We start from the raw sequence: 57,671 nt of genomic DNA, 5'->3' as shown, positions 1-57,671 counted from the left end.
CTGCTCTTCCTATCCCTCTAGATCCACCGGTTATAAGCGCACATTTCATTGCTTAAACTATTTTATTTTCTACATCTGAACCGGCTGATTGGCCATCAGGTATTCTTTAATATGCTGTAGATCCTTGTATTTCGGACTGTCCTCAATAAATTTAGGGAAAATCGCCCGCACATCTGTGTATATTTTATGTGAGAACGCCGCCAGTCTTTCATGACAATTCAGATAATCCACCGCTTGTAACATGGTCATTACATGAATGGCCAACACTTCGTAGGTATTGGCAATTACCCTGCCAGCCATCAGCGCGGCATTGCAACCCATGCTCACAATATCCTGGTTATCATTATTGTTAGGAATAGAATGTACATACATTGGGAAAGACAACGTTTGGTTTTCCGCAACAGTTGAGGTAGCGGTAAACTGAACACCCTGCATACCGAAGTTAAAGCCCAGCTTGCCCAAATTCATGAATGGAGGGAATTTGTGATTCAACTTCTCATTCATCAGGTAGTTCAACTGACGCTCTGATAACATGGATAATTTGGTAATGGCAATTTTAATCTTGTCCATTTCCAGGGAAACATAATCTCCATGGAAGTTACCACCATGAAATACGTTCTCCAATTTATGATCTACCACTGGGTTATCGCTCACAGAGTTCAACTCCTGTACTACCAGTTGCTCCGCCTGTTTCAGCGTATCATATACTGGTCCGAGGATCTGTGGCACGCAACGGAGGGAATAATATTCTTGTACTTTATCCTTGAAGATTTCTTCTTCCAGTTCTTTGTAAAGATGATCAGGACGATGACGTACCATCTTACTACCTACCAACACTTCGCGCATGATGGCAGCCACTTTGTTCTGACCTTCATGTTTTTTAACAGCATTGAGTTCGGCAGACAAATGATCATCGAATGCTTCCACAATCTCATTGATCATCGCGGAAATGGTAACAGACCATGCGAGCAGTCTTTTCGCCTCAATGAGGTTTACTAGACCAACGCCTGTCATGGCAGATGTTCCATTAATGATCGCCAAACCTTCTCTCACATGGATACCGATTGGTTTGAGTCCAAGTCTTGCAAACACCTCGCTGGTGGATTGTAATTTGTCTTCATACCAAACTTCTCCTTCTCCAATCAACACTAACGCTAGGTGTGCCAACTGTATGAGATCACCACTAGCGCCAACGCCACCATGCTCAAATACGCAAGGGTAAACGTTTTTATTAATCAGGTCTCTCAGCAAATGCACTACCTCAGGATGAATACCAGAATGCGCTTGCATAAAACTGCTCAGACGCGCAATCATCAAACCTTTAGTATGTATTGGAGACATCAATTTCCCAGAACCGGAACTATGGCTGCGAATCAGATTATACTGTAGCTGGAAGGTATCCTCATCACTGATGCGATACTGTGCCATAGGGCCAAATCCGGTATTAATACCATATATCAGTTTTTTTGCGGAGAACTTTTTCAGGAATTCGAAACTGGCTTCCACTTGTTGTAAAGCCGCTGCTTCCAGTACCAGCTCCTCACCATTGTAAAGAACGTTGTACACTTCTTCCAGAGACAGTGCTTTACTTCCTATTGCAACCATGGTTACTATTAAATTAAATTTATTGTTTATGTAAAAAAGTGCTCAAAAATAGCATAAAGCCGGATTTATCCAAATATTTAAACGACTCCGTTCTTAAAATGCGGATAACTACGGTTGGCGGTTTCTACGTGCATGAAAGGTATCAACCTTCCTCTATTGATTGCATAGGCGGAACTACCATGACTTTATCGATACGATGGGCATCCATGTCTACTATTTCAAATGTAAACCCTCTCCAGGTAAACTTCTCCGCCACTTTAGGAATATGCTCCAAATGATGTAGAATGAACCCGGCCAGGGTATCAAAATCCTGCTCAAATTCGTTCATCCATTCCTCTTTATCAAATTCCGCGAGAAAATCATAGAAAGGAATCTGTGCATCCACTAAATAACTTCCATCATCTCTCAGCGTCATTTCATAATCGTCATATTCTTCTGTTTCAGGCATATCCCCTACTATGGCTTCAAGGATATCATTCAGGGTAATCATACCCAAGAATGTACCATACTCATCCACTATAAATGCAGCATGGATGTGCGTTTCCTTAAACTTTTCAAGTACCTGGTAGGCGGTATTATTTTCCGGAACGAACAATGGCTTCTTCATAATCTGTGCCAGGGTAAAGGATTTTCCAGACACGGCATACAAATCTTTAATGGAAACCACTCCTTTCAACGCGTCTACTTCTCCATCACACACCGGATACACAGAGTGCATACTCTCATGAATCTTAGGCTGATAAATGCCTGGCGGCTCATTGATATCCAGCCAGGTAATATCTGTACGATGCGTCATCAGGGAGGTAATATTTCTATCGCCCAGATGAAACACCCTTTCTATAATTTCCTGCTCTTGCTCTTCAATAGCACCGGAAGTAGTACCCTCATTGATGATGGCTTTGATCTCTTCCTCCGTTACATGTGTTTCAGCAGAACGCAGGTTGAATATTTTAACCAATACATTGGTGGAGGCGCTCAGCAACCAAATGAACGGCCAGGTCAACCAGGACAGAAATGTCATCGGGCTAGCCACGCTCTTGGCGATGGCCTCCGGTTTGGCCATGGCAATGCGTTTGGGCACCAACTCCCCCAATACCAGGGAGAAATAAGTGATGACCACTACGATCAGAATAGTGGCCAACGGGCCACTGTAAGGCTGTAATACAGAAATATTGTTGAGCCAGGCCACCACATCTGTTTTGATGTTTTCGCCTGAGTAAATACCGGTAAGGATACCGATAAGTGTGATGCCGATTTGGATGGTTGACAAGAACCTATCCGGATTGTTGGCCAGCTTCAAAGCTGCCTTTGCTTTTTCATCCCCCTTATTGGCCAGGTGCTCCAACCTTATTTTACGGGCGGATACCAATGCTATCTCCGACATCGAGAATAGGCCATTGAGTATAATGAGGATGATGATTATGACGACTTCCATGATATAAAGTCTAAAAATAATTAATTATTCAAATATCAGGGTAATAAAAGCCAGGACCAGTCCTAACGCTATGGCTAGCACTTTCTTCTTGCTCAGTTCGTGGTGTTTGGTGCCACTTTCATAGAAAATGGTCGTAGAAATATGTAAAAATGCTCCGATCACCAGCGCTACCAGATATATTAAATAATGTGATACGACCTCAGAACGATTTCCCAACCATCCTGCCAAAACTGCGGCCAATGGGGTTACCAGGGCAAAAATGATGAGGATTTCCCAAAGTTGCCTCCGGGTTTTGTGCGCGTGAATCATTACGGTCATCAATGTGAGTGCCTCGGGGAGTTTGTGGGCAGCCACCCCCAACATCAAGGAAGGTAAGGCCGACTGATCTTCATACTTGAAGCCCAGTGGTATCCCCTCCATAAATGCGTGTATGGACAATCCCAGCAATAACGGCACTACGGCGATATGGTGATGATGAATTTCCGTAGGAATATGCGAATGCCCGTGCTCCATACCGTGCGACAATTGCTGCAGAAAAACCTGCAGGAAGAATCCCAATACGATATAAATACCGGCAGTATGCCCCAGATCGTGGAAAACTTCCGGTAGCAAATGCATAATGGTTACACCGAAGAGAAAAGCCCCGGTAAACGCCAGCAGATAAATAGTGAAATTGGCGCTGATACGTCTTACCGTCATCGGGATCACTCCCCCGGCAATTGTTGCAGCCAATACCAGTATCAGATAGTTCCAGTTCATGATGTTATTTCAGGTTCCAGTCTTATGCGACGCTTGAAAAAGCTACCGCTCAGCAACCCGATAAGTGCGCCCATCACTGCCCCTCCGAATACATCCAGAGGATAGTGTACACCCACGTATACCTGCGCATAAGCAATGGATGCCGCCCACAGGTAAAACAGCCAGGTGTAACGGCCGAAAGCTGATTTTAAAGTTAAGAAACAAAATGTAGCCAGTGCAAAATGATTGGCAGCATGGTTGGAGGTGAAACTGCCACTCATTGGGCAATACACCACCAGCACCCTGGCATAATGAGATACTATCGGATCTCGACAAGGCCTTATCCTCCCAAAATATTCTTTCAAGAAAAGGCTCGCCTGATCGGATAGCGCAAACGTCAACAGGAAAAAAACGATCCAGAAAAATCCCCTCCAGCCATAGTTAATCGTAATGAACAATGCCAGGAATAAGTATAGGGGCGCCCACATAAACGGTTCCCGTAGCATGGGCATAATCACATCCAGCACGGAGTTATGCCACATGCCATTGATATGAAAAAATAACCATAGATCGCCACGAAGTAGGTGCTCTAGCATGGCTTTGATTTTGTAGCGATAATGATCAGTCGCGGTGAGCGCTGGGCATCATAGCTGTTAAAATGATAATCTCCGAATATATCTGTGATCTCCAGCCCCTGATGTGCAAACATCTCCTCAAAATCTTCCTTGGTGAATGCATTCACACTCTCGGTGTACTGTAGTCTCCTCATCTTCTCCTGATCCAGGATATTGATTTCTTTGATGAACTTTTTATCTTTCAGTTCCCGTCGAATATCAAATACCACTGAATCTTTATCTTTTACTTCTGCACTTACCAGGTGTTCCGCTACATAATTACTATTCAAGTAATCCAGCACCAGCTTACCTCCTGGCTTCAAGGCATTTTTCAACGTACGCAGGGCATTATCGTTATCCCGTTGGGTATCAAAATAACCGAAGCTGGTGAAGAAGTTAAATACGACATCAAAAAAATTAACGCGGAAGGGTAAACGCATATCATGCTGGAAAAAACTCAGATGTGCGTTTTCCAGTTTTTTTGCTGCATTGATACTCTCTGTAGAGAGGTCAATGCCGGTTACATAATACCCTTTGTCTGCCAAATATTTGGCATGACGGCCTTTCCCACAGGCCACATCCAGCATCTCTGCATCGCTTGCGGGGTGCAGGTATGCCAGCAGTTTATCAATAAAAGCAGCTGCTTCCTTTTCATCACGATTGCTATACAGCAGGTGATAATAAGGAGAATTGAACCAATCTTTAAACCATGATTTTTCTGCTTCCACTGATCTCTATTATTTTTTATTGTTAAACAGTAAATATCGTGTGCTTTGATAATAGCCACGTGTTAAATTATCTAAATATTTTGCGGTATCAGGCTGTTGGGAGATGATGTTCCGCTGTGGATCTACTTTCAGATCATACAGCGCGGTCGCATTGGTGACCCTGTTCACCTCGTACAGATACTGATCTCCCATCAAGGCGTAATAGTTCTGCTGATTACGCATATAGGTCATGAAGGTATATTTTCCTTTCACAACGGTACTATCAAACAGGTCTTGCCCCATGGTATAGTTATTATAAGGCATACCCACCATACCAGCTACTGTTGGATATACATCCACGAGATTGGCCGGAGTGGTGTTGACCTGACCGCCAGTAATATGTTTCGGACTATACATGAAAGCCGTCACATGTACGCCTCCGGTAGTCATTTCATACTCTGGCAGTGGCATAAAGGTGTATGGATTCAGAATACAGTTATGATCTCCGAAGAATACGAAGATCGTATTATCGAGATAGCCGTCTTTCCGCGCCATATCGATCAAATGACCTACGTTATAGTCTTCATAACGAAGGGCATTAAACTGATCTATAGATACAAATCCAGATTTATCGAATTTTGCCTGATCAATATCTTTCTTCTCCAACTTTTTGAAGTCGCCCGCACCTTGGGTGGTAGTATAAGGCGGGTGGTTATCTGCTAGTTGCAGGAAGGCTACGAACGGCTGTTTCTTATCATTATTTTCTTTGAAAACGGCACTAGCGGCATTCACCAGGTCATAATCTGAAATCCCCCATACATCTGCTTTCGGCGCATCGTAATCCCCTTCTTCATAAATCTTGATACCTTCCACATTGTTAGTAAATACCGCGCGGATATTAGCCCAATTGGTATTACCGCCGAGGAGATAATATTTCTTATAGCCTTTGAACTGATCCATGACGATACGCTGATCCAGCATTTTCGGATGGCGACTCGCAGTACGCACGAGGGTTACATCTGGCAGACCTGTGGTAACGCCAAATACTGTTCTGGCGGTACTTATCGCCGGAACATAGAAGTTCTTGAAGAGTATACCGCTATCGGCTAAACGTTGCATGTTTGGCGTAGCCTTCATCGGGTTGCCATACATGCTGGTAGGGGCCGCTCCGGTAGATTCCAGCATTACCAGAACTATATTCAGCTTAGGTTTGGTGCTATCGCCGGCGTGGCTACGTTTATAGTCCAGTGTATTTACGTCCGGATGGTTTACACCGAGATAGGCGGCGGTAGCCTCGTAATATTTTTTAGTTTCGGGTAGGTCGAAGGTGTCTTCGTTCACGCTTAAATTAGACATGAAATACAGCACAGGGCTCAATCCCAAACTAGTCACGCCATTGTCGCGGGTGAACATAGCCTGGCTCCAGCGCAGCGGGAAATAGGCGAAATTACCATAGATACCGGCTGCTGTCAGGAGGATCAGGGCGGAAGTCCAACCGATAAAAGTTCCTTTAGTTAATAACTTCACTGGTTCTGCAGCAAAGTGTTTCCAGATAGCCTTTTGGAGGCGTACAGCCAGGAACATGAATACCGCAATAGCGAGGATGCCGCGTACTACAGGGTAGCTTTGCCATACCATCCGGGCATTGTCTGCGCGTTCTCCTTTAGCGAGGAAGCGGAGTACAGAGGGATCTAGGCGGATGCCCAGGTAGTCATAATGTCCGAGATCGAGGATATATAATAAGGTGAGACCCAGGTACAAAATAAAGAAATAGATAAAATTAGCCCGGCGTATAGCCTTTGACGTGAAGAAGCCATTGCGCCAGATTAATGTGACAATCAGCACTGGGGCTATAAGTATTAATGTAAGACGCAGATCAAATTTAACGCCCAGGTACCACGCTTTTCGGATGATGACGCTGTCTGTGATGGTGGTCTTGAAAAAGAACAGGTAAAAGATCACTCTGAAGAGGACCGTCAGCAGGAAAAGGCACAGTGTCTGAACAAACACATAACGAATATACCGGGGTATACCCTTCCATAAGTTTTGCATGTAACGTATAGCCGTTTTTTTAAAAGCGTAGCTGCAAATATAATATAAGTTGGCAGATAAGCGGGTTTAACAAAACCTTATAAAGGATTGGGCATCATAATTTACTAATTAGGAAATCTGGAACGGTTTTTTTTATATTTGCCTTCCTTAAAAAACAGATACTTGTGGCACTGATCAAATCGATATCCGGAATACGCGGAACCATAGGCGGCAGGCCCGGTGAGGGACTTTCTCCACTAGACGTAGTAAAATTTACGGCAGCGTACGGCACCTGGCTGTGCAGGAATACAGAAAACCGGAAGGTGGTAATTGGCCGTGATGGCCGTATCTCCGGCGAAATGGTAAAAAATCTCGTTGTTTCCACCTTAACAGGTCTGGGAATTGACGTGGTAGACCTTGGTTTATCCACTACCCCTACGGTAGAAATCGCTGTAAAAATGGAAAATGCTGCGGGCGGGATTATCCTTACCGCCAGTCACAATCCAAAAGAATGGAATGCCCTGAAATTGCTGAACAGCGAAGGGGAATTCATTTCTGGTGAAGACGGAGCCACTCTCCTGGAAATTGCTGCCAGCGAAGATTTTAACTTTGCCGACGTAACCAAACTGGGTACTTATACCCAGGATGATTCCTATCTGCAAAAACACATCGACCTGATTGTAAACTATCCATTGGTAGATGTTCCAGCTATCAGAGAACGTAATTTCAAAGTAGTAGTAGATGCCGTTAACTCTACTGGGGCTATCTTCGTTCCTGCCCTGCTTAAAGCCCTGGGCGTAGAACAAGTAGATGTACTGTTCGGTGAAGTAAACGGTAAATTCAGCCATAATCCGGAACCATTACCGGAAAACCTGACTGCACTTTCTAATGAAGTAAATAAAACCAAGGCTGACCTGGGAATCGCTGTAGATCCAGACGTAGACCGTCTGTGCTTCGTATGCGAAGATGGCAGCATGTTTGGCGAAGAATATACCCTCGTAGCAGTGTCCGACTATGTGCTGTCTAAGCGCAAGGGCAATACTGTTTCCAACCTTTCTTCCACCCGTGCCCTGAAGGATGTTACCTTGAAACATGGCGGTACTTACGCCCCTTCTGCAGTGGGTGAAGTAAACGTGGTGAAGAAAATGAAAGAAGTACAAGCGGTAATCGGTGGTGAAGGAAATGGTGGTATCATCGTTCCAGATCTGCATTACGGCCGCGATGCCCTCATCGGCATTGGTCTCTTCCTCAGCCATCTGGCCCACAGTAAGAAAAGCATCAAAGCGCTCCGCAATAGCTATCCTGACTATTTTATCTCCAAAAATAAAATTGAGCTGGATAAAGGAGTAGATGTGCAAACGATCTTCGGTAAAATCAAGGATAAATACAAAAATCAACCGGTTAACACCGAAGACGGTCTGAAAATCGAGTTCGAAACAGATTGGGTACATCTTCGTACTTCCAATACCGAACCTATTATTCGCATTTACGCTGAATCTCAGAACGAGACGACAGCCGATAATATCGCTAAGAGAATTATGCAGGATATCAAAGAATTCATGCATTAATTCCGCTGGAAGGTTTACTTCCTGCTATGTATTTTCTAACGTATCAAGAGCCGAAATTGACGTCTGCGACGTTAATTTCGGCTCTTGATCTTTTTTATTGTCCCTGCCCTGCGGGCAGGGACAACAGGCAGGGACTGACCAACACGGTTTTGTCTCCATCACCTACCCTTTTTAGTCAGCCCCAGGCAGGAGATGTGCTTAATGTACCCGGTAAGACAGCCCAACATTTACGGTAGTTGGCGAACCAGGGAAGATACCTCCCCAGAAATCATATCGATGCGTAAAGTAACGCTCATTCAATAGATTGTTGGCAGTCACGCTAACACCCCAGTTTTTCCAATTGTAATTCAGGGAGAGATTTAACAAATTATAAGACGGGATGGCGCCATTGCTGCCATCTGCGGAAGGTGCTTCTGTATTAGCGCCGTCATTGTATTGCTTACCTGTAAAGGTATTCCAGAGATTCGCCATTAGTACACCTGCTCCAATTGGCGTTTGATAACGGGCGCCTACTGTCAACATTTGTTGAGGAGCGTAAGGCAATAAATTACCTTTAAAAGCACCTTCTTCAAAAGTAGCACGCTGAATAGCGCCAATGGTATATAAACGCATTCCCTTGAATGGAATTATGTTCAGCTCAAATTCAACACCTCTGTGCAAAGCCTTGCCAGCATTGGAGTAAACGCCACCTTCTTCTGTGAGTTTGTGATTAAAATCCAGGATATAGCCGCTTAAACTCAGATCCAGCCAGTTGAACGGATTGGTTCGGATACCAATTTCATAGTTGTTGGAAGTTTCGGCACCCAGACTATTCCCGTTTTTAACTGTTCCAGGGTCCAGTGCCGCATAAAGTACTGGCGGGTTATAACCTTTAGATGCATTGGCATACACCCGGAATCTGTCCATTGGTTTATATAATAACCCGAATGAATATACGAGAACGTTGGTTTCGGTAGACAACTGCTGCCCGGACATATAATCATGCTGTCCATAATTAATGGCGGTGTACCTTAAGCCTGGTGTAAAACTGAATTTATCCGAGAAGTGGATTTCATTCTGGATATAACCTTCCATTACATTGGTAGGAATGGTGGTATTGAAAGTAGTTTTCCCCACATGTTGCAGCGGATCATCGCCGAGTACCTTTATGCTGTTCGTCTGATCCCCCAGGTATTTCAAACCTACAATTAACGCGTTGTCAAATCCCAGCAGTTTATTAGTACGATTATATTCCAATACGGCGCCGCCGGTAAATATATCTCTCAGATCGCCAAGGATGGAGCTTTGTTTTCTTTGGGTATCATACCACCAGTTACGTTTGTAATAGTTCGCAAACACAGACAGGGAAAGGTTATTATTCGCGTCAATGGTCTTTTTATAGGTGATAGCAGTGGAATATCGTTGTGCAAAAAAGATGTCAAAAGGATTCACACTCTGCCTGTAATTCTCTTTGTATTGTTGTTCAGACAGTCCGCCTGGAGTTTCCGCGTCTTCCGTATATACATTTCCTGAAACAGACAATTCATTGGTCGAATCAATTTTTGTACCCACTCGGAAAGTAACATCATTGGTATTAAAAGCGGACCTGCTAGTACGGAACCCATCACCCTGGCGGCAGTTGTAATTCACATAATAGTTGAATTTACCATTATCCCCGTAAGCAGAAACGTTTGCATTCAGGTAACGATAACTACCAGCTTCTATGCTGGCTTCCGCATTAGGTTGTCCTTGTCCTTTCTTCGTAATCAGGTTGATAACACCACCAATGGAACCTGCACCATACAGCACTGGAGAGGCGCCTTTAATCACTTCAATCCTTTCCAGGGAAGCAATGGGCAACATGTAATAAGCACCCAATTGGCCATAACTCTGGCCCAGCGGGATTTTACCATCTACCAACACCACCACGTACCCATTCCTTCCCGGATCGAGTCCGCGAAGACCGATACCTGGTTTGAGTCCACGTCCATCCTCATCCTGATAGTTGGCTCCAGGGATCAAGCGGATCGCGTCTCCCACCGACTGAATACCCAATTCCTGGATTTGTTGATGGTTAATAATATTGACCGTGCTGGCAATATTTTTAATCTTATTATGGATACCGTTGGAAGTAACGGTCACATTCTGTAAGGAGATGTTCCAAAGGCTATCTTCGGAAGGTTTTTTCTCTTTGGCTGATCCGGGTTGTTGTGCATTTCCACTGATATAAGAACCGAAGGTCATCAGGGAAATCAAGCAAACATAAATCCATGCTTTCATAATCAAATAGGCGCTTTAACAGCGCACAAAATTAGAAGGAGCAGAAAAGATTATTTACTCGAATGCGGAAAAACCAGATTTTAAAAGTATTATTTAAAATATATATTACTTTCTTTAAATCAAGATTTTATCTATAATACAATCTATCAAATCGGGAAAAACTAATTTATCATCAAAGCCTACCGACTCTGTTCTGCTTACAGAATAAGTATAGTTATAAACATCAAAGGTCCCGGGAATCCCGGGACCTTTGATGTTTTATTGAAACGTTGATGTCGTTTTAGATAATCTCTTTCAGTTTGGCAATCACTTTATCTACTTCTGCTTTGGTATTGTATTTAGAGAAGGAGAAGCGTACAGCAATCTGATTAGGATTGTTGTTGATAGCCTGGATCACGTGAGATCCTGCGTTGGCGCCGGAAGTGCAAGCACTACCGCCGGAAGCACAGATACCGTTGATATCCAAGTTGAAGAGGATCATTTCAGTTTTCTCCGTTTTAGGGAATGAAACATTTAATACGGTGTAAAGGCTGCGGCCTTTCAGATCACCGTTGAATCCTACTCCAGGGATATGCTGTAGCAACTGTTCAACCATGTACATACGTACATCATTGATATGTTTGCTATGTTCTTCTTGTTGAGCAGTGGCCAGTTCCAGCGCTTTGGCAAAACCGATGATACCATACAGGTTCTCGGTACCGGCACGCATGTTACGTTCTTGGCTACCACCTTGGAGAAATGGCGTGATTTTCACGTTTTCGTTGATGTACAAAATACCAACACCTTTAGGGCCATGGAATTTATGACCGGCGCCGGTAATGAAATGTACAGGCGTATTGCGCAGGTCAAATGGATAGTGACCTACTGTCTGTACAGTGTCCGAATGGAAAATAGCGTCAAACTCTTTGCAGAGGGCGCCTACTGCGTGGATATCCAGCAGGTTGCCAATTTCGTTGTTGGCGTGCATTAAAGTCACCAGGGATCTTTCTTTAGAACCGGCGAGTAATTCGCGGAGGCTTTCCAGATCCACATGTCCGTTAGGCAACAGCTTTACGTAAGACAGCTTCACCCCTTCATGGTGCAGATGTTCTACGGTATGCAGGGTAGCATGGTGCTCAATAGGAGAAGAGATGATGTGTTTACATCCCAGATCTCTAATAGCTGCATTGATAGCAGTGTTGCTGGCTTCAGTACCACCAGAGGTAAAGAAAATCTCACCTGGGTGGGCATTCAGGATTTTAGCTACTGACTTGCGTGCGTTTTCGATTCCCAGCCGGGACTCCCTACCATAAGAGTAAATAGAAGAAGGGTTTCCGAACTTCTCCGTCATGTAGGGCAGCATAGCTTCCAAAACTGCTGGGTCCAGCGACGTGGTGGCTGCGTTGTCAAAATATATTCTTTCCAATGCGATGGTTTTTGAAAAAAAGAATAATAATGGTGGTTTCAAAAAAACAGGGCAAAGGTCCGAAAAAAATACGAATTACGAATTTTTGTTGATGACGTCATAGAACCGGTCGCGGTACCCGTCACTAATGGGAATGGACTGATTGGCAATCATCACGGTATTCTTTTCCACCGAGTTGATTTTATTCAGGCTCACCAGGTACGAACGGTGTACCCGAATAAATTTATCTGCTGGCAACCTGGTCTCGAAAGATTTGAGGCTGCGGAGCGTCAATACGGGCTGGACCTGCGTATAAATCTTGGTGTAATCCTTTAAGGCTTCGATGAAAAGGATGTCTTCCAGATTTATCTTAATTATTTTATATTCTGTTTTGATAAATATGTAATCATTTAACCAAGCAGCTTCCACTACAGGGCTAGATTTTTGTTGGTTGGCAGACATTAGCTCCCTGGCCTTCCCGGCTGCTTTCAGAAAACGTTCGAAGGGAACGGGTTTCAGGAGATAATCTACCACATCCAAGTTAAACCCATCCAGGGCATATTCTCCATAAGCAGTGGTAAAAACTACCATAGGCGGATGTTTGAGGGATTTCAAGAACTGTATACCGGTAATATCAGGCATTTTGATATCCAAGAATACCAGGTCTACTGGTTCATCTTGCAGGTATCGCAGCGCAGTAGCTGCATTTTCGAATTTACCTTCCAGCGACAGGAAAGGGACTTTCCGGATATAATCCTCGATGATTTCCAGGGCCAGAGGCTCATCGTCTACCGCAATACACTTGATCATTTTTTCAAGAACAGTTTAAGATCAACAATAAATTCACTACCGGCATCCTGGATATCCAGGGCATAGTCTTCGGGATAAAGCAATTCCAGTCTTTTGGTTACGTTCTGCAATCCTATACCGCCTCTCTCCGCCACTCGCTCTTTAAAGTGGCTGTTTTTAACAATTAGTCGGATCATATTTTCATCAATCGAAATATCAATGTGAATGAATGACTCTTCTGCATAGCTAATCCCATGCTTGAAGGCATTCTCTACAAACGGCACTAGCAACATCGGCTCTATTAATAAGGTGCCGGGGGCCCCGCTTACATTATAAACTATATCTATATCCTTGGGAAGACGTAATTTTTGAATGTCTATATAATCTTGTAGGTACCGTAATTCGTGTTCTAGCATCACTTTGGCTTCATTGGACTCATAGATCATATAACGCATGATGGTCGATAGCTTCAGGATAGCATGTTCCGTCTGTTCCGAATGTTTATGCGCCAGGGAATAGATAGTGTTTAGACAGTTAAAAAGGAAGTGAGGATTAATCTGTGACTTTAAAAATTTTAACTCGGCATTTAATTTCTCTACTTTCAGCTCTTCTCGTTGTTTCTCACTCTTAAACCATTCCTGCGCAATCTTTATAAAACCGCTCATAAATAACATGAGCAAAGCAAAAAATCCCGATCGTCTTAATACCTCGGGAAACAATAGATATTCCCAGAAACTTGGCCTAACACCCCCCATACCCAACATTCTCATTCTTCTGGGAATGGGTATTAAACTGTCAGGATCCGAAATCATTTGATGAATAACAGGAGGCCCTGGATGCAATGCCGGAATCACTTCTTCTACCACTTGATGAAATGGCGGCGGTGTTCCCACTTGTATTTTAAACGAAGGGCTAGCACCAGAAGTTACTACCTGCTCATTCAATTTTTTATCTGCTCGAAAAGCCACTGCTGACGCGGCATGCATACGCGGACCAAATACGTAATAATCCAACGATACTTGCTGCAAGGTGATAAATACAATCAACAATATAATACTGCTGAGATAAACGGCGATTTTCTTCTGGTTGAAAAACTTCGGTATCAGTACGTAAATATTCAGATAAAATAACCCGATCAATATAAGGTTATCCACTAGCTCTTTCACGAAAAAACCAGGATGCAAGATCTTTATCCGATATATAAAAAAAGGCATGAACAGAAAGCATGTCCACGCTAATACGTGCAGGCTGATAATGAACGGACGATACCTCGTTAGCTGTTTTAAGTTAAGCATCTTCTAAACGATGCGATAAACTTAGTAAGGATCTGGATATACTAGTGTTAAAATGTGTTAATCGAGTACATACAATATGTTAAAATAAAATATCCAATTAAAATACTCTTAAAGATTCCTTAAAATCTATTAAACATGGCGTTCTCCGCCTATGCTCAAAATAAAAAACTGAACTTGACGTCTGCGACGTCAAGTTCAGTTTTTTTCATTTTTTTCGTTGTTCCTGCCCGATGGGCAGGAACAACAGACAATAGATTTCTGTTTATCAGTAATTAATCTGTAACGATTTTAAATCTGCTTCACTGATGGAAGGAATTTTATGATGGGTGAGTTTTGTCACCACCATATTTCCTACACGCAGCGCATCATCTTTTGATGTAAAAGGTCTGTTGCCTGGAAGTCCGGGAATAGCATCCTGGTAAATGTAGGTTTTCCCCTCTACGACTACCTTGTATCCCCAGCCATCTTGCACCTGGAAAGGCTCTGCCACGACAGACAACATATCATCCTGTTTGGATTCCGTATGTTTTGCGAAACGCCAGGCAACTACTGCCAGCAATACCATGAAGCTGGCAAATAGTAGATAATTACGCTTAGTCATTGGGATTGTATTGTGCAGTTGGATCAAATTCCCGCATATCATCAAATGGTTGGCTGGAGCTGGTTCCCAGTACTAAGAATCCACGATCATTCACCGTAAAGCCGGTAGCATAGCTGCGTGCCGCACCTTCAAAATCTGTTTTCTGTACCCACAGATCAGTGGTAGGATCGTATTCCCATACAGCGGTAGACAATCCGCTTTTTATACCGGTAGCGATGTAACCTTTTCCTTTCATAGCAAATGATGCAGCGGCATAACCAGCGAAGTTGTAAGCATCATCATAGCTTTGATCAGATACATTGGCAATAGGACGTAATTGTATCCACGCGGACGAATCTGCATCATAAGCATAGAAGTCAGTTACATTCGTACCATTAGCAGTACCCATGCACACATAGGCTCTGTTACCGATCACAAAAACAGAAGCATCTGTTCTCTTTCCGGTATTGATACTCAGTGCTTGTGTCCAAGTATTGCTGGTTGGGTCATATTTCCAGTTATCTTTCAGCCAGTTACCATCATAACCAGTAGCAATGTATCCTTGGTCTTTTAATGCGAATCCAACAGCGCCATAACGTGCAGTTCCGGCGAAATCGGCCTTACGGGTCCAGGCATTAGCAGTTGGATCGTATTGATAGAAATCGCTCAATTTATTCAGGCCATCATAACCGGTACCAATATATCCTTTACCGAGTGCAGCGAAGCCAGTGGCGTTATTACGACCCACACCAGGGAACATGGCTTTCTGCGTCCATTGATTCAGGTTAACATCATATACCCAAAAGTCCTGCAGCCTGTTCGTACCATCGTAACCGGTACCCACGTAGGCTAAATTATTAATCACAAATGATGCGGCAGCGCTTCTGGCCACCCCTTCAAATTCAGAACGCTTGATCCAGTTACCCAGTTTGGAGGTAGATGTACTGTCCTTGGAACAAGAAGCCAACACCGAGGCGATCAATAATAAACTATAACTTTTGAAATTACGCATTTGCATATCCTTTTTAACAGCGCCAAAATTATCCGCAGTAACATTCCGTCAAACAGGAAATAGATCGTCGCCCGTTTTTACGGGATAAATCCCTGTTTTTTATCTGCCAGCAGTAATCTTTGGGGTGATAAGTCCGCTAGGGCCGCTATTGGCGGCACATGGAACGGATGTTCCTGTTCGTCGATAAAATTCCCCTATTGGCATATTACAGCTCAAGTAAGTATCGATCCTGTCTAAAATTGCGCACTATGAATTATAAAAGGGATCATTTCATTTACAGGATCTTTCGTTTTCCGCTAACGGGTATCCTGGCTATAGTGCTACTGATAGCAACATTATCTTCCTGTCAGAAAGCAGGATTTACTTACGACAATATCATTGCTAGTAATCAGAATACAGATTATATCCTGAGTGATACCCTCACGGTACAAATGCAGAGTGTCCAGTATGATTCCGTTCCTACTTCCGGCGCTGGCAATGCCCTCGTAGGTCAGAATACAGACCCGCTCTTTGGTAAAATCACCGCCGGTACCTACTTCCAGATTGCAGCACCTCCTACCCTGGATATCCCGGAATTCGGCGCTACCTACGATTCTATGGTGCTGGTGATGAAACCCAATGGATATGCTGTTGGCGATACTACCATCCAACAGGATTTCCGCATTTACCGCGTACAACAAACCATTCAGCCGGCTACCAACTATATCAATATTTACAACAACAATACTTTCCAGACGGAAACCACACCTTTAGCTTCGTTTACCGGCATCCTCCGACCTAAAACGGATAATGTTATCAGGATACCAATGTCAGACGCACTGGGCGCACAACTGTTTGAAATGATACGCAGCAAAAGCGCGGATATCAGCACTTCTGCTACCTGGTTACAATTCTTTAAAGGGCTGAATATTGAAGCCGGTCCTACTAGTAAAACAGTAACCGGTTTCCTGGCAAACGATAGCTCCCTCTATATGCGACTGTATTATCATATTAATGAGGCGATTACAACAGTTAAATATGCTGATTTCAAGATGACGGCTCCTACCCTTCAGTTTAACCATGTGGCGTATGACCGCTCAGGTACTGCTATTAGTCCCCTGAGCCATACTGCGCCTACACTGTCGTCTTCCAGCACTGGCAATGCAACATATATGCAGCCTATAACGGGATTGGTTACACGTATTGATATCCCCTATCTAAAAAGCCTCCTACAACTAGGGAAATACTTCCAGCTTATGAAGGTCTTACTAACGGTAGAACCCATAGCTGGCAGCTATTCCAATTATCGGCTCCCACCACGGCTCGCACTCTGCCACATGGACGCCAATAACAAGATTACAGATACCCTTTCCTACGGCTCCCTGGTAATCGATAATATGTTCAACGAACATACTTTCTATCAGTACGATATCACTTCCTATTGTCAGACAGAACTTTCCACTACGGGATATACTACACGTGGACTGGCATTGACACCTAGTGCATCCGATGGCAAAATCACTTTGGACCGACTCGTATTGGGTGACAAACAAAATTCAGTCAATAAGTTAAAAATCCAGGTTTACTACATACTGTACAAATAGGACTACATAGTTACTCAACATGAGAATAAAGAAACAACATATACTTTGGGTGTTGATGCTGGGTGCGAACGTCGCAAAAGCGCAGCACGGGCTTAATTCCATTTACTCTGCCTTTGGTATCGGGGACCTTGAAACCAGGGATTACAGCCGCAACTATGGCCTGGGAAGCTCCGGCATCGGGCGGCGCCCAGTGGGTTACCTCAATGAATTGAACCCCGCTTCCTATAGCGGATTAGCGCCGCAAAACTTTATGATGGATGTGTCTATCGGCGCTACAAATGTTGGCTATACCGGCAATAACCTTTCCCAAAACGCCACCGATGTTAATTTCAAGCGACTGGCAATAGGCTTCAAGGCTTCAAAATTCTGGGGTATTGGTGCAGGGATTACGCCTTTCAGTAGCATGAACTTTAAATTGCTTAACAAACAATATATCACCGGAACCGGCGCTCCCGTAACTGGCACTATGGAAGGTACCGGCGGTTTAAACAGGGCTTATATCTCCAATGGGTTTCAGCTCTCCAAAAACTTCTCCGTTGGAGTTTCCACCGGGTTTTTGTTTGGTCCGCTGAATGTATCTCAAACAGTGGGCTCCGACTCTGTTGTTACGCAGAACAATGCATACACTTTCAAACCTAACTTCACCGCAGGTGGACAGTACACCGGTAAAATCGGGAAAAACTGGGTGCTGGGCTTGGGAGCTACCTATCGCTTCCAAACCACGATGAAGCTCCAGGAGAAAGTGAATATCGTTAACCAAGCCGAAACCGTGCTGTTCACAGAAGAACAGACCCCGCAGTACTTCAAGCTGCCCGCCGAAATGGGTGGTGGTATCTCCCTTAGTAATGGTACGGTTACCTGGGTGGCAGATTATCGTCAGCAGCAATGGAATGGCCTGCAAGACAAAGGTACCGGCTATTATTACCAGGACGGTCACCGCTATTCTACCGGTATTGAATACGCATTACAGAAGAAATACTATAACAGAACCTATGAAGGCATGACCTTCCAGGCAGGCTTCAGCTATACGCAGTCGCCGTTGGTGATCAATGGCACCGCCATTTCTGATAAGTCAGGCAGCATTGGATTTTCTGCTCCGAGCAAAAATGGACAACTCAGGTATTATATTGGCCTGGAAGCTGGACAACGAGGCACCAGCGCCAACGGCTTAATTAAAGAAAATTATATCAAAGCTGTCTTCAATTTCAGTTTGAGAGACATATGGTTCATCAAGCGAACGTATAATTAATTTCAACGCATCAAAAAAGGCAGCCCTGCGAATGGCTGCCTTTAATTTTTCACCAGGTACTGAACCCACAACACCCGGTGGTTATGTAATTGTAACACTCCTCAAAATTTAGTACGGACAGATATGTATACCTGAAATACCTGTTTGAAACTGAGTTTGCTAAAGTCCGAGACTGATTCGCTTTTTTAATTGGCAGGGCGTATTTCACCAACAATATTGCCAGTAGACATATTGAGCAAGTGATTGCTAATTTTCAGAAGTCCTTCCTTAAGTGCGCCATCCTCGAACCTTGCTGCGGCCTTTTTATATTCCTGCCCGATTATAAATAAATCGTGATCATCAAAACAAGGAGGTTGTGGAGGCTGTGGTCCTTTTGGCGGCCATTCCAGATCAACCAGAGGAGGTATATGCAAGTGACAGAATGCATGGGTAAGGTGCTTTAAATAATTGCTGAGAAGTTCAGCCCTTCTTTCTGCAATCTGTTCAATCACAGCAGCAAAAGAAATAGATTCACTCGCTACAGCACGGGCAAATTTTTCTTTAAAGCTGGTCTTATCCCAATTCGGACGTGGCCATGGAAAAAAATCGTTCATATCAAGATGACGACTCGCCAAATGTTCAAGAACGCTCACTTTCCATGCTTCACGAATGATTGGGCCTATAGGCCATGGCCATGGGCCCGGATCGTCAGGATTTGGGAAATAACTACCACCAATAGTGGCCTTGGCAGAAATACCTGCCAAATGCTCAATATTAGAAAAGACGGGGTTTGACATAACATTAGAAATTTGGAGTTAATAAATAAATGGATTCACTAAAAAATTAGTCGTGCATAGAAATGCTCAGGGAAACAACTTTTATAAGATTTTTTTTACCAAAAAGATAATGGCCATCAATAGTACTGCTCCAATCAGTACCCACCACCAGGAGAATTTGCTACTTTCAGCTACCCGCACAGGGCTAGTATCTCCCATCAATACAGTGGCCGCCCAATAGTAGGGTAGTTGTCTGTCTATATCATTATTACTCAGATATTTTATTTTCGCCTGTTGTAAAGCGATATCCTTACGAATACCCTTTGCCAGCGCGGCATGTAGGCTTTCCGTCAGTTCATAAGTGGCGGTGTTGTCGATTTGCCAGAGGGCCGTAATGACGGATGGAATACCCGTGAGGGTAAATCCGCGGGCTAGACTCAACACGCCTTCCCCTTGGGCTAGTCGCCCTGAGCCTGACTCACAGGAGGATAAAATGATCAACGACGTAACCGTGTCTTCCAACAACTTAATTTCCGGCAAACGGATAGTAGCATCTGCTAAATACAATACGGGCTCTCCCTGCGCCGTTCCTGCACTTGCATGTGTATACAATTGCACCACACTACTACGCGGCAACTGTTCCAGGAAATTTTTCCTGGTGGCATTGGTGCCCAATAAAATGCGGACGCCCTGATAATCAGCCCGAATGTTATCTACCGACCTATCTGCTCCCAACAACGGCTGGACCTGCATTTCAGTCGCATAGTTCACCGGCGCTACTCCCAGAAAATCATAAGCTGCACCGTTATGTATGCGAGCACGCTTTATCAAAGAACGCGCAGAATATACATAGCTGAAAGCATATTGCTGCACCAGTAAACTATTCCGTTGCGACGTATCCGTATGCAGCGCTTCCAGTGGCAGGAAAAATTCATCCGGGGAAACAATTACGCTACCTTGCTTTAACTGTAATGGCGCCACCAACTGCTGGTACATCTTCCACGATAAGATGGTATACTGCCGATAATCCGCCGCCGTCATGGTACGCTGTGTCAATAGTTGCTGTAGAGACTTCAGTTCATCGCGATTACAGGAAAACCGATGCAACTGTTCCCGTGTAGGTGTCACCGTTAGTACATACGCATTGCTATCCGTCAGGAAATAACTCACCATCGACTCGCCCGCTTGTAGCAAGTATTTCCGGATATCTCCGGGCCTGATGCCTGTAGTATCATATTTGTAACTGAAATAACCAGGATGAGTAGCTTCCAGGTTGGAAATATATCGTTCCAGCGCACTCCTGGCATCAAAGAGCTGGTGCGCTACCTGTCGATATGCCGAACTGTCTGGAGTCATAGACTCCAACTGTTGCCGCAACGCTGTTTCGTGTATGCGTAGCTGTTGCTCTTGGTCCGCATCTGCCGAAGGCAAATATTGCTTCGCACCCAGCTCATTCAATTTATCATTCAACAATACCGCCCTGCTTTTCTCAAAGAAATGGCAAGCTGTAAACGCATCCTGCATCAGGTAACAAACTTCTATTGCCTGTGCATACATCTTGCGCGTACGATCCCGCCAGTATAATTGTGTGGATTCACCGTACTGTTTTCTTCGCATCAAGTCTACCACCTGATCCGCAGCCAGATAGGTATGCAATGCCGCCAGCAGCACATTTTTATTGTTGCTAGTTTTGTACAAATCCAACAACGACTCCCCTTTATTACTCAGCAACGTATACACGAAATAATCATTTGATACCCGATGTAATGTTTCATAGTCGGGGTTCCTAGCAAATGATGTATCTGTAAACTGCAATGGAAGCGTGTTCAGACCCGCTTGATAATTCTCTAATGCATGTTTATAATCTTTAAGGTGCCAATAGGCAGAACCGATATTGTTATACACACCTGCCAATACATAAGCATCTCCGGATTTCCGAGCAAATGCAATTCCTTCCCGATAGCAGCGCATGGCCTGTTGCGGGTTCTTCATTACTTCCGCATAACAGTTCCCTAGGTCGAGCGTATTGCGGGCACATTGATCCCATCGTTGGAGCCGACTATTTTGCAGAATGGCTGCGCGATACCATTTTATCGCTTCGGCGGTGTGTTTCTCTTTGGCCAGTACGCTGGCGTAAATCGCATAACAGGAAATACGATGTTCCATCGGCGCACTGGCAGGTAACAGCGCTACCGCCCGCCTGATAACCGTTCCGGCCGCCGTATCTTCCAAGGCCAGCATGGATTGCGCCTTTTGTGCCAGCAGTGCCACTTCAGACAGGGTATCGCCAGCGCTATGTGCCACCCTGACGCCCAGTTCCGCTACCTCTCTGGCCTGCTGATAATCCGCATTACCATATAGCGCAAACGCTTTCGTTTCGAAGGCCATCAGCGCGATGTTCGTTTTCTCTGGAAATTTGATACCCAATAGGATACAACTATCGAAGTAATGATAGGACTCCGTATACAGTTGCAATTTATTATAGAACAACCCCAGGTTGAAATAACTGTTTACCAGGAAAGATTCCTGTCGCGCCTTTGCAGTGCGGTTCACTGCGATTGCTTCTTTCGTATAGGCAATAGCGTTATCCCATGAGCGCATCAGGTGGTAGATATTTCCCATCCGATGCATCAAGCGGGCATAGATGCTATCTTTTTCATGGAAACAGGACCGTTGCACCTGTAGCAGTTTTTGCAACTGTGTCAGTTTCTCTGCGTTCGGGTTGCTGTTTTGCTCCACCGCAATGATACTATCCATCAGTGCGGATTTAGGTGGGCATTGGCCGTATGCGCAGCCAAACGCCATCAGGCAACTGAATAGTATCAGTTGCCTGCGGCAATAAAGGAAGAATACTGACAATTGTACCGAGAACATTGGTCTAATTATGCGTAATATATTTACCTCCGTTTACTTGATGATTTTGTATCAGCTTATTAAATGGCTGTATGCCGATTGTGTCCTTTAGGAAAGTAGCTTTTTTCAAAGGCCCTTTATACCATGAAACCGGGCAGACAGCGGCAATGCGTCCCGTTACAATGGCCGTAGCGTAGGAAGAACCGGAGACATATTGCGGTGTACCCAGTGTAAAAGGCACTTTGAATTTCAGGTAACCATTCTCTTCCAGGTCCGCCAGTACGCCTAGATCTACGTATTTATCAGAGAAATTCTGTGTAGGACTTACAGTAGCATCATTCACCGTAGTAGCCACAATGATATTATTATCTTTTCCACCGAAGCAAGCAGGATAGAAATGATGCAAATTTAAATTACGTAGTGCCGTACCTGTTATACCCATTTTCATCGCGCTATCATCCGGAGCAGCCATACGATTGCCTGCAGCAGTTACAAAGAGGATACCTTTATCGGCCAATACCTCTGTAATAATAGAATCGATTGGACGGTAGGGAGACACGAGGCTATATCCGCTGTAGAAGCCCCATGAAGCATTGATGATATTAGCACCTTTATCAGCCGCATAACTGATAGCGCAGAGGATATTAAACAAATCGCCTTCCGACTTGCTGTTATGCGTTTTTAAGATCATCAACTGCAAAGCGTTGGCGCTATCACGTTGGAACTCATTGATAATGAACAGGGCGATATGTGTACCGTGTCCATCGCGACTATCATCGCGGATATGGTTGTTATTATCGGCGAAATTCCAGCCGTAGATATCATCTACCAGGCAGTCATGATCATCGTCTGCGTTGTTGGCGATTTCTGCGGTGTTTTTCCAGAAGAATTGCTGATTAGCTAGTAGTAGGTCATCGATACCTGTATCCAAGATCGCCACTTTCACCGTATCGCTACCCGGTTTGGACGGAATGCGGATTACTCGTTTACGCGTCAGGCTATCATACGGGATTCTAGGATATTCTTCTGGCGGCGTACTGATAATATAGTTAGGCGTATAGTAACCAGATGCATCCTCACCTACCCCATTGGTACCGCTGCCCGTGCTGGAGCCACCTTTCACATTTTCAGAATGGACATAGGTTTCAATATTGGGAGCATTCCACAATTCAATTTGCATACCTGTACAGTTAGTACAGCGTTGGACCTTAATTTTCGTAGTATCGATACCGTAGTCGGACATATTTTTCCGGATGCGGTGCAATTCCGCCGCATTGGGCTGGTGTTTGAAATAGATGACCAGTTGATCTTTTCTATATTCCGGGGCGCGGTAAGGGCTATCTGTTTTGGGTTTGGAAACAGGGTCTCCGCCAGAGTGACAGTAGCGAAAAAATAGCATCAGCAGGATAATCAAAATGATTACCAGCAGTAACAGAAGGTTACGACGTTTCATGATTATATTTTATTTAGCCAATCAGTAGCGTATTTGTAGCCTGGCAACTGTTTATTTTTCACTTCCAACAGCAATTCTTTAGCTTGCTGTACATCCTTTGGGGTACCGCGCTTCAGCAGCGCCAAGGCTTTGTAAAACGGACCGGGGTTGGCATACAGGGGCAATGCAGTAAGCTGAGTAAACCGGTCTATAGCGAGATCGTATCGTTTCGTCACAAGATATACAATTCCGAGATATTTCAAAGCATCCGGTTTAAACTGTTCATTTCCCAGGAGTGCTTGAAAAATTTTCTCTGCGAGGGGATAATCTCCGCTGTTATAGGCGCTGATGCCCGTTTGGAGACTATCCGCTCCCGGACTCATAGTAGTACTGATTTGCAGCAGATGATCCTGGATATAACCGGATGCCAATTGCTGCGGAGAATTAGTGCGTTGGGTAAACCACCAGCCAGCGATTACCAGCAGCAATATGGCCGCCGCTGCAGCTATATAGCGGTATAGCGCGCGCATACGAGGGCGTGGAGCTGCTAAGTGCTTAAAATCCTGTTGTTTATTCGTATGGAGTTCTTCCCGAATTACACTTCTGGCATTGATATAAAAAGCTACTTCCTGGGCAAACGCCTTGTCTGTTTCGCAACGTTTTTCAAAAACGGTACGTTCTTCCGGGGCCATGGCTCCAGTGAAATAATCATCTATATAGTCCAGTATTTCACTCATAACCGATTTTAAATGATTGTATTTTTTCCTTTAATTTCTCCAAACAACGACGCCTGCTCACTTTTACCACATCGGCAGAATTGTAAGACAGCATGGCTGCTATCTCCCTATCGGCATAACCATCTTCAAAGAGCAATAGCAATTCGCGGCACTTTTCACCGAGTTCCCGCAATTTTCTTTGCAGTAAACTACGGTTACTATTGTCTATCAACTGTTGTACTACATTCCTGGCATTATCCGGCAGCATGAGTACTAGCGGGTCCAGGTCGTAGGTATGATGATGCACCTTCTCTTTAGTAGTCGTACTTTTTCGCTTTAGGTCAACACATTTATTAAAAAAAATCTGGGTAGTATATGTTTTGAGAGACGAACGTCCCTCGAACCGGCCGTTCGTAATATTATCGATGACGCTGATAATAGCATCCGAATAAGCGCTGCCACTATCCTCTCCAGACAGCAGGTACTTCCGCTCTCCTTCCCGGATAAGATATTGATATGAGGAATACAGTAGGTCTTCAAACGCACGTCTTCTGGGGCCCCCCATCTGTAAGCCTGCAAGGATTTCTTCCTCCTTGCCGTTAAATGCTGATGATGGTATCATAAGAGGTCTTAAACAAAACAACTAACGTCAACTAAATTACATAAAAAAAATTCATCCTGCATGTTTCCCTTCAGGAATTATAAGCCGACTAAGGAAGTATAGGGAAAGAATCTGCAAGAACCGAATACGGTCTGTTAACTCCAAAAGAAATGGACCGCCTCCCCGGCGGTCCATATTCATTTTTATGCGATAAGGCTATTGTTCTGTCAGCAATTGTTTGAACCAGTAGCCGGAGTCTTTGATAATGCGCTGTTGCGTCTCAAAATTGACGTATACTAGTCCAAATCGGGCACGATAACCCTCGGCCCATTCAAAGTTATCGGTGAGTGTCCAGGCGAAATATCCATCTACAGGAATGCCCTCCTGGCGGGCTTTTAATACCGCCCCAATATATTCGTTAAAATAGCTAACACGTTCAGTATCATGTACACTGCCGTCTTCATGCAATGTATCTGGGAAGGAAGCGCCTCCTTCTGTCACGATAATGCGCTTTACTTTATCATAGGCAGCAAACTGTTTCAGGATTTCGTATAGTCCGTTCCCGTTAACCTCCCAGCCTAAACCAGTTACCGGTACTTTGCGGGCATGGGGTTTTACTTCCGTCATACCTAGGATAGGCATGAAAGCATTGTATTTCACCGTCAGTGGGAAATAGTTCTGGATGCCAATAAAATCGAAGTCGAATGCCATTTTATCCCAATCCCGCCAAAGGGCATAACGCTTCCCTATTTTCTTGAGTAATGGGAAATCCTCCACCGGATAGCCCATTCCCAGGGCAGGTTCTATAAAAAGCCTGTTAAACAGGGCATCCGCGCGCCGGGCGGCTTTCAGATCATTCGGATGATCGCTATTGGGAATAATTTGCGAACAGGAATAAGTAGTACCAATGCAGGCATCCGGTTTTTCTTCCCGGATCACTCTTGCGGCGGCAGCCTGCGCCAGCACCGTATGATGTACTGCCGGCAGGAAGTACGACAGACCGAACTTTCCTGGGGCATGTACCCCTAACATATATCCCAGCGCTGTAAAGCCAAAAGGCTCATTCAGGATGATCCAATTTTGCACTTTTGCGCCGTATTCCCGTACACAGATGCGGGTAAACTCCTCAAAGTAAAAAATCACCCCCCGATGACACCAGCCCCCTTTATGCTCCAGCGCCTGGGGTAGATCCCAATGGTACAGCGTTACATAAGGTTCCAGGCCCACTTCCAGGCAGGCGTCTATCACCTTGTGATAAAAGGCGATACCAGCAGGATTGATTGCCCCCGTTCCTTTAGGCAATATGCGAGACCAAGCAATAGAAAATCTGAAAACGGAAAACCCCAGGATCTTGGCTAGCAGGATATCCTGGAGGAAACGGTTGTAGAAATCGGTCGCGATCTGCGCATGACTACGATCTTTAATTTTCCCTTTGCGGGCAGAGAAAGTATCCCAGATAGAAAGGCCCTTACCATCCTCCAGGACAGCTCCTTCAGTTTGAAAAGCGGATATAGTCACCCCCCAGAGGAAATCATCCCCGAAATCCTGGCGGGTAAAAGGTGTAGCAGATTGCTGCATATGCAAACTGGGCGTATTATTTGACACCAGTGATGACATTGAAATATGGATGCAGTTTACAACAGTTTACGTAAATTCTTAATTATAAAATTGTTAAGACGCCCACTAATCCACAAATTAGTGCGGTTGCAGAAAAAATGAGTACTTCGCGTCTCTTTATTACTATTTTTGAAGGTATTGATAAACAGTGAGCTAATTACGATGAGAGGATTTACATACGTCATAAACATCTGCCTATTTTCTGGGATGCTGGCGGCAGCCAGTTGTGGGCAGCAGCAAGCATCGAATGCTGTTACAGCACCGGTTTCCCCGGATACGCTGAACCACATGGTACTGATTCCTGCTGGCACTTTCGCCATGGGGGCAGATGATAATACCGGTAATGCGGATGAATATCCGAAACACCAGGTAAAAGTGGATAGTTTTTACCTGGATGAGCATGAAGTGACCAATGCCGAATTTGCCCTGTTTGTGGCGCAAACAGGGTATGTTACCACGGCGGAAAAGCCTATTTCCAAAGAGGAGCTGATGCGAGGCTTACCACCGGGATCTCCAGAGCCTGACAGCAATATGCTGGCAGCGGGAGCGCTGGTTTTCACACCGCCTGATCATGCCGTGCCTTTCAACGATGTATCACAATGGTGGAGCTTTGTAGCCGGCGCCAATTGGAAACACCCAGAAGGCCCAAACAGTGATATCAAAGGACGAGAAAACCATCCCGTAACGCAGATTTCCTGGGATGATGCCGCTGCCTTCGCCAAATGGGCAGGGAAAAGATTACCAACAGAGGCGGAGTGGGAATATGCCGCTAGAGGTGGTATTAAAGACCAACCTTATCCTTGGGGTACCGAGGCCCTTACTGTTGGGCAGCCTAAAGCCAATACCTGGAATGGTAATTTCCCATATAAGAATACTGCTACTGATGGCTTCATTGGTACCGCCCCTGTGAAATCGTATAAGCCTAACGGTTATGGACTATACGATATGGCAGGGAATGTATGGGAATGGTGCAATGATCTGTATAATGCCAATTATTATGGAAAAGAGGGTCAATTAGCAGTGAACCCACAAGGGCCAGCAGAAGCTTTTGATCCAGAGCAACCGGGTCAGCCGGTACACATAATCCGCGGTGGATCTTTTATGTGTAGTGATGAGTATTGCCGCGGTTATCGGGTTTCTGCCAGGATGAAAACTACTCCTGAATCTGGACTGGCGAATCTGGGCTTCAGATGCGCCCGTGGGGTGAAATAAATAATCCTTGAGAGTTAAAGACTTCTTGAGAGTTAAGTGCTTCTTGATGGCAAGATACTGCTTGATAGTTAAATGCTTTTTGAGAGTAAGATACTGCTTGATAGTTAGACGGCTCTTAATAGTTAAATACTTCCTGAGAGATAAGTGTTTCCTGATAATTAAACACTTCTTGATAGTTGGTCGCCCGGGTAATTTCGGGCGACCATTTTTTTGCTTTAGAAGAGCGGTTATTGAATATCTTTTATTGCTTTTGAGATTCTCTTTTGGTGGTGATCAGGATCACACCATTTTCGCCTTTTGTACCGTAGCGTGAAGTAGCAGAGGCATCTTTCAGGACTTGCATAGATTCAATTTCATTGGCATCGAGCGCTTTTGCCTCGTCCCAGGTAGCTTGTACGCCATTGATCATTATCAGGCATTTAGAAACATCTGTATTCGACTTAGATGGCTTGGCACTGAGGGTAAGTCTTACTGTATCTTTCGGAGATTGGGGCCCCCCCAGCGTAAGACTCTCTGATTTCATTCCAACAACTACCTTTCCTCCTTTCTCATCGTTTACTACTTTGTCCTCTGTAGTTACTTGTTTTATATTCCCATGTTCGTTTGTAAAGACAACGCTGGAAAGCTGGATAGTAGTGTCTTGAGAAGATTTTGCTGTAAAAGACTGCGTGTTGCTGTTGGCTATAAAAATCTGATTACCATTTGTATTCTTGCTGATAATCTTCACCTTGTCTGCCGATTTTATAATCAGTTTTTCCTTACCAGTATCTACGAGCGAAATTGTATCAGCCGTCAAGGTAACGGGCTCTCCGGATTTAGATACAATAATTACTTCAGCAGGATGTCCGGTGATCAGTTTTGTAGTGGTATCCTTTTTCATGAAAGGCAGTAAACCACGGGCAGAGCTGGCTGCTTTACTGTAGTTAAGGGATAAAACAATACCACCTACCATTGCACCCAGTACCAGGTAACGTACTACCTGAAAAGTTGATGATTGCCGTTTGTTCATCATCATGATTCTGTTTTTTAAATGTGAGAAATTGAAATTGTTTGCGATGGCCGTCGCATATGGGATCCCACTTATTTTTAGCAGATTGTACTGATAATTCTTTTTGTCAACGCCCTGGCGAAGCAGATAGCGGTCGGTAATAAATTCCAGGTTCTCCCGAATAGCCGATTTCATCAGCCATGCACCAGGGTTGAACCAGTAAAAAATATTATTGATCTCTCCTAACAATACATCCAGACTATGCCACTGGCGCACATGTACCTGCTCATGACGCAGGATATCCTGTAGTTCTTCCGGCTGATGCAGAGCGGGATTGATATATATGTTCTGAAAGAAGGAAAACGGATTTACGGAAGAGGACAACACTTTCACCTGTTGCCCGTCGATCTGGTCATCAACGGCCGTTTTGTGGATACGCCACATAGAAGCCAATTGTATCACCAGGCGAATAGCCATTACAGCCACACCTGCCCAGAATGCGTATACGAGCAGATTCCAGTAGTTGAATGTAGGGGCTTGGCGTAACTGCTGCCAGTCGGGCATATAGACCAGCACCTGTGTGATCTGATCATGCTTTGCCACAAAAGGATTAATATCTATCAACGGAAAAATGGCAGCTACCACAATTCCTATCAATAGGAAAATTCTGTTGAGGGTATAGAACGTCAGCCGGCGCAATCCCAGCCTGTATGCCAGAAAACATAATGTCAGCGCCACGTTTGCCTTTAACAGGTACATCAACAGTTCTGGAACCATAAAGCGAAATTTTACATTATTGGTTGTCTTTTTCTATCATCCGGATGATCTCTTTCAATTCATCAGGACTGATCTTCTTCTCTTTGGCAAAAAAGGATACCAACTCTTTATAGGAATTGGCAAAGTAATCTTTCACGAAGCTGTTCATAAACTTCTGTTTATAACTCTGCTCCTCTACTACTGGCGTATATTCATATACGTTACCCACTTTACGACTTTCAATGAACCCTTTCTTCTCCAGGTTTTTAATGGTAGATGCCAGGGTTGTATATGGCGGAACAGGGGCAGTATGTACTTCTAGGAAATCTTTTACGAATCCCTTGCCCACTTTCCAAATGGCTACCATAGCAGTTTCTTCCTGCTGACTTAGCTTTTCCATTAGGTGACTTTTTTACATCTACGAATGTTTCGTAAATCTACGAACATTTCGTAATTGAACAAATTTTTTCCGGTTTTTTTTGTGTCATAACAAAAAGAAGCTGTATCAAAAACCGGATTTGACGTCTGCGACGTCAAATCCGGTTTTTGTTTTTTCGTCGTCCCTGCCCGATGGGCAGGGATGACAGGTAGGAAAGATCGTTCCTTTGGTTAAATAAAAGAAGGCGTCTCTTGTTTTGAGACGCCTTCGAGATATTTATGAAACAAGCATTTTTTTCGGAAGATTATGGCATTAATTCCGCCAATTTCTTTTCCAGCTCCTCACCACGGAGGTTTTTAGCGACGATTTTTCCTTTAGGATCAATCAGTACGTTCTGCGGAATAGCGCGTATACCGTACATTTCAGCTACTGTATTTTTCCAGCCTTTCAGGTCAGAAACGTGTGTCCAGCCGAGTTTATCTGCAGCAATAGCAGCTTGCCATTTTTCTTTTTTATCATCCAGGGAAACGCCGAGGATTTCGAATCCTTTAGGATTGAATTTCTCGTAAGCTTTTACCACGTTTGGATTTTCTGCGCGGCAAGGTCCGCACCAGCTAGCCCAGAAGTCAACCAGTACATATTTACCACGGAAAGAAGACAGGGCAACGTTTTTACCGGTGCTATCCGCCTGCGTGAATTCAATGGCAGGGCTACCAACAGCAGTTTTGCGGGCAGCGTCCATTCTTTTCGCGAATTCTTTACCAGAAGGGCTATTCTTAGCTGTTTTATTGAGTTTTTTATACAGTGGTTCAACTGCTTTAGGATCGAGGTCATAACCTGCTACCTGGTTCAATACGAACATAGCGATAGGAGAACCTTGATTAGCGAAGTAGAATTCTTTTTCGATTTTCTTTTCTTCTGCATCGAGGGAATCAAATCTGGCTTCCAGGGCTTTGATAGCTTCTTTATCTTGTTTCTGTGCCAGTTCGCGGTATTCCGCCTGGAGGGCTTTACCCGCCTGGTTTACGCCTTCCAACTGCTTTGTCAGCTTGTTGTAGTCGTCATTTGCTTTGGAACCAGTAATGGTGGCTTTACTGATGGAATCAGTAGTAGTAACGGTGGTAGTACCTTGATCCAAGAAAATCGCCAGCATATCTTTACGCATAGACATCGATTTCCCAGCATCTTCCGGGGAGAGCATCAAGCCAGCCATTGTTGGCTCTTCAATGAGGCCGGAAATGGTGAATTTACCGTCTTTGGTAAGGGTGCTATCGATGTACGTTTCGCCACCTTTACGCATTCTTAGAAATACTTTTGCCGGGGTCTTTTGGTTTGCAACAGTTCCTTGGATGGTGAAAGGTTTTCCTGTAACAGCTTTTTTATCCTGGGCAAACAATAAGGCCGGCATCAACATGGCGGCGCTTACGATTAATCTTTTCATTGGTTTTTATTTTTACGAATAACAAATTTGCTCAAACAGGCGGTTAAAATCAACCTGAAATTGATAAACGGCTATTGCAACAGTTCTGCCAGCTTAGCCTCTAGTGCTTCTCCTCTAAGGTTGCGTGCAATGATTTTTCCACTAGGATCTACCAGGAAATTAGACGGAATGGATTGAATGCCATACTGTATGGCTACTTCATTTCCCCAGCCTTTTAAATCGGATACCTGTGTCCAGGCCAGTCCATCCTGGGTGATCGCACCCAGCCAACGGTCTTTATTTTCATCCAGGGATACGCCCAATACAGTGAAATTCTTTCCTTTATACTTATTATAAGCTTTTACTACATTCGGATTTTCCTGACGGCATGGGCCACACCAGCTCGCCCAGAAATCCACCAATACATATTTTCCTTTATACGAGGAAAGCTTTACCAGTTGGCCTTTTACATCTTCCTGCACAAAATCTTCAGCAGTTACTCCAACTGCGTTTCTATAGGCACTTTTTATATAGGCGGTAGCCATTTCTCCGTATTTGCTATTTTGCACAGACTTATCAAGTCCGGTAAAAAGCTCTTTAAAGGTATCTGGCTGCACTCTATTACGCAGTTCATTCAGCATCAGCCAAAGGCTAGCAATGCTTTTAGGGTGCGCTTTTACAAACGCTGTACCTACCTCGATTACTTCTTTACTGAAACCATCCACTTTTTTACGGAATGCTTCCTTTGCCGGTTCGTCGGTGCCATTGATGGTGCGGGCTTCATTATTGAGGGCGATTGCCTGTTTAATCAAGGGTTCAAATGCCCTTTGATACACCTGCATATCCTTGGTATTCTGCCCTGCCTTTACTTCACTAGCAATTGGAAACGTAGTTGCTGTTGTTACGAAATGTACCGGACCTTCCCCGCTAACAAACAGCATTGGATATTCCACATCCTTCAGAATGAGAGCATATATAGATGCCTGTTTGCCTGATTTTACTTTAAAACTGAACTGGTCATTTTTAATCAATAGGGAATCGTCTGGGAGATTGTCATTATCATCAAACAAATAAAGATATTTACCTGTACCACCCTTGATCACACCGGATACCACTTCCTGGGCATATACAGCGCCAGTCAGCAATACCGTACCCACTAACAACAGAAATCGTTTCATAAATTAAAATTTTTATAAATATACCTATTTATGCCTTTGCTTCAGTACCGAAATTACATCACTGAGCGTAAACCCTTTGGCCTGCAACAGAATGAGGTAGTGAAACAGCAAATCGGCTGATTCGTTCAAAAATAACTCATTGTTATCATCTTTCGCCTCGATCACTACTTCTACTGCTTCTTCCCCTACTTTCTGGGCTACTTTATTGATGCCACGAGCAAATAACTTAGCGGTATAAGAGTTCTCTGTAGGATTGTTGATACGATCTGTAATAATCCCTTCCAGTTCATATAGGAAGTCATTACTAACGTTGCTCTCTTCCCAGCAAGTATCAGCGCCAGTATGGCATACTGGGCCTATGGGATTGGCTTTTATCAACAGCGTATCCGCATCGCAATCTACTTTGATATCCTGGAGGAGGAGGAAATTGCCGCTTTCTTCTCCCTTTGTCCACAACCGTTGTTTAGAGCGACTGAAGAAGGTTACTTTTTTCTCGCTAAGCGTTTTCTCCAGGGCCTCCTGGTTCATATATCCCAGCATCAGCACTTTCTGCGTAGCTGCATCCTGTATAATAGCCGGTACTAGGCCATCTGCTGATTTCTGAAAATCTATCTGCATAAAAATTTTATTTCGTCTTGTTAAAACCTCATATTCACCCCTTTCTGATAGAGGAAATTCTTCAGTGCAGGGATTTCGATTTCCTTATAGTGGAAAATGCTGGCTGCCAAAGCCGCGTCTGCCTGGGCAGTCTCAAAAACATCTACAAAATGTTGCATCGTGCCGGCTCCACCGGAGGCGATCACTGGTACATTCAAATTTTGGGAAAGCTGTCCGGTAATATCCAGTGCAAATCCTTTTTTAGTACCATCATTGTTCATAGAAGTGAGCAATATCTCTCCAGCGCCCCGATTCACGGCTTCTTTGGCCCAATCAAACGCTTTTACGTCTGTCTTCACACGGCCTCCATTCAGGTATACATACCAGTCGTCCTCTTCAAAGCGGGTATCAATAGCCAGCACAATACACTGACTGCCGAATTCCCTGGCCAGGCTGTCTACCAGTGAAGGATTATTAAATGCAGACGTATTTACGGAGATTTTATCTGCTCCAGATTGCAGCAGTACGCTTACATCTTCCACAGAGGAGATACCGCCGCCCACTGTAAAAGGAATGTTAACATTGCGGGCAATTTCCGTTACGAGTGCCGACAATGTTTTCCGACGTTCATTGGTAGCGGTAATATCCAGGAACACTAGTTCATCGGCGCCCTGAGCGGCATACAGCGCACCCAGTTCAATTGGATCGCCGGCATCGCGGATATTCTCAAAGTTAATGCCCTTAACGGTTCTGCCGTCTTTGATATCCAGGCAAGGTATAATTCGTTTGGTGAGCATACTATTAAATTTAGAGGAATGGTTTTAATTCGGCCATAGAGATTCTACCCTCATAAATGGCCTTACCGATAATTACGCCACTACAGCCTATTTCCTGTAATGTCGCCACATCTGCGATATTGCTGACCCCTCCACTGGCTACAAAATTAATGTTCTGGAAGCGTTCCAGGATTTTTTTGTAGAGATCCAGGCTAGGACCCTGCAACAGTCCATCTTTCGCGATATCTGTACAGAAAATATTATGTACGCTATTGGCGATATGTTGTTCCAGGAAATCATAAACAGATAGTTCTGTTGTTTCCAACCAGCCACCCACCGCAATTTTTTCATCCTTCACATCTGCGCCCAGGAATATTTTTTCCGGACCATACTGTTTCACCCAACTGGTAAAGAGATCTGGCTGTTTGGCGGCCACACTACCAATAGTAGCGAGGGCTGCGCCGGATTCAAATACAATTTGTAAATCCTTATCTGTTTTGATACCTCCTCCAAAATCTGTTATCAGGGAAGTTTTGCCGGCGATGGTTTCCAATACTTTCCAGTTTACTACTGCCCCTTTTTTAGCGCCATCCAGATCCACCAGGTGTAAACGTTTCACACCAATGGCTTCAAACTCCATCGCTACTTCGAGGGGATGTTCATTGTAAACTTTCTGTTGACTGTAATCGCCTTGCGTGAGGCGCACACATTTACCGTCGATGATATCTATTGCCGGAATAATTTCGAAAGATGGCTGCATATTTTTAACTGCCAATGGAATCTGCATTTTAACAAATACGATCCCGTTTTTTGTGAAATAATCACCAACCTGGGTATATCCTAGTCGGTCGTAAAAGCTGGTGGCCGATTCCCTTGCATGACACCACAGCGTTTTCACGCCATGTTGTAGGCAGATGCCGGAGATATGCGCCAGGATGGCCTTTCCATATCCGCGTCCTTGACAAGCAGGAAGGGTAGCCAGCTTCCTGAACTGTGCTTCAGGTCCTTTTATAAACAACGAAACAACTGTTACCAGTTGTGTTCCTTCATAGACGCCAAAATGCAGCCCGTCATCATCTCCATCCACTTTCACCGCTGTGAGCGATTCGTTGGGATAGAGTACATCTCGGCGTAGCTGCAAGGTATCATCCGCACTGATGCGCTGTATGTTCATCTATTATAAATTCAAAAAATTCTCAATGATACGGGACCCTACTTCTGCCGATTTCTCTGGGTGAAACTGTACCGCGTAGAAATTATCCTTTTGCAGTGCGGAGCTATAATTGATAACGTAGTTGGTAATAGCAACCGTGTCGGCCCCTAATGCTGCATAGTAACTATGCACGAAATACATGTAACTGTTTTCAGGAACATGTTCGAAGAGCACACTGTGCAGATTAGCGATGTTATTCCATCCAATTTGCGGGATCTTCAACAGGTTATCCACCGGGGAAGTAAATTTCTTTACCTCTACATCGAAGATACCCATGCAAGGTGTATCATTTTCCTCCGAATGACGGCACAGCAACTGCATGCCAAGACAGATTCCCAACACTGGTTGTTTCAGATCTTTAATCACCTGATCCAGCTTGCGTTCTTTCAGGTAATTCATGGCAGTGCTAGCTTCTCCCACTCCTGGGAAAATTACTTTATCTGCGGAACGGATTTCTGCTTCATCATCCGTTACAATACCGTTAACGCCTATACGCTCCAGTGCAAACTGCACTGAGCGTATATTTCCGGCGTTGTATTTTACAATAACTGTTTTCATGATTGAACTGATTTCTTTTGTGCAGGCTTATCGAATACCTGCTACAAAATCTTTTACGGTAGCTTTGAGGTCAGCACTTTTCTCAATTGCCTTGATAAAGGCGGTACCAATAATTGCCCCATTGGCATGAGCGGCAGCAGCATCGAAGGTGGCTTTATCCCTGATACCAAAACCGATCATCACTGGGTTCTTTAACTGCATATTTTTTAGTCGGGCAAAATACTCCTCTTGGTTACCCATATCCTTATTTTTCCCAGTAGTAGAGCTGGAAGACACGGCATAAATGAAACCTTTGCTCAGTTCATCTATTTTACGCAGTCGCGCTTCGCTGGTTTCCGGCGTTACTAGGAAAATCAAATCCAGGTTATATTTTTCGAACAGCGGCTTGTATTCACACTCATATTCCGCCATTGGAAGATCTGGCAAAATAAGGCCATCTACGCCCGTTTCTGCGCATTTTTGCAGAAACTCCTCTACGCCGAATCGTAATACCGGATTAAGGTATCCCATTAAAATGACGGGAAGATGAATTTTTGAACGAAATCCTTCCAGTTGTTCAAATAATTTATGAAGACTCATACCATTCTTCAAGGCAAGAGTACTGCTATCCTGGATAACAGGTCCATCTGCCAGCGGATCTGAAAAGGGCATACCCAGTTCAATGATATCCACCCCATTTTCTTGGAGGGCTTCCATTATTGTAACAGTATCGTTCAGTTCAGGAAAACCAGCGGTACAATATATATTCAGGATATTTTTCTTCCCGGAAGCAAACAGTTGATCTATACGGTTCTGCATACTGTCTTACTTTTTCATGTTAGTGATATAGGTATTCAGATCTTTATCCCCACGGCCTGAAAGGCAGAGTACCACTACATCTTCTGGTTTCAGTGGTAAATCTTTCAGCTTCGCGAGTGCATGTGCGGATTCCAATGCCGGAATAATTCCTTCCAGCAAGCTCAACTCATAACCCGCCGCCAGGGCCTCGTCATCAGTGGACGACAGGAAAATACCTCTTCCAGATTCAAATAAATGTGCATGCATTGGTCCAATTCCTGGATAGTCCAGTCCTGCGGAAATACTGTGTGGCTCTACGATCTGACCATCATCCGTTTGCATCAGCAAAGTTTTGCTGGCGTGGATAATACCGATTTTTCCCAGTTGGGTAGTAGCTGCGGAAAAACCGCTATGCACTCCTTTACCACCTGCTTCTACGGCTACAATCTTCACTTCTGGCACATCTACATAGTGGAAATAAGTACCTGCGGCATTACTACCACCACCGATGCAAGCTACCAGGTAATTGGGATTTTCGTTGCCAGTATGTTCTTTCAACTGTTTCTTAATTTCTTCACTGATCACAGATTGAAAACGGGCCACCATATCTGGATATGGATGCGGACCAGCAGCGGTACCCAGGATATAATGGGTATCTACTGGGTTATTGATCCAATCACGGATGGCTTCATTGGTAGCATCTTTCAGCGTTTTACTACCACTGGTAGCAGGAACCACTGTTGCGCCCAGCATTTTCATACGGGCCACATTCGGCGCCTGACGCTCAATATCGATACTGCCCATATAGACCACACATTCCATTCCCATCAGTGCGCAGACAGTAGCCGTAGCCACACCGTGCTGGCCAGCGCCTGTTTCTGCAATGATGCGGTTTTTGCCTAGTCTTTTTGCCAGGAGAATCTGCCCGATCGTATTATTTATTTTATGGGCACCGGTATGGTTCAAGTCTTCCCTTTTCAGGTAGATCTTTGCGCCATATTTTTCAGACAGACGTTTGGCAAGATATAAGGGAGAAGGCCGTCCAACGTAGTTTTTCAAGAGGTCCTCGAATTCCTGTTGGAATGCAGGATCACTCAATACCTCCATATACTTCCGCTGCAATTCCTCTACATTCGGGTACAACATTTCGGGGATATAAGCACCACCAAACCTGCCGTAGTAACCGTTTTCATCCACATGATACTTGGATTTGCTGGTATCAATCGCAATGTCCATGTTATAAATATTTTTGTTGTTTGACGTTTAATGTTTTGTTGTTGTTTGTTGCTTCGCAAGACGGAGGTCTGTAATAAATGCAGTTACTTTTTCTGCATTCTTCACACCCGGACTGTCTTCAAATTTGCTATTGATGTCGACAGCTATCATTGCTGGCAACTGCAATGCAGCGATTTCCGCTTCCTGGCCTGGTGCAATACCACCACTCAACAGGAAAGGATGTTGATAAGGATACTGTTGCAACAGTTCCCAGTTGAAACGATCCCCTGTGCCACCATAGCCTTTTACAGAAGCAGTATCAAAGAGGAAAGCAGCGGTTACATCCAGGTAGGGAGCGATTTCTTTTTCCCAATTCACCTCAGCGCCTATACGAAAAGCTTTGATAACCGGTACTTTTGTAGCTACTGCGGCACAAAAAGCGGGTGTCTCATCACCATGCAACTGCACCAAATCCAATCCATAATCCACAATCGTGCGGATTACCTGTTCCAAGGTTGCATTGACGAATACGCCTACTTTTTTGATACCGGTAGTTTCTCTCACCGATCTGGCATCGATCCTATTGGGTGCAAAGCGTGGCGAACGCTCATAGAAAATAAAACCTGCATAGTCGGCTTTATTCTCCACCAACATTTGTAAATCGCTTAACCGGGTAATTCCGCATACTTTTATCTCCATCACTACACCGATTTATTGTTGTGCTAATTTCAGTCGCTCTAATTCCTGTACAAAGTTTTCAAATGCTCTGGCAGGATCTTCCTGGCGCATAAAGTATTCCCCGATGAGGAAGCCTTCGAATCCGGCTTGTTTCAGGGTAATGATATTTGCAGGATCATTGATACCACTTTCCGCCACCTTTACTTTATCAGCAGGGATTTTAGGCGCCAGCTCACAGGAGCGGTTGAAGTCGACCTGGAAGGTAGTCAGGTCGCGATTATTCACTCCTACGAGGTGTACATGCTCGCTTACTTTTTCCAGTTGTGATTCGCTATGTACTTCCAACAGTACTTCCAAGCCGAGATTAGCGGCAAAGGAAGAGAGGTATTTTACTTCTTCAGTAGTGAGACATTCTGCAATCAGGAGGATGACATCCGCCCCGATAGCTTTTGCTTCCAGGATCTGGTATTCATCTACGATGAAGTCTTTGCGAAGTACAGGAATCTGGTTGTAGCTACGTGCTTGCAACAGATCATCAGTAGTACCACCGAAGAATTTTTCATCTGTGAGTACGGATAACCCAGAAGCGCCATAGCGTGTATACGCTGTCGTTACCTGCTGAACAGTTACGTCGCCATTGATCAGCCCTTTGGAGGGAGAACGGCGTTTGAATTCCGCGATGATACCCGTTTTTCCCGGCTGACGCAGAAAACTGCGCAGCGACAAGGTTTCGCGGCCAAACATCGGCGCCTGTTCCAGCTCCGCAACGCTGCGTAACTGCTTACGTGCAGCCACTTCTATATGTTTATGCGCAACTATTTCTGCGAGGATATTTTTCATTACTGTAATTCGATCAGTTTTTTAAATGATTTGTAAGCATTGCCGGATTCCAGCGATTCCACTGCCGCAGCAAAGCAATCTTCATAAGTATTGTACTTACCCAGACTATATAATCCCATCGCGGCGTTGGCAAATACGACAGAGTTCTGTGCCCAGGTGCCTTCCCCTTTCAGGATTTTATTGAATATTTTCGCCGCTTCTTCAGGAGAATTACCACCGTAAATATCTTCCGGATGTACTTTACGTTTACCCAGTTGTTCCGGCGTCCAGTCTTGTTCACCAGCGTTGGTAATCACCTTCGTATCAGCCGTCAATGAAATTTCATCGTAGCCATCCAGGCTGTGAACGATGACAAATTTTTTGTCTGTCTGTTGGAAGAGGTAGTTATATACCCTTGCCATTTCCAGGCTGTATACGCCAATGAGCTGATGTTGTGCGAAAGCAGGATTTACCAATGGTCCCAACATGTTAAAGAAGGTACGGATACCCAGTTGGCGACGAATACCCGCCACATTTTTCAGTGCCGGATGGAACAGCGGTGCATGCAGAAAACAGATGCCCGCAGCTTCCAGTTCCGCTCTCAGCTTGCTGTCATCATTCTTGAATTTGTATCCTACCAACTCCATGAGATTGGAGGCACCACTAACGGAGGATACACCATAGTTACCATGTTTGGCGACTTTCGCACCTGCGCCCGCCACCAAAAAGCACGACAAGGTAGAAATATTAAATGTATTTTTTGCATCTCCTCCTGTACCTACGATGTCTAACACATCATAACCATTCAGGTCAACGGGAATGCAGAGTTCCAACAGCGCGTCGCGGAAGCCCAGGAGCTCATCGATTGTGATGCTGCGCATGAGGAAAACCGTCATGAAAGCAGCCAGCTCGCTGTCGTTGTACATACCTTTGGAAATGTTTACCAGTATGTCTTTTGCAGCTTCGCGGCTGAAAGTTTTATGTTCGAAGAGATAATTTAAAATCTTTTTCATGATACTTTAAGAATAAAACTGAAGAAATTGATAATGTTGAAAATGATGGATGGTATTACATTTCCAGCCAGTTTCTCAGTATTTGTTCGCCCATTGGAGTAAGTACGCTTTCCGGATGGAACTGTACGCCGCACACATCATAGCGTTCGTGTTGCAGTGCCATGATATAGCCTTCGTCATCTTTGGCAGTAATGATTAGTTCTTTCGGAAGTGTTTTTTCATCCACTACCCAGGAGTGATAGCGTCCTACTTCCAGTTCCTTAGGCAGCTTTTTGAATAGACGGCCTTTATCGCTGATGACTTTCACATTAGTGGCCACGCCGTGGTAAACTTCCTTCAGATTGATGAGGGAAGCGCCAAAAGCTTGTCCGATGGCCTGTTGACCGAGGCATACCCCGAATATGGATTTGGTAGCCGCATATTCTTTGATCAGGGGCAGGAGTAAGCCTGCTTCCTCCGGAATACCGGGGCCTGGAGAAAGAATAATTTTATCGTAGTCGTTCACTTTTTCCAGTGGTATTTCGTCGTTGCGCACCACTGTCACTTTACCATCGATGATTTTTTCAACGAGGTGAACGAGGTTATATGTAAAAGAGTCGTAGTTATCAAAAACCAGGATGTTCATATTAAATTTTTTGTGCCAGCAGGATGGCCTGTTTTAAAGCATTAAGTTTATTACCTACTTCTTCCAGTTCGGATGAAGCCACGGATTTGGCCACCACACCGGCGCCGGCCTGGTAGTACAGTGTATTCATCTTGCTGAGTATGGAGCGGATCATGATCGCATGATTGAAGTTGCCATTGAAGCCTACAGCACCTATACAGCCGCCGTAGAAGCCGCGAGGCGTAGGTTCCAGCCCATCAATAATTTCCATGGCCCTGTATTTAGGAGCACCGGAAAGGGTACCCGCAGGGAACGTAGAAGCCAAGAGGGAGAATGGATTGAGCTCTTTTGGCGTTTTACCAGTTACCTCACTTACGAGGTGGATCACATGAGAGTAATACTGCACTTCTTTATACTTGTCTACCGTCACATCTTTAGCATTTCTACTCAGGTCATTGCGGGCAAGATCCACCAGCATTACATGTTCTGCATTCTCTTTAGGATCCTGAAGTAGTTTATCTGCCAGTAATTTATCCTGTACATCGTCTCCGGTACGGCGGAAAGTACCTGCAATTGGGTGAATGGTAGCTTTACCATCACGGATCACTAATTGTGCTTCTGGTGAGGAGCCCATTAATTTGTAATCGCCGTAATCGAAGAAGAAGAGATAAGGTGAGGGGTTGATGGAGCGTAATGCGCGGTATACATTGAATTCATCGCCTTTGAATGGTTGCTGGAAGGCTCTGGAGAGAACTACCTGGAAAACATCGCCCCGGAAGCAGTGTTGTTTACCTTGTTCTACCATTTGCATGTATTCCGCATCTGACATGTTGGAAGTTTCTTCGCCAGTAGTAGTGAAAGGGTAACCGGGGTTGTCTTTGTGGCGGATAAGGGATTCAATCAGTTCAAATTCGCTATCAATGCCTTCTACCTGATTTTCGCACAAATAAAGTTCATCTTTAAAGTGGTTGATGGCTATTACATATTGGTAAAAACGATAGCGCATCAGTGGGATGATATTGGCGGCTTGCTTTTGCTTGTTGAATTCAATCGTTTCAAAGAACTGTACTGCGTCGAAGGTGGTGTATCCGAAGAGGCTTTGTGCCAGTGGTACAGGGTTGTTGCCGGTGAAACTGAAATTCTTTAAAAACTTGTCTATCTCCCCTGTTACTTGTTCTCTGTTTTTAAGTTCTTTCTTTTCTACCGGAAGATTGGGATACTTGAATTCAAAATTTGAGGTAGAGGTTACTTCGATTCCCGCGATGGGCTTGATACCGATGAAAGAGTAGCTATTCTCGCTGGCCCTGTAGTCGGTACTTTCCAGGAGGATGGAACCCGGGAATTTATCACGCAGTCGCAGATAGATTCCCACTGGCGTGAACACATCCGCCAGCATCTGTTTGGATCTCGATTTTACTTGAATGGTACGCATGACTGATATAATATCCTAATGAGTGAAAGTGAATTTTAAGAAATAAGGAACCGGATAAAAAGTCGAAAGGCCCGCTGTGTAACAGCGAGCCTTTCAAATATATTTCAGGACGAAACATGGCACTGTAACACAGATCAGGAATTGATTCCGTGCCACCACCAATGTTTATTTGTCATGATATTCTGCATAATGAAAGCAAAAATGAAACATTTTTATTTGAAATGCAAATAATTTTTTTCCATTCAGAAAGAAAATTATAGCACCCCTTTCGTACTAGGCAGTTGCATTTTTGTCGGGTTGCGCTTCACAGCCATTTTTACCGCTTTGGCAAAGGCTTTAAATATCGCTTCAATCTTGTGGTGCTCATTCTGTCCCTCTGCTTTAATGTTGAGGTTGGCACGGGCTCCATCGGAAAAAGACTTAAAGAAATGGTAAAACATTTCGGTAGGCATCTCCCCTATCTTCTCTCGTTTAAATTCGGCATCCCATACCAGCCAGTTACGGCCGCCAAAGTCAATCCCCACCTGGGCTAAGCAGTCATCCATAGGCAAGGAAAATCCGTATCTCTCGATACCTCTTTTATCCCCTAATCCTTTGGCAATTGCTTCTCCCAAAGCAATCCCAGTATCTTCTATTGTATGGTGCTCATCTATATGGAGGTCGCCCTTCGCGGTGATATCCAGGTCGATGCTGCCATGACGGGCAATTTGATCCAGCATATGATCAAAGAATCCCAGTCCTGTATGAATATTGGCTTTGCCGGTACCATCCAGGTTGAGGGCAATCGTGATATCGGTTTCATTGGTTTTTCGTATATGTGTTACCGTGCGAAGACCCACCTTCAAAAACTCGTAAATCCGGTCCCAGTCGGTCGATTCTAAAGCGATCACATCCCTCAGTGCGGCCACGGTATCCTGAATTTCTCCACTGCCCAGTCCGTTACCTTCATTCATCCAGATGGCTTTTGCCCCTAGGTTCTTGGCCAACAGTACATCTGTAATGCGATCACCGATTACAAAGGAATTAGCCAGGTCATATTCCCCGGAAAAATATTTCGTCAGCATACCAGTGCCTGGTTTGCGCGTAGGGGCATTATCGGCCGGAAAACTGCGGTCTACGAAGATTTCATCAAATACTACCCCTTCGTTCTCAAAAGCCTTTAAAATCATGTTCTGTGCTGGCCAGAAGGTTTCCTCTGGAAAAGAGGGGGTACCCAGACCATCCTGATTAGTAACCATGGCCAGTTCGTAGCCCAGTTCAGAGGCGATCCTCGCCATATTGACGAATACCTTCGGATAGAATTCTATTTTATCTAGGCTGTCGATCTGATAAGTTGGCGGCACTTCTTTAATCAATGTACCATCCCTGTCTATAAAGAGTACCCGTTTCATGCTGAGACCGTTTTTTCTGTTTGCGGTTGATAAGTTTTCAAAGCTTCCAGCAATAGCTGGTTTTCGGCAGGAGTGCCAATAGTAATGCGCAAACAACCGGCACACAGTTCCACTTTGGAACGATCACGCACAATAATACCTTTCGTAGTCAGGTAAGTATAGATTCCTTTAGCATCGGTGGTTTTAACCAGGATAAAATTGGCATCGCTAGGATACACCTGCAATACTTCAGGCAGTTGCTCCAGGGCGGCGGACAACAAGTCTCTCTCAATCACAATTTCTCTAATCCACTCATTCACCTTTGTCACGTTATCCAGTGCCTGGAAAGCCAGTTCCTGGGTCGACTGGTTCATATTATAAGGAGGCTTGATCTTATTGAACACATGGATAATTTCCTCACTTGCGAACGCCATACCTACGCGCAAACCAGCCAGGCCCCAGGCTTTGGACAATGTTTGCATCACCACCAAGTTTGGATATTCCGTCAGTTCTTGGATAAAAGATTTCTGGCGGGAAAAATTGATATACGCCTCATCAATCACCACGATGCCGTCGAAGTTATTTAACAGCAGCTCAATATCCGCTCTGTGTATGGAATTTCCGGTAGGATTGTTAGGAGAACAGATGAAAATCAGTTTAGTATTTTCGTCAATCGCCTGTTGGAGACCAGCGATGTCCAATTGAAAATCATCTGTCAGGCTCACTTTGCGGATAATCACATCATTGATATTCGCGCTTACCTCGTACATACCGTAAGTAGGCGGGCATAATACCACATTATCCACACCTGGGTTACAGAAAGCGCGATAGAGGATATCAATCGCCTCATCGCTGCCATTGCCCAAGAAAACATTCTGTGGAGGTACGCCTTTCACCTCTGCCAGCTTATATTTCACCTTCCATTGGAGCGGATCTGGGTAACGATTATAATTCACCGGCAATGGAGATCCATAGCCATTTTCGTTGGCATCTATATATACAGTTGCTTCTCCTTTAAATTCATCTCTAGCGGACGAGTAAGGTACCAGTCTTTTGATATTATTCCTCAGGAGGGAGTCTAGATTAAACATTTATATACTTTTTACTACTGTCAATAATTTGATTCAAACGGATGGAAACAGCCTGTTTGTGGGCATCTAGTCCTTCCGCTGCCGCCATTGCCTCAATGGTAGCGCCGATTTCCTCTAAGCCAATTTCCGTTATTTTCTGGAAGGTAATCTTTTTTACAAAGCTGTCCAGTGAAACCCCGCTATAGGCCTTCGCATAGCCATTCGTAGGCAAGGTGTGATTGGTACCAGAAGCATAATCACCCGCACTTTCCGGGGTATAGTTGCCAATGAAAACAGAACCCGCATTGGTAACAGCACCCGCTATCTCTTCCGCTGAAGCGCAGGCCAGGATTAAGTGTTCAGGCGCATAAGCATTCAGCAGTTCCATCGCCACATTTTTATCTTCCACCAGGATGATACGACTATTATTCAGCGCCGCAGCAGCAATATCTTTGCGAGGCAACTGTGCCAGTTGTAGATCCAGGGCCGCCTGCACATCTGTGATCACCTGTTCGCTGGTAGTTACCAACACCACTTGGCTATCAGGACCGTGTTCCGCCTGGGAAAGCAGATCTGCCGCTACAAAAGACGGCATGCAGGTTTCATCCGCCAGCACCGCCACTTCCGAAGGACCGGCAGGCATGTCTATCGCTAAACCGCTTTTATTCACCAGTTGTTTGGCGCAGGTAACATACTGGTTACCCGGACCGAAGATCTTATATACCTGCGGAACAGATTCCGTACCGTAGGCCATCGCAGCGATTGCCTGTACCCCGCCGATAGTGAAAATTCTGGAAACGCCCACCAGTTTGGCCGTATATAATATCGCAGGATGTGTAGAAGGCGTGCAGAGAATGATTTCCTTACAACCCGCGATTTTCGCCGGGATAGCCAGCATCAGGATCGTAGAGAACAAAGGTGCAGAGCCGCCAGGAATATACAGTCCTACTTTTTCAATAGCCACTGATTTTCGCCAGCATTGTACCCCTGGCATTGTTTCGATGACCACTGGCTCAGATTGCTGCGCCTTGTGGAAAGTCGTAATATTCTTTGCCGCCTGGTTGATAGCCGCTTTCAGCGCAGGGTCCAGTGCCGCTTCCGCCGCCTCGAGCGCCGCTGCTGGCACTTCCAGGTCAGAGAGTTGTACTTTATCGAACAGCTCCGCATATTTCCGGATAGCATGATCCCCATTCGCTTTCACGTCTTGGAGGATAGCCTCCACTTTTTGTTCCAGTGCGGAAGTGTCCATCACCGGGCGTTGTAAGATTTCGCCCCAAGAAGCAACTGTTGGATATTTATAAATCTGCATGATTATTCACTTTTATCAGATCACCATTTTTTCGATAGGCACCACCAGGATTCCCTGAGCGCCCGCAGCCTTCAGGCTTTCAATAATATCCCAGAAGTCGTTTTCGTTCAGTACTGAGTGCACGCTGCTCCATCCTGCTTCCGCCAAAGGCAGTACGGTAGGACTTTTCATCCCTGGCAGGAGTGCAATGATTTCCTGGAGTTTTTCATTAGGCGCGTTGAGGAGAATATATTTATTGTTCTTCGCCTTTTTCACCGCCTGAATGCGGAAGAGCAGTTTATCCAGCAATTTGCTTTGTGCTGGCTGGAGGTTTTTGAAAGCCGCCAGGACTGCTTCCGATTTAAGGACTGTTTCCACTTCTTTCAGACCATTCATGAAGAGTGTGGAGCCGCTGCTAACTAGGTCGCAGATACCATCGGCCAAACCGATGCCAGGAGCGATTTCCACGGAGCCGCTGATTTCATGAATTTCCGCTTTGATATTGTTCTTACGGAGGAATTCTTCCACGATTACCGGGTAGCTAGTAGCGATACGGGTGTTTTGCAGATCCTCTACAGAATTATATTCCATAGATTTTGGAACGGCCATGGAGAGTCTGCATTTACCGAATCCCAGTTTCTCAACGATGTTGACCTGTTTTTTCTTTTCCAGGACCACATTTTCGCCAACGATACCGATATCAGCCACACCATCTTCGATGTATTGTGGGATATCATCATCGCGGAGGAAGAATACTTCCAGCGGGAAGTTGGAAGCTTCTGTTTTCAGCTTGTTGACACCGTTATTGATGTCGATACCGCATTCCTTCAACAGTTTGATGGAATCATCGTGCAGGCGGCCTGATTTCTGGATGGCGAGTTTTAGTTTCATCTTGATGGTACAAATAAAAAGGGCTTACCGTTGCGGCAAGCCCTAGATGATGTTTCTAATATTATTGGATACATATAATCATCCCAGCTTACCAGTGGCAAGTATGATGGTGATGATGGATATGTGTGTTTGTCTTCATAATTCGGATACAAAAGTAATAACAAAATTAACAAAACAAACATTTTTTTTCGGGGCTAGCTGAAGGTAACAAATCCTTAACAGTAGCGGGTTTGCAATTATATAAGCACTGTTATAATAATGTATAAGTACTGTTATTTTTCTCTAGTGAAAATATTTTTATAAAAATCTTGTCACGAATGATCACTTCCTGCTACTAATTATATAAACAACCGGTAAGTGGTCAGTTGGGGTTGCAAAAAAATATTTCAACTACTCTGCAACGAAATCACATTTATCACTACTAATAATATAAACACTAAAAGTAAACGCCATGAGAAATTTATTCAAATCTATTGCGATGAGCTTCTTGCATCTTATTGATTATTTCAATATCGATTGCTCAGTCTGATGCGATGTCACTTCGAATAAAATACCGGATATGATGAAAAAAGAAAGTAACTTCTTCGTCATAGGAGCAATACATATGGGTATGTGGCGGGGATGATGGCCTTATCAAACTACTACGAGCAAAAGGTTAAACGGTTGAACCTATCTTGAACTAAAAGAAAAAATCCGCTTGAAAACGAAAGAACAAGAATTTCTGGACCAGATAGAGAAAAATAAAGGGATCATCCATAAGATATCGCGGATGTATATGGATAATCCCTCTGATCAGGACGACCTGGTACAGGAGATCATTCTGCAACTCTGGAAATCATATGATAACTTCCGACAGCAAAGCAGTTTCTCCACCTGGATGTATCGGGTAGCATTAAATACAGCCATCGTATTTTTCAAAAAGGACCAGAAAAAACCAACAACAACCGCCGATGTGCCAGATCTTCCGGCTGAAGAATCATCTGACACGCGAGAATTGCAACTGTCACATTTTTACAGAGCAGTGCAAAAACTAGAAAGACTGGAAAAGGCACTGATCTTCTACCATCTGGAAAAGTATTCACACAAGGAAATCGCTGAAAACCTTGGTATTACTGAAGTAAACGCCAGAACAAAATTGAACAGGGCAAAAACGAAATTAAAAGAACTGATCAGAGAACAAGGTTATGAATTTTAAGGCAACATAATTAACAACTGAAAGGATTAAGAATTTAAACATAAGCATTTAGGGAGACACGATACCATCCGCCTGAATGCTTACATGAAACTGAAAATTAAGTATACTGTTACTGACCACCCATCAAACAATTTAAGCCATGAACTTCGACGATATTCAATCCGCATGGAATAACGAAAATGCAGGAGACAAAATGAATCTGCCTGCCAACCTTGAAAAATTAAAATCTGCAAAAATGCCTATAGATAAAATCCGTCACACCATGAAGTGTGAGTTCTATGTACAGATGCTAGCAGTGTTATTCATAGGGTTTGTCCCTCTTTTTATAGCAGTAGCTAAGCCATTAATGCTGGCATATTACCTGCTGTATATTGTTTTCTTTCTGATTTGTGCATACTTCTTTACCAAGTTCGTTATTAGCTATAAAAATCTTAGCAATAATATGATGACCTCAAAAGATAATCTCTATGCAGTGTACTACGATATGAGGCTGAATATTGAGCTGTATAAGGCTTTTACTTACTGTCTCATTCCCTTCGCAGCCATGATGGCAGGGATTATACTAATTGGAAGTCAAAAAATATCTATCGATGCATTGCTAGTGGACATTTTCCATATAACTAAAATTAAGGCCATCCTTATCGTACTAGTGGTAGTAGGAGGAGTATTGCTGACAGCCTGGATGACGGAAACCTGGATCAAACGTTCCTATGGTAAGTATGCAGCCGAAGTAAAACATGTGCTGGATGAATTTACGGAAGCGTAGATAGCATACAGCATTAACAGAAAGAAAGAAAGAAAGAAAAACAGACAACAACAACAACAACAACAACAACAACAACAACTAATTCATCTCCCCAAAATAAAATTGCCCGCAAATGTGATGATACTTTGCGGGCAAGGTATTGGAAGCTGTTAACACTAATTACTTTGAAAAAGGTTTTCTTGATCTGGATTTAATTGTAACTTTAAAATGCTTTAGAACCCAGTGTGATAACTGTAAAGAGAAGATCATGAAGCCCATGTTTGGCAATAAGCGTATACTACTTGGCAGATAGGCTTTAAGCATATAGTGTTATACAAATAGACAGTAAACGCATAATGATGTACAGATAGGCTGTAAGCATAAGTGCTATACAAATAGACAGTAAGCGCATAGTGTTGTACAAATAGGCTGTAAGCATAAGTGCTATACAGATAGACAGTAAGCGCATAGTGATGTACAGATAGGCTGTAAGCATAAGTGCTATACAGATAGACAGTAAGCGCATAGTGATGTACAGATAGGCTGTAAGCATAAGTGCTATACAGGGAGACAGTAAGCGCATAATGATGTACAGATAGGCTGTAAGCATAAGTGCTATACAGGGAGCCATCAAATAAATTTATCTCAGCTTTGTAATCACCGTCGCCGTGAAATCCTGATGGCCGGTAGTAAAAGTTTCCACCTGAAAATCCTGTGTATTTAAATATCTTTCTATCACTGGCAAACCTGGTGCATAATGAAAACGGCCTCCTGGCTTTAATGCCGCCAGGATTTCCATATACTTGCCCGCATAACGCTTGAAATCACCATCCTCCCGTAAATGATGATGATAGAAATGATTGGAAAACCCAAGGTGACTAACAATCGTTCCCCACTGCGATGCACCATAAGGAAACGCTAGCCAGTCGTACCGCAATGATACCGCTGATGCAGCAGCCATTCGATCAATCCCAACCGCCTGTATCCCCACACTTCGTAGGTAATGCACCAACAAAGCCTGCTCCCCACAACCAATATCCAGTAAAGGCCCTGTAACCTGCTCTGGAGAAAGTTGCAATACCGATAACTGCAACTTCGCCTGGTATTCCGCACAAACCACATGCGTGATCTCCGCTGGCGCCACACTATATAACCTTTCTGCAAATGGATTCCATTGGCATAACCAAGAACGTAGTCGCATATAATGCTTTGGAGAGACAACAGCCGCTTCTTCGGTTCTTATCTCTTCCAACAACCTGACATACAATTTTCTCAACTCATCCACCGCCCTGCCTGGAAATGAAAAATATTGATTCACCCTATAAAACTGCTTCAACACATTTTCCACCATATAATTGATCAGACGATCTGCTAACACAGGCGTAATCATATGCCTATCCGCAATCAACTGCTGCATTTCCGGTGTGAATTGCATAGTGGCTAATTGCGTTGGATTACAAATGTTTTTTCCTGCATGAAAAGCGAGCTGTCGGTCTATAATGGCGGATAATTCCTGCATTTTGGGCATATTTTGATGAGTAACCAAACAAAGATAAAAAAAGACCACTGCGGTCTATCGTACAATGAAATATTACAGCTACCTGATTCCCTGAAAGTTAAACCCAAACCCGCCACCGGCCTGGCCATCTCCCGAAAAAAAAATACGAACAGGGATTTCTTAAACTAAATAATTTAGCTTTACTTTGCTAATAATATTAGTATTCTCAAATTGATAGTTATGGAAGCATTGAAGCTGAGTGGAGAATTTGTTACCCTGCCCTTTTTTAACACTACTATGCCCGCTGGGTATCCTGATTCCACTCCCCTGGATGACCAGGAATCGAAAATAGATCTCTCTAGGATCCTGCAACCCCATCCCAACAGTACCTTTATTATCACTATTAAAGGGGACAGTATGGCGGAAGCAAACATGCCTGACGGCTGTATGGCCGTGGTAGATAGATCGATCAAACCATCCACCGGAGATATTATCCTGGCTGTACTGGATGGTGAATTTACAGTGAAGCGACTGGTAAAAGCCGGCCGCAACTGGGTATTACACCCGGAAAACACTTTTTATAAACCTATTGTTATTACAGAAGATACTGATTTCCAGGTATGGGGTGTTGTCACCTCCGTGATTGTGGATATGCGTAAATAATAGCGAAATGTATAATCCACTGGTATTGTTTACCAAGCCTTTGCTAACTACTCTGCTCAATAGCGGGTATAGTATCTTCGTACGCCAAAGCTATCTTCCGGGAATTGAACCCGGCGATAACAACACCAAAGAGGCATTTCTCATCACTCCTTACATGGATATCGGTGAAGCAAACCTCCACTTTCAGGCAATACGATTCGATAAAAGAAAATATATCTACCAGGCCCATCGTCCGGAAGAAATGGATAAACTATTCATCGCTGCCTCACAACCGCCTGGCTATAAGGTTTTTGCCGCCTGGCTCAAAGGAGAACATTGGGAACCTTCTGAAGAACTAGGACATAAATTGAAACGCTATATCTCCATACATACCAACTGGCGGCCTAACCATACGGTAGATGTGGAACTCTTCTTTAAATACGGAGAATTGTTCCTGGCACTCCGGTACGGACAAGAAGAATTAAAAGTACCTTTACATCAAATCATCGCAGGATAGCATGTGTTACGATATTGCATTTACTACCAGGATTGAAAGCGTCTTCAAGCTCATGCCTTTGCTGAATACAGCTCCGGGGGCAGATCTCAGTTTCGACCCTACCTATCACAAAATAGGTATGTCTTACCCACAATGGCCCATCGTTCTGGACCATGAAGGTCCACAACTGACCAAACTGACCTGGGGCCCCATTCCGAAAATGCTCAATACCCTGGAAAAAGTAAAGCGACAAAGACAAATGTTCCTCAACGCCAGGAGTGAAAAAGTCTTGGAACCACGCACCATGTGGAATGCTATCCGTAACCAACGATGCCTCATCCCCGTTACCGGATTCTTCGAATACCGCGAAATACCAGGATGGAAAAATAAAGTCCCCTACTATATCAAATCCACCGAACAGGATGTTTTCTTTATCGCCGGACTGTGGACACTCTCCAATTCTTGGGATGTAGATAAACCAGAACGGATCCCCACCTTCACCTTGCTCACCCGGCAAGCCAACCAGGTATTGCAACAGATTCACAATGGTGGCGACAATGCCGGCCGCATGCCCTTGATGCTCACCAACGAACTAGCCGAAGAATGGATTAAACCAGATCTAACGGATACAGATATACGGGATATATTGCAGTATACACAACCCTCTGAGTCGCTGGAATACTGGACGGTCAACTCTGTACGCAAAACCAAAGCAGACGATGAATCTGTGCTGGCACATGTAGATTATGAAGGTCTACCACCCGTATTGATCGATTAATTAACCTCCATTTTCAAATCAATTATCATAACTTGCATATGCAGGAAAAAGATTCCTGCTGTTTAAACCCTATTGCATTTATAAGTCCTGCCAACATGAATACCTATAAAGTTGGTGCCTCTGCCACCACACCCATCAAACTATCCGTTGACGTTACTACCCGCGGATTTGCAGACACCAGGGCCTTCCTAACCGATACCGATTTGGTAGCCATCGGGCCAAGCGTAGGCGATTCTTCCAATGCCAGCGGTGATATCGCGCCTACTATCATCGGCAATGCAGTGGATATAGCAGGAAGATACCTGTCTATCACCACGCATATTCGTATAACCGGTACCGATATAGTAGCCCGACAAATGGAATTTACCCGCATTAAAATGCTGTATACCCTCGATAACGGCATCGACGGCCATAAGGAATTCAATAATCCTGATACCATGATCGACCTGAATGGGGATTATACTAAAATCGAAATCACTAAAGATATTCTCCTGACGAGCATATGAAAAAGTTACTATGCCTCCTCTGCTGTATCACGATGGCAGGGAAAGTCGCGGCCCAGACTGTTCTCAACACAGATAAACTAGCGGTACCCCAGTCTGCCGCTACTAGACTGATAGATGCATCGCAAACCCTGAGTGGTACTTCCGGTCCGCCGAAAGCATTTGCACTAGGCCTCCTCCAAAGCTTCGACAATAGCAACGGCTGGCCACAAAATTATGCTGCCGAAATAACGCCTTATTGGATGATTAGTCCGGCCAACAGGAACTTTTATAATTATATCGGGCTGGACTCTGGCCGGTTTAAAACCAGTAATTGGAAAACGAATCCTTTCGCTGCTGCGAAATTCGTTAGTATTTCGATTGCCTTTGCCAATAAGAATATGAGTGCAGATTCTGCTAATGGCAAGCAGAAAGTCTTTTCTATTGGCGCTCACACTACACTGTTGCGCGCTTACAGAAAGAACTACGCCGCTGGACTTGCTGCTAATTTACAGCAGTGGATAGTGTTGGATAAGGCGGCTATTCTTCGGCAATATACCGATACGAGTCTACTCTACCGACAGTACCGTCAGGCGAGGCTTAGAGGGGATACTGCCACCATGCGCACTATTCGACAACAACTGGATAAACAGGAACAAGCAAGCATACAAGGAGCAGATCAACAATTTCAGCATCGGGTGACCGCTGATTCGCTGGCAGTCGCCATCGAAAAACAATTGAATGAAAAACCCATATTTCAATGGGACCTTTCTACCGCATATGCCGCTTACGGTGTGGGCGACAGTACCTGGAAATCAGGACGCTCCGCTGTATGGACGTCTGTAGAATTGAACCTGCCATTAAATAGCCAGGCCGATAAAACACAATTGAATTATTTGTCTGTTGCTGCGTATATGCGTTACATGTATGATGCATATACCCAGAATAAAAAAGAAGTTGGTCCTGGAAATGCAATAGACCTAGGCGGTAAAATTATGTTTGAATTTGATCCAGTTAGCTTCGGTACAGAGTATGTGCATAGAAGTTATACTGGGCTCACTGCGCTGAAATCGCAGCGCTTTGTAGGCTTTATCAATTACCGCATTACGAAGGCGCTCTATTTCAGTGGCACATTCGGAAATGATTTTGGTTTTAATAAACCTCGCCTCTTCTCTGCATTGGGCATTAATTGGGGCTTTGGCAATGAGAAAGTCAGTTTCTAAACCATAAGTTATCATCCCTGTATCCTTACAGGCCCTGTATTGTCATTCCTATGTCAATACAGGGCTTTTTTAATGATAGAAATTAAACCAGAAAAAGTTCAATCAATTTAGTTCACGGTGTATTTTATACAACCTAAAAACACAATGAATTAATTTTAAGCAATTTATAATTCTGATGTATATATTGTGATTCGATTCGTCATTAAGTAATTTTTTTCACATGAATGAGTGAACCACTCTAAAAAAAATGTTAAGATTTTTACTTTGTGCATCGACGGTAATTGTAGCGCAACCAGCATTTAAGTGTAGCAGTGAACAGATTTTAAATGAAAACCATAATGGAAAAAGTCATTTAAGAGATCAACCAATGCCCGTAACCACGTCGAATTATTTGTGAACAATAAAAAAGTCAAGTAATACCTGTAAAAACAGAAGTGAACAATTATTATCTGCCCGTGAACAGCAGATGGTAGCTATTGCTTAACCAATTTCCATTTTATCAAAACCAAGGATCATGCACAAGAAGCTGCTAATTTTAGCGCTACTGGGATTGCTGTGCTATACAGTCAACGCCCAGGGGCAAAAAATTTCAGGAACAGTCAAAGATGACAAAGGTGTTGCCCTGCCTGGTGTATCCATTCGCGAAGCAGGAACTACAAACGGCACCGCCTCCACCCCCGACGGAAAATTTACGCTCACCCTGAAAACCGCTGCAGCAAAGCTGTTGGTGTCTTTCATGGGGTATGAACAACAAACCGTAAATGTGGGTGGGAAAACAGATTTTCAAATCACATTGAAACCCGATGCAAAAGCATTGAAAGATGTTGTTGTCATCGGTTACCAAGAAGTAAAACGTACCAAAAGTACTGCAGCCGTTACTTCTATTATGGGTAAGGATATCGAGAACTTACCCGCCGCCAGCGTGGATGTATTGCTGCAAGGTAAACTCTCCGGCGTAAACGTACAGAACTTTACTGGGCAGCCAGGGGTGAAAACATCCTTGATGGTACGTGGTAACACCCGACTGATGTCTGGCTCCAACTTCAATGGGGACGAGGCTTTCAGTAACCCGCTGTACGTAATCGATGGTATACCTATCTCTGATGATGAAGTGAAATCCTTCAACAGTACCGGTACTAACTTCCTCGCCAGCCTGAACCCTAACGATATCGAATCCATCGACATCCTCAAAGACGCTTCTGCTGCTGCGATCTACGGTTCCAGAGGTGCCAATGGTGTGATTATCATTAAAACGAAAAAGGGTACTACTGGCAAAGCTAAATTCAGTGTAAACGCCTACTATGGCCTAGTTCCAAAACCGCAGCAAGTAAGCACTGTTATCGGTGCGGAAGAGCGCAGACGTAAATTGGCCATGATTAAAAATTATGGTAATTACAGTCAACTGGATGCACAAGTACCTATCATCCTTACAGATAGTCTGAACCCTATCTTCAATAACAATAATAACTGGCAGGACCTCTTCTATCAAAATGGTCAGGTACAGAACTATGATATCGGCGTAAGTGGCGCTAATGAAAACGTGAACTACCGCGTGAGCATGGGTATGTACGACGAAAAAGGGGTTATTATCAATACCGGTTACAAACGTTACTCCATCAACTCCAACCTCGGCTTCCAAATCAATAAAAAACTGGAACTGCAAACAAACCTGCGCCTATCAAAAGGATTAAGACAAGTAGGTAAAGGTAGTGGCCTAGATGAGAACAACCAGTTGAGAGACATTTTCAAGGTATCTCCTATCGATATGCCTACCTCCCTTATCTACCTGAGACCCGAGGATAGAGACGCTATCATAAATCCGTATAGCCGTAGCCGTAATGACAACGTCAACAACGATGTGAACGTGAATGTGCAGTTAATGTACCACATTAAAGATAACCTGCACTGGACCACCAGAGGGGCGCTTACATATTCCAATGCGAAATATGATTACGCTGCTCCTGGAGATCTCGCTCCTTCTCTGACAGGCGAGGCAATGTCTTCTTTCACACAATATTCCAAATACTTACTGACCAACCATCTGACCTGGAATAAAACGATCAATCGTATCCATAACATCAACCTGTTTGCTGGTCAGGAGTTTGAAAGACGTCAGAGCGAATCCCTGAAAGCCTATGGCCGTGGTATTCCTAATGATAACATCCAAGTAGTATTGGGTAACTCCAAACTCAATGGTGGCGGTTATTCGGACTATATCACCTATGCGAAGCTTTCCTATATGGCAAGCGCGCACTATGATTTCCGTGATAAATATATGTTCGATGCATTCTGGAGAGCAGATGCGTCCTCCCGCTTCGGTACCGCAAATAAATGGGGCTATTTCCCATCTGTATCCGTAGGTTGGTTGGTACACGAAGAAGCATTTATCTGCGACCACTTCCCTATCATCAACTTCCTGAAACTGAGAGCCAGCTATGGTATCAACGGGGATGAAAGCAGCATCGGTGATATGAGCAGATACAACGCCTATAAAATCGGTAACCAGAACTACAACGGTAGCGCTGATGTAAACACCTACAATGGCGCTGTTATCATTACACCTGACTTCAAAAAAATCACGCGTAATGATGTGACCTGGGAACAATCCAAACAATTCGATCTGGGTACTGAAATTGAAATCCTGCAAGGTAGATTCAGACTGGAAGCAGACTGGTATATCAGAAATACCACTGGACAGTTGTTGAACGTATGGGTACCTGAAACCTCCGGCTACGAGGAAGCATTAACCAATGCCGCTGGTGTTAGAAACTCCGGTATCGAAATCAACCTAACCACTCGTAACCTGGCTCCTAACCATAAATTACAGTGGACTACCAACTTCAACTTGTCTTTCAACAAAAACATGGTGACCCAACTGCCTGATGGTAACCGCGATATGTATATCAGCAGCGATTACGGACAGACAGTATATGTAGTAGGAAAACCTGTAAACATGTACCAGATGTACATTACAGACGGTGTTATCAACAGCAAGAGCGACCTGCTGGTAAATCCATACACCGGTGAAGTAGGTAAAACCAAATGGGGCACCCTGGTACTCGGTTATCCAAAATGGAGAGATATTAACGGCGACTACATGATTTCCGACGTAGCAGGCGCCAACGATATCACCTTCTATGGCGATCCAAATCCTAAGTTTACTGGCGGTCTCACTAACACTATTACCTGGAAAAACTTTACACTCCAGTTCCTTACCACCTTTACTTTTGGCAGAACTATCGTGAATCAAACGCTGGCTCAAAAGCTCTCCAATGGTCTGTTCTATGGTAGCTCCAACGCTTTCGCATTGTCTTCCCTGACAGATGTGGAAAAATACAACTACTGGAGAAAAGAAGGAGATCATGCCACCTTCCCTGCACTGAATCCTTTCATGGGTCTCTATGCATGGCGCACCGGACAGTCGCTGTTCGTTGAGCCAGGATGGTATATCCGTATCAAAAACCTGAACCTTGGCTACAACTTCGACAAAAGAACGTTCCGCTTTGTTGACAACATGCATCTGAGTAGCCTGCGTGTATACGGTATGATGGATAA

The 57,671-nt window shown here is 44.2% G+C and carries 51 protein-coding genes (2 of these 51 cut by a window edge); 12 read left to right on the top strand and 39 right to left on the bottom strand.

Annotated elements, in window-relative coordinates:
• From fabG to JO154_RS09770, 7 genes are all read right to left on the bottom strand, one after another.
• Positions 1 to 49: the start of a 3-oxoacyl-ACP reductase FabG gene (fabG, locus tag JO154_RS09800; RefSeq protein WP_291944469.1), read on the bottom strand. 680 nt of this gene lie to the left of the window's left edge; only the first 49 of its 729 coding nucleotides appear in the window; it begins with the start codon at positions 47 to 49; the stop codon falls past the left edge of the window.
• 20 nt (positions 50 to 69) lie between these two features.
• Positions 70 to 1,605: a histidine ammonia-lyase gene (locus JO154_RS09795; protein ID WP_291944465.1), complete on the bottom strand. Its 1,536-nt coding sequence runs from the start codon at positions 1,603 to 1,605 to the stop codon at positions 70 to 72.
• A gap of 142 nt (positions 1,606 to 1,747) precedes the next feature.
• Positions 1,748 to 3,040: a hemolysin family protein gene (locus tag JO154_RS09790; RefSeq protein WP_291944462.1), complete on the bottom strand. Its 1,293-nt coding sequence runs from the start codon at positions 3,038 to 3,040 to the stop codon at positions 1,748 to 1,750.
• Positions 3,041 to 3,064: 24 nt separating this feature from the next.
• Complete coding sequence (locus JO154_RS09785; RefSeq protein ID WP_291944459.1) at positions 3,065 to 3,799, bottom strand: ZIP family metal transporter; 735 nt, start codon at positions 3,797 to 3,799, stop codon at positions 3,065 to 3,067.
• Positions 3,796 to 4,374, bottom strand: coding sequence for a phosphatase PAP2 family protein (locus JO154_RS09780; protein ID WP_291944457.1), 579 nt, complete (start codon positions 4,372 to 4,374; stop codon positions 3,796 to 3,798). The genes JO154_RS09785 and JO154_RS09780 overlap by 4 nt, the downstream gene beginning before the upstream one ends.
• Complete coding sequence (locus JO154_RS09775; RefSeq protein WP_291944455.1) at positions 4,368 to 5,120, bottom strand: class I SAM-dependent methyltransferase; 753 nt, start codon at positions 5,118 to 5,120, stop codon at positions 4,368 to 4,370. The genes JO154_RS09780 and JO154_RS09775 overlap by 7 nt, the downstream gene beginning before the upstream one ends.
• 9 nt (positions 5,121 to 5,129) lie before the next feature.
• Positions 5,130 to 7,151, bottom strand: coding sequence for an LTA synthase family protein (locus JO154_RS09770; RefSeq protein ID WP_291944452.1), 2,022 nt, complete (start codon positions 7,149 to 7,151; stop codon positions 5,130 to 5,132).
• Positions 7,152 to 7,315: 164 nt separating this feature from the next.
• On the opposite strand from JO154_RS09770, the gene glmM reads away from it, so the two are divergent.
• Positions 7,316 to 8,698: a phosphoglucosamine mutase gene (gene glmM / locus JO154_RS09765; RefSeq protein WP_291944450.1), complete on the top strand. Its 1,383-nt coding sequence runs from the start codon at positions 7,316 to 7,318 to the stop codon at positions 8,696 to 8,698.
• Positions 8,699 to 8,896: 198 nt separating this feature from the next.
• Here the strand turns inward: glmM and JO154_RS09760 are convergent, their stop codons facing one another.
• The 6 genes from JO154_RS09760 to JO154_RS09735 form a co-directional block, all read right to left on the bottom strand.
• Entirely contained in the window at positions 8,897 to 10,957 is a 2,061-nt protein-coding gene (locus JO154_RS09760; RefSeq protein ID WP_291944447.1) for a TonB-dependent receptor, read from the bottom strand.
• Between the two features lie 280 nt (positions 10,958 to 11,237).
• A complete protein-coding gene (locus JO154_RS09755) occupies positions 11,238 to 12,362 on the bottom strand; it encodes a cysteine desulfurase family protein (RefSeq protein ID WP_291944444.1) in 1,125 nt (374 codons plus the stop codon).
• Between the two features lie 75 nt (positions 12,363 to 12,437).
• Complete coding sequence (locus JO154_RS09750) at positions 12,438 to 13,151, bottom strand: LytTR family DNA-binding domain-containing protein (RefSeq protein WP_291944441.1); 714 nt, start codon at positions 13,149 to 13,151, stop codon at positions 12,438 to 12,440.
• The gene (locus JO154_RS09745) at positions 13,148 to 14,314 is read right to left on the bottom strand and encodes a histidine kinase (protein WP_291944438.1); all 1,167 of its coding nucleotides are present in this window, start codon (positions 14,312 to 14,314) and stop codon (positions 13,148 to 13,150) included. The genes JO154_RS09750 and JO154_RS09745 overlap by 4 nt, the downstream gene beginning before the upstream one ends.
• Before the next feature lie 376 nt (positions 14,315 to 14,690).
• Positions 14,691 to 15,026 (bottom strand): DUF4907 domain-containing protein, encoded by a 336-nt coding sequence (locus JO154_RS09740; protein WP_291944435.1) that lies wholly within the window; start codon positions 15,024 to 15,026, stop codon positions 14,691 to 14,693.
• A complete protein-coding gene (locus JO154_RS09735; protein WP_291944432.1) occupies positions 15,019 to 16,017 on the bottom strand; it encodes a kelch repeat-containing protein in 999 nt (332 codons plus the stop codon). The genes JO154_RS09740 and JO154_RS09735 overlap by 8 nt, the downstream gene beginning before the upstream one ends.
• A 248-nt stretch (positions 16,018 to 16,265) precedes the next feature.
• Here JO154_RS09735 and JO154_RS09730 point away from each other — a divergent pair, with 248 nt between their 5' ends.
• Positions 16,266 to 17,600, top strand: a complete 1,335-nt coding sequence (locus JO154_RS09730; RefSeq protein WP_291944429.1) for a DUF4270 family protein — start codon at positions 16,266 to 16,268, stop codon at positions 17,598 to 17,600.
• Positions 17,601 to 17,619: 19 nt separating this feature from the next.
• Positions 17,620 to 18,849, top strand: coding sequence for a hypothetical protein (locus JO154_RS09725; protein WP_291944426.1), 1,230 nt, complete (start codon positions 17,620 to 17,622; stop codon positions 18,847 to 18,849).
• A 185-nt stretch (positions 18,850 to 19,034) separates the two neighbouring features.
• Here the strand turns inward: JO154_RS09725 and JO154_RS09720 are convergent, their stop codons facing one another.
• The 6 genes from JO154_RS09720 to JO154_RS09695 form a co-directional block, all read right to left on the bottom strand.
• On the bottom strand, positions 19,035 to 19,625 hold the full coding sequence (locus tag JO154_RS09720) for a hypothetical protein (RefSeq protein WP_291944424.1): 591 nt from the start codon (positions 19,623 to 19,625) through the stop codon (positions 19,035 to 19,037).
• An 81-nt stretch (positions 19,626 to 19,706) separates the two neighbouring features.
• On the bottom strand, positions 19,707 to 22,361 hold the full coding sequence (locus JO154_RS09715) for a CHAT domain-containing protein (protein ID WP_291944421.1): 2,655 nt from the start codon (positions 22,359 to 22,361) through the stop codon (positions 19,707 to 19,709).
• 121 nt (positions 22,362 to 22,482) lie between these two features.
• Entirely contained in the window at positions 22,483 to 23,910 is a 1,428-nt protein-coding gene (locus JO154_RS09710) for a S8 family serine peptidase (protein ID WP_291944418.1), read from the bottom strand.
• Positions 23,911 to 23,912: 2 nt separating this feature from the next.
• The gene (locus JO154_RS09705) at positions 23,913 to 24,626 is read right to left on the bottom strand and encodes a hypothetical protein (protein ID WP_291944414.1); all 714 of its coding nucleotides are present in this window, start codon (positions 24,624 to 24,626) and stop codon (positions 23,913 to 23,915) included.
• Positions 24,619 to 25,227: a sigma-70 family RNA polymerase sigma factor gene (locus JO154_RS09700; protein WP_291944411.1), complete on the bottom strand. Its 609-nt coding sequence runs from the start codon at positions 25,225 to 25,227 to the stop codon at positions 24,619 to 24,621. The genes JO154_RS09705 and JO154_RS09700 overlap by 8 nt, the downstream gene beginning before the upstream one ends.
• Positions 25,228 to 25,422: 195 nt before the next feature.
• The gene (locus JO154_RS09695; protein ID WP_291944408.1) at positions 25,423 to 26,823 is read right to left on the bottom strand and encodes a GH1 family beta-glucosidase; all 1,401 of its coding nucleotides are present in this window, start codon (positions 26,821 to 26,823) and stop codon (positions 25,423 to 25,425) included.
• Positions 26,824 to 26,985: 162 nt separating this feature from the next.
• Here JO154_RS09695 and JO154_RS09690 point away from each other — a divergent pair, with 162 nt between their 5' ends.
• Entirely contained in the window at positions 26,986 to 28,035 is a 1,050-nt protein-coding gene (locus tag JO154_RS09690; RefSeq protein ID WP_291944405.1) for a formylglycine-generating enzyme family protein, read from the top strand.
• Positions 28,036 to 28,276: 241 nt separating this feature from the next.
• On the opposite strand, the gene JO154_RS09685 is transcribed toward JO154_RS09690, so the two are convergent.
• The 19 genes from JO154_RS09685 to hisG all read right to left on the bottom strand — a co-directional run bounded on the left by JO154_RS09685 (position 28,277) and on the right by hisG (position 47,057).
• On the bottom strand, positions 28,277 to 29,800 hold the full coding sequence (locus tag JO154_RS09685) for a M56 family metallopeptidase (RefSeq protein WP_291944402.1): 1,524 nt from the start codon (positions 29,798 to 29,800) through the stop codon (positions 28,277 to 28,279).
• 16 nt (positions 29,801 to 29,816) lie between these two features.
• A complete protein-coding gene (locus JO154_RS09680; protein ID WP_291944399.1) occupies positions 29,817 to 30,179 on the bottom strand; it encodes a BlaI/MecI/CopY family transcriptional regulator in 363 nt (120 codons plus the stop codon).
• Positions 30,180 to 30,462: 283 nt separating this feature from the next.
• The gene (locus tag JO154_RS09675) at positions 30,463 to 31,599 is read right to left on the bottom strand and encodes a TlpA disulfide reductase family protein (RefSeq protein ID WP_291944397.1); all 1,137 of its coding nucleotides are present in this window, start codon (positions 31,597 to 31,599) and stop codon (positions 30,463 to 30,465) included.
• A 71-nt stretch (positions 31,600 to 31,670) separates the two neighbouring features.
• Positions 31,671 to 32,756, bottom strand: a complete 1,086-nt coding sequence (locus tag JO154_RS09670) for a TlpA disulfide reductase family protein (RefSeq protein WP_291944394.1) — start codon at positions 32,754 to 32,756, stop codon at positions 31,671 to 31,673.
• Positions 32,757 to 32,780: 24 nt separating this feature from the next.
• Positions 32,781 to 33,380 carry a bifunctional phosphoribosyl-AMP cyclohydrolase/phosphoribosyl-ATP diphosphatase HisIE gene (gene hisIE / locus JO154_RS09665; protein WP_291944735.1) on the bottom strand — a complete coding sequence of 200 codons (600 nt, stop codon included), beginning with the start codon at positions 33,378 to 33,380 and terminating at the stop codon, positions 32,781 to 32,783.
• 14 nt (positions 33,381 to 33,394) lie between these two features.
• A complete protein-coding gene (gene hisF, locus JO154_RS09660; protein WP_291944392.1) occupies positions 33,395 to 34,150 on the bottom strand; it encodes an imidazole glycerol phosphate synthase subunit HisF in 756 nt (251 codons plus the stop codon).
• Positions 34,151 to 34,160: 10 nt separating this feature from the next.
• Positions 34,161 to 35,303: a 1-(5-phosphoribosyl)-5-[(5-phosphoribosylamino)methylideneamino]imidazole-4-carboxamide isomerase gene (gene hisA, locus JO154_RS09655; RefSeq protein ID WP_291944390.1), complete on the bottom strand. Its 1,143-nt coding sequence runs from the start codon at positions 35,301 to 35,303 to the stop codon at positions 34,161 to 34,163.
• 3 nt (positions 35,304 to 35,306) lie between these two features.
• Positions 35,307 to 35,900 (bottom strand): imidazole glycerol phosphate synthase subunit HisH, encoded by a 594-nt coding sequence (gene hisH / locus JO154_RS09650; protein ID WP_291944388.1) that lies wholly within the window; start codon positions 35,898 to 35,900, stop codon positions 35,307 to 35,309.
• A 27-nt stretch (positions 35,901 to 35,927) separates the two neighbouring features.
• A complete protein-coding gene (gene trpA / locus JO154_RS09645; protein WP_291944386.1) occupies positions 35,928 to 36,698 on the bottom strand; it encodes a tryptophan synthase subunit alpha in 771 nt (256 codons plus the stop codon).
• Between the two features lie 6 nt (positions 36,699 to 36,704).
• Positions 36,705 to 37,913, bottom strand: coding sequence for a tryptophan synthase subunit beta (gene trpB / locus JO154_RS09640; RefSeq protein ID WP_291944384.1), 1,209 nt, complete (start codon positions 37,911 to 37,913; stop codon positions 36,705 to 36,707).
• A gap of 27 nt (positions 37,914 to 37,940) precedes the next feature.
• Complete coding sequence (locus JO154_RS09635) at positions 37,941 to 38,591, bottom strand: phosphoribosylanthranilate isomerase (protein WP_291944382.1); 651 nt, start codon at positions 38,589 to 38,591, stop codon at positions 37,941 to 37,943.
• 12 nt (positions 38,592 to 38,603) lie between these two features.
• Complete coding sequence (gene trpC, locus JO154_RS09630; protein WP_291944380.1) at positions 38,604 to 39,410, bottom strand: indole-3-glycerol phosphate synthase TrpC; 807 nt, start codon at positions 39,408 to 39,410, stop codon at positions 38,604 to 38,606.
• Positions 39,410 to 40,402 carry an anthranilate phosphoribosyltransferase gene (gene trpD, locus JO154_RS09625; protein WP_291944378.1) on the bottom strand — a complete coding sequence of 331 codons (993 nt, stop codon included), beginning with the start codon at positions 40,400 to 40,402 and terminating at the stop codon, positions 39,410 to 39,412. Before trpD ends, trpC begins: the two co-directional genes overlap by 1 nt.
• 55 nt (positions 40,403 to 40,457) lie before the next feature.
• Positions 40,458 to 41,027: an aminodeoxychorismate/anthranilate synthase component II gene (locus JO154_RS09620; protein WP_291944376.1), complete on the bottom strand. Its 570-nt coding sequence runs from the start codon at positions 41,025 to 41,027 to the stop codon at positions 40,458 to 40,460.
• A gap of 1 nt (position 41,028) precedes the next feature.
• Positions 41,029 to 42,438, bottom strand: coding sequence for an anthranilate synthase component I family protein (locus tag JO154_RS09615; RefSeq protein ID WP_291944374.1), 1,410 nt, complete (start codon positions 42,436 to 42,438; stop codon positions 41,029 to 41,031).
• A gap of 254 nt (positions 42,439 to 42,692) precedes the next feature.
• On the bottom strand, positions 42,693 to 43,829 hold the full coding sequence (gene hisB / locus JO154_RS09610) for a bifunctional histidinol-phosphatase/imidazoleglycerol-phosphate dehydratase HisB (protein WP_291944372.1): 1,137 nt from the start codon (positions 43,827 to 43,829) through the stop codon (positions 42,693 to 42,695).
• Positions 43,826 to 44,899 carry a histidinol-phosphate transaminase gene (gene hisC / locus JO154_RS09605; protein ID WP_291944370.1) on the bottom strand — a complete coding sequence of 358 codons (1,074 nt, stop codon included), beginning with the start codon at positions 44,897 to 44,899 and terminating at the stop codon, positions 43,826 to 43,828. Before hisC ends, hisB begins: the two co-directional genes overlap by 4 nt.
• Complete coding sequence (gene hisD, locus JO154_RS09600) at positions 44,892 to 46,187, bottom strand: histidinol dehydrogenase (protein ID WP_291944368.1); 1,296 nt, start codon at positions 46,185 to 46,187, stop codon at positions 44,892 to 44,894. The genes hisC and hisD overlap by 8 nt, the downstream gene beginning before the upstream one ends.
• Before the next feature lie 15 nt (positions 46,188 to 46,202).
• On the bottom strand, positions 46,203 to 47,057 hold the full coding sequence (hisG, locus tag JO154_RS09595) for an ATP phosphoribosyltransferase (RefSeq protein ID WP_291944366.1): 855 nt from the start codon (positions 47,055 to 47,057) through the stop codon (positions 46,203 to 46,205).
• Between the two features lie 697 nt (positions 47,058 to 47,754).
• Between hisG and JO154_RS09590 the strand changes: the two genes are divergently transcribed.
• Positions 47,755 to 48,252: a sigma-70 family RNA polymerase sigma factor gene (locus tag JO154_RS09590; protein ID WP_291944351.1), complete on the top strand. Its 498-nt coding sequence runs from the start codon at positions 47,755 to 47,757 to the stop codon at positions 48,250 to 48,252.
• 139 nt (positions 48,253 to 48,391) lie between these two features.
• Positions 48,392 to 49,018, top strand: a complete 627-nt coding sequence (locus tag JO154_RS09585; protein WP_291944348.1) for a hypothetical protein — start codon at positions 48,392 to 48,394, stop codon at positions 49,016 to 49,018.
• A gap of 619 nt (positions 49,019 to 49,637) precedes the next feature.
• On the opposite strand, the gene JO154_RS09580 is transcribed toward JO154_RS09585, so the two are convergent.
• The gene (locus JO154_RS09580; protein ID WP_291944346.1) at positions 49,638 to 50,516 is read right to left on the bottom strand and encodes a class I SAM-dependent methyltransferase; all 879 of its coding nucleotides are present in this window, start codon (positions 50,514 to 50,516) and stop codon (positions 49,638 to 49,640) included.
• A gap of 219 nt (positions 50,517 to 50,735) precedes the next feature.
• On the opposite strand from JO154_RS09580, the gene umuD reads away from it, so the two are divergent.
• From umuD to JO154_RS09550, 6 genes are all read left to right on the top strand, one after another.
• Positions 50,736 to 51,158, top strand: a complete 423-nt coding sequence (gene umuD / locus JO154_RS09575) for a translesion error-prone DNA polymerase V autoproteolytic subunit (protein ID WP_291944343.1) — start codon at positions 50,736 to 50,738, stop codon at positions 51,156 to 51,158.
• Between the two features lie 7 nt (positions 51,159 to 51,165).
• A complete protein-coding gene (locus JO154_RS09570) occupies positions 51,166 to 51,654 on the top strand; it encodes a hypothetical protein (protein WP_291944341.1) in 489 nt (162 codons plus the stop codon).
• A gap of 1 nt (position 51,655) precedes the next feature.
• A complete protein-coding gene (locus JO154_RS09565) occupies positions 51,656 to 52,411 on the top strand; it encodes an SOS response-associated peptidase family protein (protein WP_291944339.1) in 756 nt (251 codons plus the stop codon).
• Positions 52,412 to 52,506: 95 nt separating this feature from the next.
• Entirely contained in the window at positions 52,507 to 52,917 is a 411-nt protein-coding gene (locus tag JO154_RS09560; protein WP_291944336.1) for a hypothetical protein, read from the top strand.
• Positions 52,914 to 54,116, top strand: coding sequence for a hypothetical protein (locus JO154_RS09555; protein WP_291944332.1), 1,203 nt, complete (start codon positions 52,914 to 52,916; stop codon positions 54,114 to 54,116). Before JO154_RS09560 ends, JO154_RS09555 begins: the two co-directional genes overlap by 4 nt.
• A 514-nt stretch (positions 54,117 to 54,630) precedes the next feature.
• Positions 54,631 to 57,671 carry the 5' portion of a SusC/RagA family TonB-linked outer membrane protein gene (locus JO154_RS09550; RefSeq protein ID WP_291944329.1) on the top strand. 124 nt of this gene lie beyond the right edge of the window, so only the first 3,041 of its 3,165 coding nucleotides appear in the window; the start codon lies at positions 54,631 to 54,633; the stop codon falls past the right edge of the window.

The sequence above is a fragment of the Chitinophaga sp. genome (genome assembly GCF_019236475.1).
GTDB lineage: Bacteria > Bacteroidota > Bacteroidia > Chitinophagales > Chitinophagaceae > Chitinophaga.
Note: the sequence above shows the minus strand (reverse complement) of the source record. Positions and strands in the feature narration are given on the sequence as shown.

Bases quoted from the DNA above. Each gene is read 5' to 3' on its own strand.
- hisH (WP_291944388.1), bottom strand. From the start codon at position 35,900: ATGAAAACAGTTATTGTAAAATACAACGCCGGAAATATACGCTCAGTG.
- hisB (WP_291944372.1), bottom strand. From the start codon at position 43,829: ATGAAACGGGTACTCTTTATAGACAGGGATGGTACATTGATTAAAGAA.
- hisC (WP_291944370.1), bottom strand. From the start codon at position 44,899: ATGTTTAATCTAGACTCCCTCCTGAGGAATAATATCAAAAGACTGGTA.
- JO154_RS09730 (WP_291944429.1), top strand. From the start codon at position 16,266: ATGAATTATAAAAGGGATCATTTCATTTACAGGATCTTTCGTTTTCCG.
- trpC (WP_291944380.1), bottom strand. From the start codon at position 39,410: ATGAAAAATATCCTCGCAGAAATAGTTGCGCATAAACATATAGAAGTG.
- JO154_RS09790 (WP_291944462.1), bottom strand. From the start codon at position 3,040: ATGGAAGTCGTCATAATCATCATCCTCATTATACTCAATGGCCTATTC.
- JO154_RS09670 (WP_291944394.1), bottom strand. From the start codon at position 32,756: ATGAAACGATTTCTGTTGTTAGTGGGTACGGTATTGCTGACTGGCGCT.
- JO154_RS09705 (WP_291944414.1), bottom strand. From the start codon at position 24,626: ATGAGTGAAATACTGGACTATATAGATGATTATTTCACTGGAGCCATG.
- JO154_RS09615 (WP_291944374.1), bottom strand. From the start codon at position 42,438: ATGCGTACCATTCAAGTAAAATCGAGATCCAAACAGATGCTGGCGGAT.
- JO154_RS09695 (WP_291944408.1), bottom strand. From the start codon at position 26,823: ATGTCATCACTGGTGTCAAATAATACGCCCAGTTTGCATATGCAGCAA.
- umuD (WP_291944343.1), top strand. From the start codon at position 50,736: ATGGAAGCATTGAAGCTGAGTGGAGAATTTGTTACCCTGCCCTTTTTT.
- hisD (WP_291944368.1), bottom strand. From the start codon at position 46,187: ATGCAGATTTATAAATATCCAACAGTTGCTTCTTGGGGCGAAATCTTA.
- JO154_RS09740 (WP_291944435.1), bottom strand. From the start codon at position 15,026: ATGACTAAGCGTAATTATCTACTATTTGCCAGCTTCATGGTATTGCTG.
- JO154_RS09570 (WP_291944341.1), top strand. From the start codon at position 51,166: ATGTATAATCCACTGGTATTGTTTACCAAGCCTTTGCTAACTACTCTG.
- trpD (WP_291944378.1), bottom strand. From the start codon at position 40,402: ATGAAAAAGATTTTAAATTATCTCTTCGAACATAAAACTTTCAGCCGC.
- JO154_RS09795 (WP_291944465.1), bottom strand. From the start codon at position 1,605: ATGGTTGCAATAGGAAGTAAAGCACTGTCTCTGGAAGAAGTGTACAAC.
- trpB (WP_291944384.1), bottom strand. From the start codon at position 37,913: ATGGACATTGCGATTGATACCAGCAAATCCAAGTATCATGTGGATGAA.
- JO154_RS09760 (WP_291944447.1), bottom strand. From the start codon at position 10,957: ATGAAAGCATGGATTTATGTTTGCTTGATTTCCCTGATGACCTTCGGT.
- JO154_RS09715 (WP_291944421.1), bottom strand. From the start codon at position 22,361: ATGGATAGTATCATTGCGGTGGAGCAAAACAGCAACCCGAACGCAGAG.
- hisG (WP_291944366.1), bottom strand. From the start codon at position 47,057: ATGAAACTAAAACTCGCCATCCAGAAATCAGGCCGCCTGCACGATGAT.
- JO154_RS09685 (WP_291944402.1), bottom strand. From the start codon at position 29,800: ATGGTTCCAGAACTGTTGATGTACCTGTTAAAGGCAAACGTGGCGCTG.
- JO154_RS09780 (WP_291944457.1), bottom strand. From the start codon at position 4,374: ATGCTAGAGCACCTACTTCGTGGCGATCTATGGTTATTTTTTCATATC.
- JO154_RS09560 (WP_291944336.1), top strand. From the start codon at position 52,507: ATGAATACCTATAAAGTTGGTGCCTCTGCCACCACACCCATCAAACTA.
- JO154_RS09770 (WP_291944452.1), bottom strand. From the start codon at position 7,151: ATGCAAAACTTATGGAAGGGTATACCCCGGTATATTCGTTATGTGTTT.
- JO154_RS09690 (WP_291944405.1), top strand. From the start codon at position 26,986: ATGAGAGGATTTACATACGTCATAAACATCTGCCTATTTTCTGGGATG.
- hisA (WP_291944390.1), bottom strand. From the start codon at position 35,303: ATGAACATACAGCGCATCAGTGCGGATGATACCTTGCAGCTACGCCGA.
- JO154_RS09635 (WP_291944382.1), bottom strand. From the start codon at position 38,591: ATGGAGATAAAAGTATGCGGAATTACCCGGTTAAGCGATTTACAAATG.
- JO154_RS09725 (WP_291944426.1), top strand. From the start codon at position 17,620: ATGAGAATAAAGAAACAACATATACTTTGGGTGTTGATGCTGGGTGCG.
- JO154_RS09680 (WP_291944399.1), bottom strand. From the start codon at position 30,179: ATGGAAAAGCTAAGTCAGCAGGAAGAAACTGCTATGGTAGCCATTTGG.
- trpA (WP_291944386.1), bottom strand. From the start codon at position 36,698: ATGCAGAACCGTATAGATCAACTGTTTGCTTCCGGGAAGAAAAATATC.
- JO154_RS09585 (WP_291944348.1), top strand. From the start codon at position 48,392: ATGAACTTCGACGATATTCAATCCGCATGGAATAACGAAAATGCAGGA.
- JO154_RS09750 (WP_291944441.1), bottom strand. From the start codon at position 13,151: ATGATCAAGTGTATTGCGGTAGACGATGAGCCTCTGGCCCTGGAAATC.
- JO154_RS09580 (WP_291944346.1), bottom strand. From the start codon at position 50,516: ATGCAGGAATTATCCGCCATTATAGACCGACAGCTCGCTTTTCATGCA.
- JO154_RS09700 (WP_291944411.1), bottom strand. From the start codon at position 25,227: ATGATACCATCATCAGCATTTAACGGCAAGGAGGAAGAAATCCTTGCA.
- JO154_RS09565 (WP_291944339.1), top strand. From the start codon at position 51,656: ATGTGTTACGATATTGCATTTACTACCAGGATTGAAAGCGTCTTCAAG.
- JO154_RS09785 (WP_291944459.1), bottom strand. From the start codon at position 3,799: ATGAACTGGAACTATCTGATACTGGTATTGGCTGCAACAATTGCCGGG.
- JO154_RS09735 (WP_291944432.1), bottom strand. From the start codon at position 16,017: ATGCGTAATTTCAAAAGTTATAGTTTATTATTGATCGCCTCGGTGTTG.
- JO154_RS09555 (WP_291944332.1), top strand. From the start codon at position 52,914: ATGAAAAAGTTACTATGCCTCCTCTGCTGTATCACGATGGCAGGGAAA.
- JO154_RS09710 (WP_291944418.1), bottom strand. From the start codon at position 23,910: ATGAAACGTCGTAACCTTCTGTTACTGCTGGTAATCATTTTGATTATC.
- JO154_RS09720 (WP_291944424.1), bottom strand. From the start codon at position 19,625: ATGTCAAACCCCGTCTTTTCTAATATTGAGCATTTGGCAGGTATTTCT.
- JO154_RS09675 (WP_291944397.1), bottom strand. From the start codon at position 31,599: ATGAAAAGATTAATCGTAAGCGCCGCCATGTTGATGCCGGCCTTATTG.
- hisF (WP_291944392.1), bottom strand. From the start codon at position 34,150: ATGCTCACCAAACGAATTATACCTTGCCTGGATATCAAAGACGGCAGA.
- JO154_RS09620 (WP_291944376.1), bottom strand. From the start codon at position 41,027: ATGAACATCCTGGTTTTTGATAACTACGACTCTTTTACATATAACCTC.